Raw genomic sequence first — 44070 nt, forward strand, 5'->3', positions numbered from 1 at the left:
CCTGTGGACCCCTATATCGAGGCCTTCGCGCAGGCCGGGGCGGATGTGATTTCGGCCCATCTGGAAGCGGGGCCGCATATTCACCGGACCTTGCAGGCCATTCGCGGGGCCGGGGCCAAGGCGGGGCTGGCGATCAACCCCGGCACCGGGATCGAGGATGTGCGGTATTTGCTGGATATGGTGGATCTGGTCTGCGTGATGACGGTGAACCCGGGCTTTGGCGGGCAGAAGTTTATCCACAGCCAGATTGAGAAGGTCCGCCGCCTGCGGGAGATGATCGGGGACCGGCCCATTCACATCGAGATTGACGGCGGGGTGACGGTGGAGACGGCGCCCCTGGTGGCAGCGGCGGGCGCGGATGTGCTGGTGGCGGGCTCGGCGGTGTTCAAGGGCGGGTCGGTCAGCAACCCGGGGCCCTATGGCGACAACATCCGTGCGATCCGGGCGGCGGCCGAGGCGGCCCGGTGAGTGCTGTGCATCTGATCTTTGACCTTGATGGCACGCTGGTCGATTCCGCGCCGGATATTCATGCGGCGGTGACCCGGATGCTGGCGGATGAGGGGGTGGCGGCGCTGGATCTGGCGACGGTCACCTCCTTTGTCGGCCATGGGCTGCCAAAGCTGGTGGAGCGGGTGATCCTGCGGGTGGGGCTGGACATCGGGCAGCATCCGCGGCTGACGAAAGTGACGCTGGACCATTACAATGCCGCGTCAAGCGATCTGACCCGGGTCTACCCCGGGGTGACCCAAGTGCTGACCGGGTTTCAGCGGGCCGGGCACCGGATGGCCCTGTGCACCAACAAGCCGGTGGGGCCTGCGCGTGACATTCTGCGCGCTCTGGGGCTGGAAGGGTTTTTCAGCCTGGTGATCGGGGGCGACTCTCTGCCGGTGACCAAGCCCGATCCGGCCCCGCTGCAGGCCTGCATTGCGGGCCTTGGCGGGGGCGCGGCGCTTTATGTCGGTGACAGCGAGGTGGATGCGGCCACGGCGGTGGCGGCGCGGGTGCCCTTTGCCCTGTTCACCGAGGGCTATCGCAAGACGCCGGTTGCCGATCTGCCGCATGCGCTGGCGTTTTCGGAGTTTGCCAGCCTGCCGGCGATGGTGGCGGCGCTGCAGGCCGGAACCGGCGCAGACTGACCAGCCTGGCAGCCGGAGGGCGGTTGCGCATTGAACCCCGGCGCCATGGCCTGTATCAGGTGCACAGATTTTATACGGGTGCTGCATGATCCGCCTTTACCATTTCCCCCTCTCTCCGTTCTGCCGCAAGGTGCGTCTGACGCTGGCGGAGAAGAAGCTGGAGGTGGAACTGGTGGAGGAGCGCTATTGGGAGCCCAGCCCGGATTTCCTGCGCCGCAACCCGGCGGGCAAGGTGCCGATCCTGAAGATGGAGCAGAAGACGCTGAGTGAAAGCCAGGCGATCTGCGAATATCTGGATGAGACCTTTCCCACGCCCGCGCTGATGCCGCGCGATCCGGAGGTGCGCTATGAGGTGCGGCGGATCTGTGCGTGGTTTGACGACAAGTTCCACGCCGAGGTTACCTCGAAACTGCTCTATGAGCGGGTGAACAAGAAGGTGATGAAGCTGGGCTACCCGGATTCGAAGAATGTGAAATTCGGGGCCGGGCGGATCAAGTTTCACCTCGACTACATGGCGTGGATCCTGGACCAGCGGCGCTGGCTGGCGGGCGATATCATGACGCTGGCCGATTTCACCGCGGCCGCGCATCTGTCTTGTCTGGACTATATCAGCGATGTGGACTGGAACCGGTCGGCCACGGTGAAGGACTGGTATGCCAAGATCAAGTCGCGGCCCAGTTTCCGCACCTTGCTGGCCGATCAGGTGCCGGGGTTCCCGCCGCCGGCGCATTACGCCGATCTGGATTTCTGAGAGGGCCTTGCGCCCGGACCCTCAGGAGAGTTTCAGACTGAAGACAATCAGGCGCGTCTCGAGAGCGATGCGATGCTGAGGGTTTGCAGCACCTTTGCCTCGATCTGGGCCGCATCCATCCCGGCGGAGCGGTACATCGCTTCGGGTGAGGCGTGGTCGATGAAGGTGTCAGGCAGGACCATGGAACGGTATTTCAACCCGGTGTCGAAAACGCCTTCTTCGGCCAGAAGCTGTGCCACATGGCTGCCGAAGCCGCCGATGGCGCCTTCTTCGATGGTGATCAGCGCCTCGTGGTTGCGGGCGAGGTTCAGGATCATGTCGCGGTCGAGCGGTTTGGCGAAGCGGGCGTCGACCACGCTGGGGGTAAGGCCCTTTTGCGCGAGGCTTTCGGCGGCTTTCAGGGTTTCCTGCAGCCGGGTGCCGAAGGACAAGAGCGCCACGCGGTTCCCCGAGGTGATCAGGCGGGCCTTGCCGATTTGCAGGGGCGTGCCACGGGTGGGGAGGTCGACACCGACGCCATCGCCGCGCGGGAAGCGGAAGGCGATGGGGCCATCGTTGTGCGCGACGGCGGTGGCGACCATGTGAACCAGTTCCGCCTCGTCGGCTGCTGCCATCACCACCATGCCGGGCAGGTTGGCGAGGAAGGCCACGTCGAAGCTGCCGGCATGGGTGGCGCCGTCGGCCCCCACAAGGCCCGCGCGGTCGATGGCGAAGCGGACGGGCAGGCGCTGGATGGCGACATCATGCACCACCTGATCATAGCCGCGTTGCAGGAAGGTGGAGTAGATGGCGCAGAAGGGTTTCATTCCGCCTGCGGCGAGGCCCGCCGAAAAGGTCACGGCATGTTGTTCGGCGATGCCGACATCGAAACAGCGGCGGGGGAAGCGGTCGGCGAACAGGTTCAGCCCGGTGCCATCGGGCATGGCGGCGGTGACGGCGACGATTTTATCATCGCGTTCCCCTTCGGCAATCAGGGCCTGAGCGAACACCTTGGTATAGCTGGGCGCGTTGGAGGCGGCCTTGGCTTGCACGCCGGTGAGCACGTCGAACTTGCCGGTGGCGTGGCCACGGTCACGCGCCGCCTCGGCTGGCGCGTAGCCCTTGCCCTTTTTGGTCAGCACATGCAGCAGGATCGGGCCGGTGGCGCGGGCCTTGGCGGTGCGCAGGATGGGCAGCAGCTGGTCAAGATCGTGCCCGTCAATCGGGCCGATGTAGGAAAACCCCAGCTCCTCGAACAGGGTGCCGCCCATCGCCATGCCCTTGAGCATTTCCTTGGCCCGGCGCGCGCCTTCCTGAAACGGCGGCGGCAGCAGGCCCAAGGCGCCTTTGGCAGCGGCCTTGAGGTCTTGCAGCGGGGCTTCGGCATAGAGGCGGCTGAGGTAGCTGGACAGGGCACCCACGGGGGGGGCGATCGACATTTCATTGTCGTTGAGCACCACGAACAGCCGCTTTTTCAGGTGGCCCGCGTTGTTCATCGCCTCAAATGCCATGCCCGCGCTCATGGAGCCATCGCCGATCACCGCCACCGCATCGCCCGGATCGCCGCCCAGATCGGCGGCCATGGCAAAGCCAAGGGCGGCAGAGATCGAGGTGGAGGAATGGGCCGCGCCGAATGGGTCATAGGGGGATTCGGAGCGTTTGGTGAAGCCTGACAGCCCGCCTTCGGTGCGCAGGGTGCGGATGCGGTCGCGCCGCCCGGTCAGGATCTTGTGGGGATAGCACTGATGGCCGACATCCCAGATGATCTTGTCACGCGGGGTATCGAACACCGCATGCAGGGCCACGGTCAGTTCGACCACCCCCAGACCGGCGCCCAGATGGCCGCCGGTGACCGAGACGGCCGAAATCGTCTCGGCCCGCAGTTCATCGGCCAGTTGGCGCAGCTCGCGGTCGGACAGGCCCTTCATGTCGGAGGGCAGGGTCACGCGGTCAAGCAGCGGGGTTTTGGGTCGGTCGGTCATATCCTGCCTTTAGCTTTCGCGCGCGATCACGAACCGCGCGGCGTCTATCAGGGTTCTGGCGCGCTCGCCATAGGGGGCAAGGTGGCCTTCTGCCTCTGCGACCAGAGCGCGCGCCCTTGCCCGGGCGCCATCCAGCCCAAGGAGCGAGACGAAGGTGGCCTTGCCGGCCGCCGCGTCCTTGTGCAGGCGCTTGCCGGTCTGCGCCTCATCGCCGGTTTCATCCAGAATGTCGTCGGCGATCTGGAAGGCGAGGCCGAGGGCGGTGGCATAGGCGCGCAGGGGGGTGGGGTCTTGCCCGGCAATGATGGCGCCGGCTTCGGCAGACCAGCGGATCAGGGCGCCGGTCTTGCCCGCCTGCAGCCGGGTGATCTGGTCCAGCGTCAGCGCGGTGGGGCTGGTTTCGGCGGCAATGTCGAGCGCCTGACCCAGCACCATGCCTTGCGCACCCGACGCCTGGGCCAGACCCTGCACCAGGGCGATGCGGGTGTCGCCGCTGCCCAAGGCAGGGTCGCAGAGCAGCTCGAAGGCGAGGGTTTGCAGGGCGTCACCGGCCAGGACGGCGGTTGCATCGTCCCATTTCACATGGACGGTGGGCTGGCCGCGGCGCAGGTCATCATCATCCATGCAGGGCAGGTCGTCATGCACAAGGCTGTAGGCGTGCAGGCATTCCACCGCCGCCGCCGCACTGAGCGCGCGGGCGGGGGGCAGATCGAACAGCGCCGCCGTTTCCAGCACCAGAAAGCCGCGCAGCCGTTTGCCGCCCGCCACGGCATAGCGCATGGCTTCGATCACCGGTTCATCGGCGCGGTCGGACAGGGCTTGGTCGAGCCGGGACTGGATCAGCCCGCCTGCGTGCGCCAGAGCGTCGGGAAAGCTCACATCCCCTCCACCGGGGTGGTGCCGATGGCGCGGCCCTCGGCGGCGCGGATCAGGTCTACCTTTTCTTCGGCCTCTTTCAGCCGGGCTTCGCAATGGGCCTTGAGCTTTGCGCCGCGTTCATACAGGGCGATGGAGGCATCGAGTGCGACATCGCCGCGTTCCAGCTGGCCCACGACCTGTTCCAATGCGGCCATGGCCTCTTCAAAGCTCATGCCTTCTACGGGCTTTTCGGCGGGTTTGTCGGTCATGCGGTCTGCCTTCCCAGTTCTGTCACATGCGCGGCCACGCTTTCGGCCAATGCCGCCAGATCATAGCCGCCCTCCAGCGCCGATACCACCCGGCCCGCGCAGCATTCCTCCGCCAGATCGCAGATCGCGCGGGTCAGGCGGGCGAAATCCGGCGTGGTCCAGTTCAGGCCGGCCAGCGGATCGTCGCGGTGGGCGTCGAAGCCGGCGCTGATCAGGATGAGTTCCGGTTGCCATCGGCGCAGACCTTCCAGCGCCGGCTGCCACGCCGCCCACATCTGCGCGCCGCCTGATCCCGCAGCCAGCGGCAGGTTGGTGATCTGGCCATGCGCGCCGCGTTCATTGGGGTGGCCGGTGCCGGGATAGAGCGGCATCTGATGGCTGGAGACAAAGCGCACGCGCGGCTCATCCCACAGCAGATCCTGTGTGCCGTTGCCGTGGTGCACGTCGAAATCGAGCACGGCGACGCGGGACAGGCCATGGTGGTCCAGCGCGCGCATGGCCGCAATGGCGACGGTGCCGAACAGGCAAAAGCCCATGGCGGTTTCGCGTTCCGCATGATGGCCCGGCGGGCGGGTGGCGACAAAGGCGCGTGTGCCGTTGGCCAGCACATGATCGACCGCATGGCAGATGCCGCCCACGCCGCGCATCGCGGCGGCATAAGAGCCGGGCGACAGGAGGGTATCGCCATCCAGTTGCGCCCAGCCCGATGGGGGCAGCGCGTTGCGGATGCGGTCGATATGGCGCTGGGGGTGGCAGCGCAGCACATCCTCTGTGGCACCCATTGGGGCCACTTGCCGGTCAAGCGGCAGGCCCAGCAAGCCCCGTTCGACCGCCGCCAGCCGCGCCACCTGTTCCGGATGGCCGGGCGGGGTGACATGCGACATGCAATCGTCATGCGCGATGACCAGAACCTGTTCAGTCATTGATGTCGCGGTCCCACAGCCGGACCTGCCCCTTGCGCACCCCCAGCACGCGGCGCAGCACCAGCCATGCGATCAGCGAGGCGACGGCAAAGACCAGCAGCAGCACCGCCAGACTGCCGCCCAGGATGCCCAGCCCAAGCCCGGCCCCCACCACAACCGCGCCGATGGCAAAGCCCACGAAGATATAGCCCGGGGCCAGCACCTCGAGCACGCCAAGGGCAAAGCCTGCCACGATCCAGACCCACCAGACCGCCCACATCAGCCGCGCCCTTTCAGCATCTTGAACGCATCGGCAAAGGCATCCAGCGCCTGTGCGGGCACCAGGATGGTCTGCTTGCCCGGGCCTTGCGCCACCTTGGCCAGCGCATCCACCTGCGCCAGAGCCAGCTGATACTGCGCTGCCTCCAACCCCGATTCGCGGATCGCCACGGCGATGGCCGATGTGGCATAGGCCTCGGCATCCGCTGTCACCCGCTTGGCCTTGGCGGCTTGTTCGGCGGCATAGAGGTCGGCATCGGCGGCGAGTTCGACAGAGCGTTTCTTGCCCTCGGCCTCCATCACCTGGGCGCGGCGGGCGCGTTCGGCGTTGAGCTGTTGCAGCATGGCGGCGCGGGTCGCCTCATCAAGGTTCACGTCGAGAATTTCGGCCCGCGTCACCTCGACCCCCCAGTCATCGACCATGGCGGTGACCTGTTCGCGCACCCGTTCGATCAGCTGGGCGCGGTTGGATTGCACCTGATCCAGTTCGATCTTGCCGATTTCGGACCGGACGATCCCGGCGACCGTGGTGGCAATCGCACCATCGACATCGCGGATGCGGTAGACGGTCTTTTCCGGTTCGGTGATGCGGTAGAATACCGAAGTTTCCACCTTTACCAGTACGTTGTCGGCGGTGATGGCATCCTGGCTGGCGGTTGGCAGCTGACGCTCCAGAATGGAGATCCGGTGCGCCACCCGGTCGAGAAAGGGCACGACGAAGTTGATGCCGGGCCCCAGAACCGAGCGCAACCGGCCAAAGCGTTCGACCACATGCTTTTCCGACTGTGGAACGATCCGCACCCCCAGGAAGATGCACAGGATGAGGAAGACAGCAATCGCCAGAAGGACCGCATTGCCGCCCATAACCGGGGTGAAATCCATTGCAGAACGCCTTGTTCAAATCATTTTCGCCGCAAGGATGGCGGGTTCATCGGCCAGAGGCAAGCGCAGGGATAATCTTGCGCTGTTGCCCTGCCTGACCGTTCATTCTTCGCCCATTTATTGATCAGGCGAGCGATTTTCCCATCTTGTAGCGATTATGGAAGGATTTCTTCGAATAAATCAGAAATCCGCGGGCATCTTTGCCAGAAAATCCCCCAGTGCCGGATGCATGATCGGCCGAACACTCCTGTTGCGAAAGGTCGCCCCATGAAAATCGTCATCCTCGGCTCTGGCGTCATCGGTGTGACCTCGGCCTGGTATCTGGCGCAGGCCGGGCATGAGGTAACGGTGATCGACCGTCAGCCTGCCGCCGCGCTGGAAACCAGCTTTGCCAATGCCGGCGAGATCAGCCCCGGCTATTCCGCGCCCTGGGCAGCACCCGGCATTCCGCTGAAGGCGATCAAATGGATGTTCATGGAACATGCGCCTCTGATCGTGAACCCGAAGCCGGATGTCGCCAAGATCCGCTGGATGCTGCAGATGCTGGGCAATTGCACCTCTGCGGCCTATGCGGTGAACAAGGGGCGGATGGTGCGGCTGGCGGAATATTCGCGCGATTGCCTGACCGATCTGCGCGCCACCACCGGCATTGCCTTTGACGAGCGCCAGCAGGGCACGCTGCAACTGTTCCGCACGCAAAAGCAGGTCGATGGGGCCGGCAAGGATATCGACGTGCTGCGCGAGGGCGGGGTGCCGTTCGAAGTGCTGGATGTGGCGGGCTGTCTGGCGGTGGAGCCGGGGCTGGCCGATGCGGCAGGCAAGATCGCGGGCGGCTTGCGCCTGCCCAAGGACGAGACCGGCGATTGTTTCAAGTTCACCCAAGGGCTGGCGGCGCGGGCGGCGGCGGCGGGCGTGACCTTCCGCCAGGGCGTCAGCATCACCCGGCTGAACCGCACAGGCGACAAGATCACCAGTGTGACGACCTCCGAAGGGGAGGTGACCGCCGATGCCTTTGTGCTGGCGCTGGGGTCATATTCGCCGCAGCTGGTGGCGGATCTGGGCATTGCCTTGCCGGTCTATCCGGTGAAGGGCTATTCGATCACCGTGCCGGTGACCGATGCCAGCCGCGCGCCGGTGTCCACCGTGATGGATGAAACCCACAAGATCGCCATCACCCGGCTTGGGGATCGCATCCGCGTTGGCGGCATGGCGGAAATCGCGGGATTTGATCTGTCGCTGTCGGAAAAGCGCAAGCGGACGCTGGTGCATTCGGTGGAAGACCTGTTTGGCGGCGCGGGCGACCAGAGCCGTGCGACGTTCTGGGCGGGTCTGCGCCCGATGACGCCGGATGGCACGCCGATTGTGGGCCGCTCGCCGGTGGCCAACCTGTTCCTGAACACCGGCCATGGCACGCTGGGCTGGACGATGGCCGCCGGTTCGGGCCGGTTGCTGGCCGATATCGTCTCGGGCCATGCCACGGATATCGAAAGCCGCGATCTTGGGTTTGAGCGTTACGCCAAAGCTGCCAAAGCTGCGCGGCCGGTGCTGACCCCCGCCCCGGCGCGCTGACCGCCCAAGGCTTGCACCTTGCTGGCGCAGGCCCGCCGGAGGCATCCCCAGATGCCCCTGGCGTTCCCGCTTTGCCCCTGTGCGCGGCGGCCACAACCGGTTATGATTGCGCATCATGCCCGCCCTGTGCCGCGATTGCCTGACCGAATTTGACACGGCCCCGGTGCGGGGCCGCTGTCCGGCCTGCCGCAGCCCGCGCATCCTGTCGCATCCTGATCTGTTCCGGCTGTCCATCGCGCATATGGATTGCGATGCCTTTTATGCGTCGGTGGAAAAGCGCGATGATCCGTCTTTGGCCGACAAGCCGCTGATTGTGGGCGGCGGAACGCGGGGGGTGGTGTCTACCTGCTGTTATATTGCGCGCATCCATGGCGTGCGCTCGGCGATGCCGATGTTTCAGGCGCTGAAACTGTGCCCCGAGGCGGTGGTGGTGAAGCCGCGCATGGCCCGCTATGTCGAGGTCAGCCGCCAGATCCGCGCCATGATGGAGGATCTGACCCCCGCCATCGAGCCTTTGTCCCTGGATGAGGCGTTTCTGGACCTGACCGGCACCGCGCGCCTGCATGGCGCACCGCCTGCGGTGTTGCTGGCGCGGCTGACGAAACGGATGGAGGAGGAGCTGGGCATCACCGGCTCTGTCGGGCTGGCGCATAACAAGTTTCTGGCCAAGATCGCATCCGATCTTGATAAGCCGCGCGGCTTTTCCCTGATTGGCCCGGCCGAGACCGAGGGCTTTTTGCGGCCAAAACCGGTGCGGATTCTCTGGGGGGTGGGCACGGCGATGCAGGCCGCGCTGGAGCAGGCGGGTATTCGCACCATTTCCGACCTTCTGCGCTGGGACCGCGCCGATCTGACCGCGCGCTTTGGCCAGATGGGTGATCGGCTGTGGCATCTGGCGCGCGGGCAGGATGACCGTCGGGTGACGCGGGATGAAAAGCTGAAGTCGATTTCCAAGGAAACCACGTTTTTCGAGGATACCTCGGACGCCGATCTGCTGGACGGCCATCTGTGGCGGCTGTCGGAACAGGTGTCGGACCGCGCCAAGGCCAAGGCGCTGGCGGGCCGCACCGTGACGCTGAAGCTCAAGACCGGAGATTTCCGTATTCTGACCCGGCGCCATGGCTTGCCGGACCCGACCCAGATGGCCGACCGGATCTATCGCACGGCGCGCGGCCTGTTCGACCAGGCGGGCCGTGCCGGGCCGTTCCGGCTGATCGGGGTCGGGATCTCGGATCTGGCACCGGAAGATCAGGCCGACCGGTCCGCTGACCTGCTGGACCCGGACGCGGGCAAGCGCGCCATGGCCGAACGCGCGGCAGATGCGATTCGGGCCCGTTTCGGCAAGGATGCGATCATCAAGGGACGTGCGCTGCGCTGAGGCGGTCGCAATGTGTTGATGGTGCGGGCTCCTTTGGTGTCTTGATCTTCGATGCCCGATCGCTCAGCGAGGGGATATGGTCTGGCTTCTTTCCATTGCACGTCTTTTGCTGGTTCTGGCGGTCCTCCCTTGGGGGGCCTATTCCGGTGCCGCAGCCCTGCCTTCCGGGGATCATCAGGCTGCCGTCGTGGCGGCTGCGGGTCCAGAGCCAGCCGGTGCGGCGGTGTCTGGCGATGACCGGCGCGATGGATTGGATTTTGCGTCAAAGCCAAAGCGCTGTCGGACAGCCGTTCTGCTTGGCGCGCCATGCGGGCCGGATCTTGCGCTGCCCGGGTCTGCGCCTTCCCCGGACCTGCCGGGTGGGGAGGATGCGCTGCTGCCGGCGGATGGGGTGCAGCTTGCCGGGGTGACGCCGGCAGGGTCCCTGGACCCGCCCCGGGCCTGCTGAGTGTCGCGACCGCGCAACCTGCGGTTACCAAGACTCCTCAGCCCATAAGGAACCCACATATGTTGACCCGTCGTCTCTTTGGTGCCGGAGGCGCCTCTGCGCTGCTTTCGGCCTGCGTCATGCAGCCGCCCTCGTCGCAACCCCCCGCGCCGTCGCTGGTCGCGCCAGAAGCCGAACGCTTCCCGCCGCTGCCCGCGCATTATGGCGCGATCACGACCGAACCCTACCCCATTCCTGCGGTGCCGGAAGGCGTTGTGCCGCCCGAACTCTGGCGGCAGGAGGTTGAAAATCCATTTCCACTGGAGGTGGCTGGCACCATCATTGTCGACCCCGACGCTGGCTTTTTGCATCTGGTGGGCACGCAAGGCCGCGCCATGCGCTATGGCGCGGGGACGGGGGCCGCGGCCTTTGCCTGGCACGGCGATGCCCGGCTGCAATTCTGCCGAAGCTGGCCCCGCTGGAAGGTGCCCGACAGCATGATCGCGCGGCAGCCTGAGCTGGAACCCTATTCCGTGGCGAATGGCGGGATGGACCCGGGCCCGGGCAATCCGCTTGGGGCGCGTGCCCTGTATCTGTTTCAGGATGGCGTGGACACGCTGTACCGGATTCACGGGGCTTGCGAGCCAGAGTATCTTGGCAAACGCGTGTCATCCGGCTGCATCCGGCTGCTGGACCATGACGTGATCGATCTGCGTCAGCGTGTGCGACACGGCGTGACGGTGCGGGTGCTGCCACCGCAGCGCCTGTCTGCTGCCGCTGCGGTGTATTAGAGGTTAGGTCCGAAGGCGGGGGATCCTCCCCGCCTTTGGCTGCGGGCCGTGCCCTGTGCCGCGCCTATTCTGCCGCCAGCGGCATCTGCAGCCGGCCGATCATGGCAATCTCGGCCACGACCCCGGCGATCAGATCACGGAAGGCGTCGAATCCGGGCAGCGGTTCGATTCGCGTCTCGTCCATGTAGAGCGCCCGGTCGATCTCGACCTGCACCACATGAAAGCCGCGCGACGGGCGGCCATAGGTCTGGGCGATATAGGCCCCGGCAAAGGGCGCATTGCGCGACACCCGCAACCCGGCGCGGCGGAAGGCGGCTTCGACCTGATCCATCACATTGCGCGCGGCTGCGGCGCCGAATCGGTCCCCCAGCACCACGTCGGGGCGGGGCAGGCCGGGCCGGGAATGCGCCTCGATCGCCTCATGCGGCATGGAATGGCAATCGATCAGCACCGATTGGCCGAATTGGGCGTGGCTGTCCTCGGTCAGGCGACGCAGGGCGGCGTGATAGGGATGCCAATGGTCACGAATCCGGCCTTCTGCCTCGGCCAGAGGCATCTTGCCGCGATAAATCGCCCGCCCCCCCGACACCACCCGGGGAATCACCCCAAGGCCCGAGGCCACGCGCGGGTTGTGCGGGCTGCGCAGGACATCTTCGACAACGGCGGCATCAAGCTCATCCGCTGCCCGGTTCAGGTCGATAAAGGCCCTGGGGGCGTTGGCAGCGATCAGCGGCGCGCCATGATCGGTCGCCGAGCGGAAGAGATCATCGACAAAGGCATCCTCGGAGGACCGGATCAGCCGGGAATCCAGCACCGATCCGGCCAGAAAGGCCGGCGGATAGGCCCGCCCGCTGTGAGGGGACGAGAAGACAACCGGCGTTTCGCGCCGGGCGGGGTGATAAAGGGTAAAGGCTTCGCTGTGCACTGCTGTCTCCCGATCCCTGATGTTATAGCGGGCTTTGCCGAAATGCCAAAAGCCAAGATTGCAGGGGGGTGTGCGGTGGAAAGGCTCTTGCGGCCATGGGCGCAACTGGCTATAGACCCCCGCACACCGACGCGGTTCTCCCCGCGTCCTTTTGTTTGGGGCCTGGGGGAAATGCGGCTGTAGCGTGGGCGGTTAGCTCAGCGGTAGAGCACTACGTTGACATCGTAGTGGCCACTGGTTCGATCCCAGTACCGCCCACCATTCACCGCCCCCATGCTTGGGGGTCATTGTTTTCAACTGGCGCGTGATGCGCCGCGACCAAGGAAAGAGACGACCATGAAAGTCGCCAACTCGCTCCGTTCGCTGAAGACGCGTCACCGTGATTGCCAGGTCGTGCGCCGCAAGGGCCGCGTCTATGTGATCAACAAGACGCAAAAGCGCTATAAGGCCCGTCAGGGCTGATCTCGCGCGCAGCGACACCAGACAAAGGCCGCCACGGGAAACCGGGCGGCCTTTTTCCTTGTCTGCGGCGGGAGGCGTGATCAGGCTTGCACCCCGCAGCCCTGCGGCTAGGTGTGGGCCATGTTCCAGATGTCCAGATCACGAGGTCTTGCCACGCTTGTTGCCGCTGCCAGCCTGGGGTTGGCGATGGTGCTGGCCAATGGCATGCCGCCCCGCCCCGCAGATGTTTTGTGGGCGCTGGTGCCGATGGTGTTCGGGGCAGGTCTGGCACAGTGGCTGATGTTTCCGCTGTTTGCCCGCCGGGCGGGCGCGGTGGGGGTGGCGCTGGATCTGGCACTGTGGCTGGCGATGATCGGCCTGGCCGGGCTGGTCGCGGGCACGCTGGTGCTGCCGGGCGCGGGCACGATTCTGGGGCCGCTGGTCACGCTGTCGCTGCCGTTTCAGGCAGCGGGGGCGGCGCTGGTCTACGGGGTCGGTGCCGCGCTTGGACTGACGCTGATCCGACGGTCCAAAAGACCCGCCTAGCGCCGCCAAACCGCGCCGTGCCGCATGGGATGGATGGACAGTCATGCGCCCGCCGCCTAGACTCCGCTGATCCGACCGGAGGTCATGATGCCACTGCCACTTGCCCCGTTGTTGCCCTTTGCCCTGCGCCTTGGCGCGGTTGCGGCGCTTGGCTATGTTGCCCAACGCCTGATCCGGCGGTATGGGCAGGCCGGACGGACCGACCAGCGCGCAGAAGAGGCGCTGGATGATCTGGACGAGGGGCTTGCCTCGCACCGGCCGCGCGATGTGGCGGGTCAGCGCAACACCACCTTCCGCCTGCGCCGCACCTTTCAGATGGGCGGCAAGACCTATGAAATCGACGCGGCGGCCATGGCCCGCCTGCGCCTGCGGGAAATCGAATGAAGCTGTATCACTCCCCCACCTCGCCATATGTCCGCAAGATCCTGGTGCTGATGGCCGAAACCGGCCTGACCGGCATCGAGATGGTGACCGCCTCCGGCTCGCCCGTCGCGCCCGACGCCGGGGTGGTGGAGCAGAACCCGCTGGGCAAGATTCCGGCGCTGCAGCGCGACAATGGCCCCACCCTGTATGACAGCCGGGTGATCTGCCAGTTTCTGAACGCAGAGGCCGGCACCGCGCTTTACCCTGCCGCGCCGCTGTTGTGGGACACGCTGACGGTGGAAGCCACCGCCGATGGCATGCTGGATGCCGCCCTGCTGATGGTTTACGAGCAGCGCATCCGGCCGGAAGACAAGCGCTTTGACCCCTGGGTGGAGGGGCAGTGGAGCAAGATCAGCCGCGCGCTGGATGCGCTGGAAAGCCGCTGGATCGACCATCTCAACGGCACGCTGGACATGGGCCAGATCGCCACCGCCTGCGCGCTGGGCTATCTGGATTTCCGCCATGCTGACCGGCACTGGCGGATGAACCACCCGCTGCTTGCCGCCTGGGAGGCGGGTTTCGCCGCGCGCCCGTCGATGCAGGCCACCCGCCCGCCGGGCTGAGCGGTGCAAAGGGGCGTGGCAGATGGCCTTGGGACCGCAGCCTTGGGGTGCCGCGTCTTGTCGCAGGGTCTTGAACAGGGTCTGTGCCGCGACACCCTTAGACTGCTATAGCCGCGCCTTATCAGCCACAGGCAGAGAAATAACGGGTCAAACCGTATCACATGCGCTCTATTGTCCGCTGGACGCGGGGGCGTGCCTTGGCTAATAACCCGCTTGGCAGGGTCGTGGGCAACCACAGCCCTGAAATCTTTATGGGCCACAGACCCTGTGGTCTTGAAAGGGAGAATATCTCGTGTCCCACGCAGAAGACCACGCAGGCACCCGCAGGGATTTCCTGTATTACGCAACCGCCGGGGCCGGGGCAGTGGCCACCGGGGCCGCCGTCTGGCCGCTTGTGAACCAGATGAACCCTTCGGCTGACGTTCAGGCTCTGTCCTCGATCTTCGTCGATATTTCGGGCGTCGATGTCGGCACCCAGCTGACGGTGAAGTTTCTTGGCAAGCCGGTGTTCATCCGTCGCCGCAGCCCCGAAGAGATTGAGGCCGCCCGCGCCACCGCGCTGTCCGAACTGCCGGACCAGACCTCTGGCAACCCGAACAAGGCCGGCACGGACGCTGCGGATGAAAACCGCACGCTGGACGACGCCGGTGAATGGCTGGTGATGATCGGTGTCTGCACCCATCTGGGCTGCGTGCCGATCGGCGACGGGGCTGGCGATTTCGGCGGCTGGTTCTGCCCCTGCCACGGGTCACATTATGACCCGGCCGGGCGCATCCGCCGCGGGCCCGCGCCGCGCAACCTCGACATTCCGCTCGCGTCCTTCGTGGACGATTCAACGATCAGGCTGGGATAAGGACACAGAACCATGGCCGGAATTCCGCACGACCATTACGAGCCCAAGACAGGTGGAGAGAAGTGGCTGCACAAGCGCCTTCCCATCGCGGGGCTGATGTATGACACGCTGATGATCCCTACCCCCAAGAACCTCAACTGGATGTGGATCTGGGGCATCGTTCTGACCTTCTGCCTTGCGATGCAGATTGTGACCGGGATCGTCCTGGTGATGCATTACACCCCGCATGTCGACCACGCCTTTGCGAGCGTGGAACATATCATGCGCAACGTGAACGGCGGCCATATGCTGCGGTATCTGCATCAGAATGGCGCATCGCTGTTCTTCATTGCGGTCTATCTGCACATCTTCCGCGGCCTGTACTACGGGTCTTACAAGGCCCCGCGTGAGGTGACGTGGATCATCGGCATGCTGATCTACCTGGCCATGATGGCCACGGCTTTCATGGGCTATGTTCTGCCCTGGGGCCAGATGTCGTTCTGGGGGGCCACCGTGATCACCGGCCTGTTCGGCGCGATTCCGGGCATTGGCGAGCCGATCCAGACCTGGCTGCTTGGCGGTCCGGCGGTGGACAATGCCACGCTGAACCGGTTCTTCTCGCTGCATTACCTGCTGCCCTTCGTGATCGCGGCGCTGGTTGCGGTGCACATCTGGGCCTTCCACACCACTGGCAACAACAACCCGACCGGGGTTGAGGTGCGCCGCGGGTCCAAGGAAGAGGCAGAGCGGGACACCCTGCCGTTCTGGCCGTATTTCGTGATCAAGGATCTGTTCGCCCTTGCGGTGATCCTGGCGGTGTTCTTTGCGGTGGTCGGCTTCATGCCGAACTATCTGGGCCACCCCGACAACTATCTGGAAGCGAATGCGCTGGCGACGCCGGCCCATATCGTGCCGGAATGGTACTTCCTGCCATTCTACGCCATCCTGCGCGCCTTTACCGCCGATGTCTGGGTTGTGATTGCCGCCGAATGGATCACCTTCGGCATCGTTGACGCCAAGTTCTTCGGGGTTCTGGCCATGTTCGGGGCCATCGCGGTGATGGCACTGGCCCCTTGGCTGGACACGTCCTCGGTGCGCTCGGGCCGCTATCGCCCCATGTTCAAATGGTGGTTTGCCCTGCTCTGCGTCGACTTCATGGTGCTGATGTGGGTTGGCGCAATGCCAGCGGAAGAGCCCTATGCCACGATCTCACTGATCGCCTCGGCCTATTGGTTCGCGTATTTCCTTGTCATCCTGCCGCTGCTGGGTGTGATCGAAAAGCCGCTGCCACAGCCTGCGACCATCGAAGAAGACTTCAACGCCCATTACTCCCCGACGACCGGCGGCACCAAAACCGTCGCGGCTGAGTGAGAAAGGAACTGACTGACATGATCAGGAACATCGCACTCACTGCAACTGCTGCCCTTGCCCTTTCGGCAGGGGTTGCCTTGGCCGCCGGCGGCGCAGCGGAAATCACCGATTACGATTTCGCGCATGAAGGCCCGTTCGGCAGATTTGACCAGAACCAGCTGCAGCGTGGCCTTCAGGTCTATACCGAGGTTTGTGCCGCCTGCCACGGTCTGCAATACGTGCCGATCCGCAGCCTGTCCGATCCGGGCGGGCCAGAAATGCCGGAAGATCAGGTCCGCGCCTATGCCGCCCAGTATTCGGTGACAGATGCGGAAACCGGTGAAGACCGGGACGGCGTGCCGACTGACCATTTCCCGATGTCGGGATTTGAAGGTGCGCCCGACCTGTCGCTGATGACCAAGGCCCGCGCAGGGTTCCATGGTCCGTATGGCACTGGTATCAGCCAGTTCTTCAACGGCATCGGCGGGGCCGAGTATACCTACTCGATTCTGACCCATTACACCGAAGAAGAACCGGCCTGTGCGCCGGACGGGGTGGATGGGTTCTATTACAACTCCGCCTTCCCCAATGGCGGCGTGCCAGACAGCTGCAAGGACGAGCATGGCGTCTCGACCGTTCCCGGCAGCTGGATCTCGATGCCGAACCCGCTGAGCGATGATCTGGTGACCTATGCCGATGGCACGCCGGCCACCGTATCGAACATGGCGGCGGATGTGACGTCTTTCCTTGTCTGGGCAGCAGAGCCCAAGATGATGGCCCGCAAGGAAGCTGGCTTTAAGGCCGTGTTGTTCCTGATCGTGCTGTCAACCTTGCTTTATCTGACCAACAAGAAGATCTGGGCAAGTGTCAAAGGCAAGAAGACCGTTTGATCCGGTGATCTGACCACGCAAGAAACCCCGCTTCGGCGGGGTTTTTTCATGCGCTTATCCCAGATAGTCGCGCAAGGCCTGGGGCGGGTTGGCAAACAGCGCCGCCGTGTCCTGCGGGGGATGTGCCACGCCATTTGCCACCAGAACCGTCTGCCCGGCAAAGGCCAGCGCGTCTTGCGGGTCATGCGTGACCATCATCACCACTGCGCCGGTGTCCTTGGCCACCTCGGCCACAAGCGTCAGCATTTCGGCCTTGAGCGCCGGGCCAAGGGCGGCAAAGGGCTCGTCGAGCAGCAGCACAGGCCGGGCCCGCAACAGGGCCCGCGCCAAGGCGGCGCGCCCGATCTGCCCGCCCGAAAGCTGCGCCGGTTTGCGGGTGCCCATGCCTGCCAAGCCGACGCGGTCCAGCACCGATTCGACCTGCTGGATTTGCCCCGCCGACAGCCGCAGATCGGGACGCAGCCCCAGGCCAAGATTCTGCGACAGCGTCAGATGCGGAAACAGGTTCTGGTCCTGAAACAGAATCGTCACCGGCCGCGCGCCGGGGTCCATCGGCCCCAGGTCGGCCCCATGCCAAAGCACCTGCCCCGACTGCGGGGCAAGAAACCCGGCGACCGCCGACAGAAGGGTGGATTTCCCCGCCCCCGATGGCCCGATCACCGCCACCCGCGCCCCTGCGGGCAGCGACCAGTCCGCCGTCAGGCGGAACCCGTCAACCGCCAGCACCACCTTGTCAAATTGCAGCATGTCGGCGCCCCCATGTGTCAAACGCCCAGAACAGGCCAAAGCTGAGCCCCACAAGAATCAGCGCCGCCCCCGCCGCCGTTTCAAGGCGGTAGGCCGCCATCAAGCGTTGCACCACCAGCGGCAGGGTTGCGCTCTGATCAGAGGCAAACAAAGCGATGACCCCAAGATCACCCATCGACAAGGCTGCCGACACGCCCGCGCCAAAGCCCAGCGGCCGCGCCAGCCGGGGCAGGGCCACCAACCGCAACCATGCAAGGCCCCGCAGGTCCAGACTGGCGGACAGCCGCCCGTAATCCGCCTGCATGATCCGCGCCTCTGGCACCAGCAGCCGGTAGACAAAGGGCAGCGAGAGGGCGACATTCACCGCGACGGTGACAGGCAGGGCAAGCGTCGACGGTGCGGCGAAGGGTTGGACCAGCAGGAAAAGCCCGGTGCCCAGCACCAGACCTGAGCTCGCCAGGGGCAGCAAGGCCACCGCGTCCATGAGGCCCGCACCGCGCCCGGATTTTGTGACCGCCAAAGCCAGGATCAGGGCGGCCGGCACCGTCAGCGCGGTTGATGCCAGCGCCACTGCGACCGATCGTGACGCCCCCTGCCAGACTGCGGGCGGCAGATCAGACAGGCCGGGCAGGCCGCGCAGCCCGATCGCCGCCAGTGGCAGCAAGAGAAACAGCGCCGCGCCGCCAATGGCGAGCGTATCGGCCAGCATCAAACGCACACCGCGCACCCGCAACAGCGGCGCGCGGCCCAGCCCTGCCCCGAATCCCGGTGTGGCGACCGCATGCCAGACCACAGCCGCCACCAGCGCACAAAGCGCGACCTGCACGCCTGACAGCATCGCAGCCCGGCCAAGATCAAAATCGAATCGCACCGCCTGATAGATGGCCAGCTCTACCGTGGTGGCTTTTGGCCCGCCGCCCAGGGTCAGGGCGACGGCAAAACTGGTCAGGCAGAGCACAAAAATCACCGCGAAGGCCCCCGGCAGGACCGCCCGAAGCATCGGCCTTTCCAGATGCCGCGAAACCTGTGCCGGTGCAAAGCCCAAGGACTGTGCCAGCCGGAACCGCTCTGCCGGAATCGCCTGCCAGCCCTGCAGACACATTCGCACAGCCAGGGGCAGGTTCAGGAAGACATGGGCCAGAATCACCCCCGGCGCGCCGTACACCGAGAGCGGGGCCAGACCAAGGCCTGCCAGCCCCTGATTGATCAGCCCTGACCGGCCAAACACCGCGATCAACCCCATCACCGCCACGATGGTTGGCAACAGGAACGGCGCGCCCATCAGCGTGATCAGCGCACCACGCCCCAAGAACTGCCGCCGCGCCAGGGCGCGGGCCACCGGCACCGCCAGAAGGCAGGACAAGGCCGCTGACAAGAGCGCCTGCCACAGCGTGAACCACAGCGCCTGCCCGTCACCCTGGGCGAGCGCGGGCCAGGCACCCGCGCGCCACAGCACCGCGGCCAGCGGCAGCAGGACAAGCGTCGCGACCCAGGCCGCGACGGCTGCAGCGGTTATTGCGACAGCGCGGCGCGCCATTCTTCAACCGCCTCCACCCGAAGGGCTTCGGCCTCGGTTTCTGACAGGAACAACACCTTTTCCGGCAGCGGCAGGTCAGCCCAGCCTTCGGGCCAGTCGGCCTGCGGCAGGGCGGCGGGCAGGGACCAGTTTGCGGCTGGAATCACCTTCTGAAACTCGGGCGTCAGCACCCAGGCCATGAACCTGTCTGCCAGTTCGGGCTGATCGGTTCCGGCAATCTTGCCCACGGTTTCGGCCATGAAATAGTGGCCTTCCGGAAAGAGCGCGGCCCTCTTGGTCTGATCCTCCTCGGCCATGATGTGATAGGCGGGGGAGGTGGTGTAGCTGAGCACCATATCCGCCTCGCCAGAGGTGAACAGGCCATAGCTTTCCGACCAGTCTTTGGTGACAGTCAGGATATGCGGGGCCAGATCGGCCCAGAATGCCCCGGCCTGATCTGCATAAACCGCCTTGACCCACAGCACCAAAGCCAGACCGGAGATCGAGGTGCGGGGGTCTTGAATCACCACCGTCACCCCGTCGGGCAGGGTGCGCATCGCGTCCAGCGTGGCGGGGGGCGCGTCCATCCGTGTGGTGTCATAGATGAACGCGGTATGGCCCCAGTTGAACGGCACAAAAGTGTCATCCGGCCAGTCCACCGGCACGGTCAGCGCCGACAGATCCTGCCCGTGCGGGGCAAACAAACCGGACTCTCGCGCCCGCGCCAGTACATCGGTGGAGAGCCCGATCACCACATCGGCCTGCGTGCGCTCGCCTTCCAGCATCAGCCGGGGCAGCAAGTCGCCGGTGGAGAATTGCAGGTCACAGCCGCAGAAGGCTTCGAACCCCGATTCGATGGCCGGACCCGGCCCCCATTCCGAGGTGAAATAATCGCCCGCATAAACGGTCAGGACAGGCGTTTGTGCAGGCGCGGCAAAGGCGATGCAGCAAAGGCCAGTCGCAAGGATCGAAGTTTTCATGTCTTCCTCCAAATGCGACGGAACAGGTCGGGCTTGGAGGTCATCCTTCGCACCTTCCCTCCGCCGGTATGATCCGGTTCAGGTTCAACGGGTCCGCTTGCGCATCTCAGCCAGACGGAAAAACCGCTTGGCACCCCGAGGTGAAAACAAAGATAAGGCGTGCCCCGGCGGGCGCAAGCACAATCGCCAGGTCTTCAATCGCCGGTCAAAAGCGCCGCCAGCCCCTCACGGTAGGTGGGATAGAGCAGCCGCACCCCAAGCTCATCCTTGATGCGGTCGTTTCGCACCCGTTTGGACTCGGCATAAAAGCTGCGCGCCATTGGCGTCATCTCGGCCTGGTCAAAGGGAATGGCGGGAGGGTCGGGCAGGCCCAAGAGCGCCGCGGCATGCGACAGCACGTCTTCTGGCGGCGCGGGTTCATCGTCGCAGACGTTGTAAGCGGCACCGGGATTCGGTCGGGCGATCGACGCGGCCAGCACTTGGGCGATATCGTCCACATGGGTGCGGCTGAAAAACTGCCCGGGCTTGATGATCCGCCGGGCGGTGCCATCGCGTACCTTTTCGAACGGGCCGCGACCGGGGCCATAGATGCCCGCCAGCCGGAAGATGTGCACCGGCAATCCGGTGCCTTGCCATTGCTCCTCTGCCATGACCCGCTGCGTGCCGCGCGGGCTGTTTGGCGTCAGTGCTGTCGTCTCATCCACCCATCCGCCCTGATGGTTACCGTAAACCCCGGTGGTGGACAGATAGCCGACCCACTGGGGCCTTGCATCGGCGATGCCGGGCCAGGCTTGCAGGAAGGGATCGCCCGCTGCATCGGGTGCGGCTGAGGCAAGGATATGTGTGGCCCGCGCCAAGGCTGGCGCAAGGTCGCCCGGCCAGAGCAGCGGCGTGATCCCTCGCGCCCGAAGGCCCGCGGCTTTTTCCGGAGCCCGGGTGGTGCCGATGACGCTCCAGCCCTGCGGGATCAGCAGGCGGGCAAGGGCATCGGCGCTGTAGCCATGGCCAAGGGAAAGCAATGTGTTCATGCGCTCCACTATGGCGCGCCCTGCGCCGGCTGCAAGTCACTTGATCACATCCGGACCACCGGGCATGCTGCGGCCATGACCGATCTGAACGCCGCCTTCGCCCTGACCAGCCCCGAAGACTGCGCCCGGCTTTATGCCGATTGGGCGGCAAGCTATGACGCGGGCTTTGCCGCCGGGCTGGATTACCGCCTGCCCGCCCATGTTGCGGCGGCCTTCCTGTCGCATGGCGGCCGCGGGCCGGTGCTGGATATCGGCGCGGGCACCGGTCTGCTGGCCGGGGAACTGCGCAAGATGGGATTTGCGGGTGACATGGATGCCGTCGATCTGTCCCCTCATATGCTGGATGCGGCCCGTGCCAAGGGGCTCTACCGCCAACTGTGGCAGGCTGATATTACGCAAAGCCTGTCGCTTGACGGGCCTTATGCGGGTCTCGTGTCTTCGGGCACCTTCACCCATGGCCATGTCGGACCCGCTGCCCTGGCGCAACTGGAAACCCAGGCCGCGCCCGGAGCATTGATTGCGCTGTCCATCAATCAGGGCGTCTACCGCAGCATGGGGTTTGACGCCGCTCTGGCGCAGCGGCCCGGCGTGACGCTGCTTGAGGTGCCGATCTACGGCCCGGCAGCGGCAGAAAAAGACCCCGCGCATGCGGCACAGCGCGGGTTGATTGCCCTGTGGCGGCACGGCGGCGCCGCGGGATGACCCTGCACGCTCAATCCGGTTGCAGCATATAGCCCTCGCCGCGCACCGTTTGCAGGTAGCGTGGCTGCTTGGGGTCATCCTCGATCTTGCGGCGCAGGCGGGTGATCTGCACATCGACCGCGCGCTCCTGCGCGGCATCATCGCGGCCCAGATCGGCCACCAGCTTTTCCCGGCTGATGGCATGGCCGGGATGCGCCGAGAACAGCCGCATCAGCGCGGCTTCGGTCGCGGTCAGCCGCACCGGATCTGGCCCGCGCCACAACTCGCCCCGGTCCATGTCATAGCGCACCGGGCCAAGATGCAGCACCTTGGGGGCCGCATCGGCCCGCACCACCGGCACCCGGCGCAGGATGGCGTTGATCCGCAAGAGCAACTCTTTCGGCTCGAAGGGTTTGCCAAGGTAGTCATCGGCCCCGGCCTCGAACCCTTCGATCCGGCTGGCCGTTTCGCCCTTGGCGGTCAGCAGCAGGATCGGCGTCTGCATCCGCTGGCGCAGGTCTCGGGTGAGGGTGATGCCATCCTCGCCCGGCATCATCACATCAAGCACGATCATGTCAAATTCCAGCCCGCCCAAAAGCCGGCGGGCCTGCGCGGCATCGCGCGCGACCGAGACCAGAAAGCCATTGCGGATCAGGAACTTCTGCAACAGCCCCCGGATACGCTCGTCATCATCGACAACCAGCAGATGCGCGTCACCTTGCGTCATGCGCCGCTCTCCTTCAATCCTTGGTATTGCCGGCGCAGTTCCGGGTCCATCATCGCCTCCAGCACCTGCCGGAAGCCCGCCACCGCCTGCGGCCCTGCCGCCCGGTAGGCTGCCCGCATCCGCGCGCGTTGGGCATCCGACAGCATACGCTCCAGCTCTTGCCCCTTGGCGGTCAGGTGCAGATGCCGCTCGCGCTTGTCGCGCCGCCCGACCCGCGCCTCGACCAGACCTTCCTCGATCAGGGTGCGCAACACCCGGTTCAGCGATTGCTTGGTCACGCCCAGAATGGTCAACAGGTTGGACACTGTGGTGCCGGGGCTGCGATGGATGAAATGCACCGCGCGATGATGGGCGCGGCCATAATCCATGCCTTCCAAAATGCGGTCGGGGTCGGCTGTAAAGCCGCGATAGGCAAAGAACATGGCTTCGATGCCCTTGCGCAGCTGCTCGTCGGTCAGAAACAGCAGGTTTTCACCGCTGGGCGTCTGATCTGCCATGACTCGCCTCCCTCGCGCTGACGGTTTGGTGATGCCAGCATCCTGACGCTGAAGTTACGTCAGCCTTGTTGACTTTCCAAGTCCTGACTGATAGCCCGCCTACGGCTTTGCGCAAGATTGTGTCCGAAACGGACCAGTGTTGTGCAACATTGTGAAGAAAGAGGGCATCATGGCAGGCTATGACGATCGTGACGGGTTCATCTGGATGGATGGCAAGCTGGTGGACTGGCGCGATGCCAATGTCCATATCCTGACCCATGCCATGCATTACGCCTCTGCCGTGTTCGAGGGTGAGCGATGCTATAACGGCAAGATCTTCAAGTCGCGCGAGCATTCGGAACGGCTGCGCACATCGGGCGCGTTGCTGGATATGGAGCTGCCTTGGTCGGTGGATGAGATTGTGGCCGCCAAGGATGCCGTGCTGAAGGCCAACAACCTGACCGACGCCTATGTGCGCGCCCTGGCCTGGCGCGGGGCCGGGGAAGATATGGGCGTCGCCGCCAAGCGCAACCCGATCCGCATGGCGGTGGCGGTCTGGTCCTGGGGCAACTACTATGGTGACGCCAAGTTCAGAGGGGCGAAACTCGACATCGCCAAGTGGAAACGCCCGTCACCCGACACCATCCCGCATGCGGCCAAGGCGGCGGGGCTCTACATGATCTGCACCATGTCGAAACACGCGGCCGAGGCGAAGGGCTGTTCGGACGCCATGATGTTTGATTATCGCGGCTATGTGGCAGAGGCGACGGGGGCCAATATCTTCTTCGTCAAGGACGGCGAAGTTCATACCCCGATTCCGGATGCGATCCTGAACGGCATTACGCGCCAGACCGTGATCGGCATGCTGCAAGACATGGGCATCCCGGTGATCGAACGCCGGATCGAGGCAGCGGAGCTTGAGTCGTTCCAGCAATGCTTCCTGACCGGCACCGCAGCGGAGGTGACTCCGGTGGGCCAGATCGGCGACTATAATTTCGAGGTTGGTGCGCTGTGCAAGCAGGTGTCGCTGGATTACGAGGCGCTGGTGCGGGCCTGATGTGTGAACGGGCACCCTTGGGTGCCCGTTCGTCCTTATGCCGTCCGCCCCCGGGCGATGCGCAGGAAGTGCGTCAGGCGTGACGCGCTGGCAGGGGCGCGGCTGCTGTGGAACACCTCGCGTTTGCTGCGTGCCAGTCGCAGGAACTGCGCGGTCTTGCTGCCAGTGCTTGGCGCGCGGGTGTCGGCCAGATGGCGGCCCTTCGGGTCACGTTGCATGCTGTCCTCCGTGGATGTTTCGGCTGTTCACCCTACCCCAGAATCACCGCAAGACCAAACGCCCGCGCCAGGACGCGGGCGTGGGACAGGCGCAAACCGGCTCAGGCCAGTTCGGTTTCCACGTCGATATTGCCCTTGGTCGCATTAGAATAAGGGCAGATGAAATGGCCGCGTTCGACCATTTTCTCGGCCACCGATTTCTCGACCCCCGGCAGCTTAACCACCAGTTTCACCTTCAGGCCAAAGCCGCCATCACTGCGCGGGCCGATGCCGACATGGGCGTTGACCGTCGCATCTTCCGGCACCGTTCCCAGCTTTTCAGAGCTCGCCGCAAAGCGCATCGCGCCCAGATAGCAGGCGGCATAGCCGATGGCGAACAACTCTTCAGGGTTGTGGCCCGCACCGTTGCCGCCCAGTTCCTTGGGGCTGGTCATGGTGACGGTCAGCTTGCCATCGGCCAGTTTGGCCAAGCCATTGCGGCCGCCGCCGGTGGCCTGAGCTTCGGTCCAGTATTTCGGATCAACGGACATCTGATTTCCCTTCGTTTGCGATTAAATCGTATGCGATACATATAGCCGAGTCGCCCCCTGACGTCAACCCGCTTGCGATTTAATCGCACACGACTATATTGCCCGGATGACACTCGCCCTGCCTGACATGATCTGCTTTGCCCTGTATTCGGCCACCCATGCGATGCAGCATGTCTACAAGCCGCTGCTGGATGATCTGGGGCTGACCTATCCGCAGTATCTGGTGCTGACGGCGCTGTGGGAGCAGGACAAGCAGACCGTCGGCGCACTTGGCCGTCAGGTACAGCTGGACTCGAACACGCTGACCCCGCTGCTGAAACGGCTGGAAGAGCGGGGCGTGGTGACCCGCACCCGCGACGACCGGGATGAGCGTCAGGTCAACATCACGCTCACCGACGCGGGCCGCGCGCTGCAGGGCCGCGCCGCGCATATTCCGGCCTGCGTGCTGGAGAAATCGGGGCTGTCACTGGAGGATCTGACCCGGCTGCGTGACCAGATCACCACGCTGCGCGACCATCTGCGCGGGGCCTAAAGCCGCGCCACAGCCCACTGCGCGGCATCCGCCACCGTGGCATCGGCGTCATCGCACAGAGCCTGCGCCACAGCCCGCAAGGACGCATCGCCGGAATTGCCGATGGCATAGAGCACATTGCGCACAAAGCGCCCGCGCCCGATGCGTTTGATCGGGCTGCCGGCAAAGCGGGCCCGGAACGCCGCGTCGTCCAGTAGCGCCAGCTCTGCCAGGGGCGGCGCGCCATGACGCGGGGCATAGCCGATGTCGCGTGCCGCCTTGGCAAATTTGTTCCACGGGCAGACCGCCAGACAATCGTCGCAACCATAGATCCGGTTGCCCATCAGGGGGCGCAGATCCGCGTCCACCGGGCCGGAATGTTCGATCGTGAGGTAAGAAATGCAGCGTCGGGCATCCAGCTGATAGGGAGCGGGAAAGGCCCCGGTGGGGCAAATGTCCAGGCAAGCGGTGCAAGACCCGCAATGGCTGACCTCGGATGCGTCCGGGGCCAGATCCAGCGTGGTGAAGATTGCGCCCAGGAAAAACCAGTTTCCCAGATCGCGGCTGAGCACATTGGTGTGTTTGCCCTGCCATCCCAGACCGGCCGCCTGCGCCAGCGGCTTTTCCATCACCGGGGCGGTATCGACAAATACCTTGATCTCGCAGCCAGCCTGATCAACCAGCCAGCGTCCCAGCCGCTTCAGCCGCCGCTTGACGAGATCATGGTAATCCTTGCCCTGGGCATAAACCGAGATCACGCCCCGGTCGTGCAGGTTAAGCAACGGCAGAGGAGTCTCCTCGGGCGCATAGCTTTCGGCCAGCATGATCACTGACCGCGCCTGCGGCCAAAGAGCCGTAGGATCGCCGCGCCACCCCATCCGCTCGGCCATCCAGCCCATCTGCCCGTGTCGCCCCTGCGCCACAAAGGCCGCCAGCCGCTCTGCGGCCTGCGGAATGGCGTTTGGGGTTGTCACCCGCATGGCCGAAAACCCCTCCTCAAGGGCGCGGGCATGCAGGCGGGATTTCAGGTCATCGGTCATCGCGGGCAGCATAGCGGGGTGCTGCGCCAAGGGCCACGCCCACCTGCTGCGGGGCACATGCAACCCACCCCTTCATTCCCGCCCCGATTTCCCCTAAACCAGCCGCAAAGGGGAGACCGCCATGAGCCTGAACACCTTCGGCCACCTGTTCCGCGTGACCACCTGGGGCGAAAGCCATGGCCCGGCCATCGGCTGCACGGTTGATGGCTGCCCGCCGGGGATTGCCCTCACCGAAGCCGATATCCAGCCCTGGCTGGACAAGCGCAAGCCGGGCCAGAACAAGTTCACCACCCAGCGCAAAGAGCCTGATGAGGTGCGGATTCTGTCGGGCGTCTTTGAGGGCCGCACCACCGGCACGGCGATTCAGCTGATGATCGAGAACACCGACCAGCGGTCCAAGGATTACGGCGACATTGCGCAGGCCTTCCGTCCCGGCCATGCCGACATCACCTATCACCAGAAATACGGCCACCGCGATTATCGCGGCGGCGGGCGGTCTTCGGCGCGTGAAACGGCTGCCCGGGTGGCTGCAGGCGGGGTGGCCCGGGCCGCCCTTGCGGCGCTGCTGCCGGGAATGCGGATCACCGGTTACATGGTGCAGATGGGGCCGCACGCGATTGACCGCAGCCGGGTCGACCTGAACATCGTCGGCGACAATCCGTTCTGGTGCCCAGACCCTGTGGCTGCAACGGACTGGGCGGCCTTTCTGGACGCGTTGCGCCTGTCGCACAATTCCGTCGGCGCGGTCATCGAGGTGATTGCCGAAGGGGTGCCGCCCGGCCTTGGCGCGCCGCTTTATGGCAAGCTGGACAGTGATCTGGCCAGTGCGATGATGAGCATCAATGCCGTGAAGGCGGTGGAAATCGGGGACGGCATGGCCGCTGCAACGCTGACCGGTGTGGACAATGCGGATGAGATTCGCATGGGGCCGAACGGGCCGGAGTTCCTGTCAAACCACGCGGGCGGCATTCTGGGCGGTATTTCCACCGGCCAACCGGTGATCTGCCGCTTTGCGGTAAAGCCCACGTCCAGCATCCTGACGCCGCGCCAGACCATCAATCAGCGCGGCGAGGAGATCGACCTGATCACCAAGGGCCGCCACGATCCTTGTGTCGGCATCCGCGCCGTGCCGGTGGGCGAGGCGATGATGGCCTGCGTGCTGCTGGACCACCTGCTGCTGGACCGTGGCCAGACCGGCGGCCTGCGCGGCATTCTGGGCTAGGTCAGGACGCCAGCCCCGCCGTGGTCGGCTTGAGCGGTGCGGGCAGGGTCACTTTGGCGACCAGACGTTTCAGATCAGACAGGCGCATTGCCATTCTCCCTTTGTCGATACGTCTGATCATGCTGTGTCTGCTGATCACGCGCCAGAAAAGGCTGCGTGAGATTTGTTTCAGACGTGTCTGACCCGCGAATGACAAAAGGGCGCCCTTCTGGGCGCCCTTGCAAAAGCGTAGGTGTCAGCCGTCCTGAAAAATCAGGCGTTGACACTGTCTTTCAAAGCCTTGGCGATGGCGAACTTGACCTGCTTGTCGGCTGGCTTGGTCATGGTTTCACCGGTTGCCGGGTTGCGCACCTGACGCTCTGGCCGGGCCTTGCAGGCAACCTTGCCCAGACCGGGCAGCGTGACCGCGCCACCGGCGGCCACTTCACGGGTTACCACATCGATGATGGCATCCAGTGCCGAACCCGCGGTTTTCTTGTCGGAGCCCATCGTCTCTGCGATCGCGGCAACGAGCTGGGTTTTGGTCATCGGTTTCGTCGTCATGTTCTTCTTCCTTATTGCAGGCCGCCATCGGACGGGCCGGATATGGGGTTGGCCGTTACCGGCGACGGGTTCCGCTACACAGGGTTTTGCTGCGCAAATCAAGCCCAAACCGTGTGGCAGGGTTTAAAATGAGCGGTTATAGGAAGGCGGTCTCTTCAAAGCTGCGCAACTTCCGGCTGTGGATACGCTCGATCGGCATCAGGCGAAGACGCTCCATCGCGCGGATACCAATCTGCAGATGGCGGCTCACCTGCGTCTTGTAAAAGTCGCTGGCCATCCCGGGCAGCTTCAGTTCGCCATGCAAAGGTTTGTCCGAGACGCAGAGCAAGGTGCCGTATGGCACGCGAAAGCGAAAGCCGTTGGCCGCGATGGTGGCGCTTTCCATATCCAGCGCGATGGCGCGTGATTGGCTCAACCGTTTGACCGGGCCGGACTGGTCGCGCAGCTCCCAGTTGCGGTTGTCGATGGTGGCGACGGTGCCGGTGCGCATGATGCGTTTGAGTTCATAGCCTTCCAGCTGCGTGACCTCGGCCACCGCTTCCTGCAACGCGATCTGAATCTCGGCCAGCGCCGGGATCGGCACCCAGACCGGCAGGTCATCGTCCAGCACATGGTCTTCGCGCAAGTACGCGTGGGCCAACACAAAATCGCCCAATGACTGGCTGTTGCGCAGGCCTGCGCAGTGGCCGACCATCAGCCAGGCATGTGGGCGCAGCACGGCGATGTGGTCGGTGGCGGTCTTGGCGTTTGACGGGCCGACCCCGATATTGACCAGCGTGATGCCCTGCCCATCGGCGCGTTTCAGGTGGTAGGTCGGCATCTGCGGCAGCTTGGTCACCACCTGCAATTCGCCATCCGGCGTGGTGATGATCTGGTTGCCGGTGGCGACGAAGGCGGTGTAGCCCTGTGACGGATCGGCCAGCATTTTCCGGGCGTGGCTTTCGAATTCATCCACATAAAACTGATAGTTCGTGAACAAGACGTGGTTCTGGAAATGCTGCGGATCGGTCGCGGTGTAATGCGCCAGACGCGCCAGCGAGTAATCCACGCGCTGGGCGGTAAAGGGGGCCAGCGGCATGGAGCCATCGGCATTTTCCGTGCGCTGGCCATTGACGATGTCATCATTGGTGGTGGCCAGATCCGGCACGTCGAACACGTCGCGCAGGCTGAAATCCAGCACGCCTTCTTGCGGCACAGAGACGGCAGGATTGCCCGCAACGGCGAAATGTACCGGGATGGGGGTTTCGGACGGGCCGATCTGCACGGCGATGCCGTGGTTTTCCATCAAGAGGGAAAGCTGTTGAATCAAGTAGTTGCGGAACAGATCCGGGCGGGTGACGGTGGTGGAATAGACCCCGGGGGTGGCAACATAGCCAAAGGCAAGCCGCGAGTCGGTCTTGGTGTGGCTGGTGACCCGGATGCGGATTTCGGGGTAGAAGGCGCGGATGCGGGTCTGGGGTTTGCCGCGTGTCACCGTGGCGCTGAAGGTATCGGCCAGATAGGCGGTGGCGGCAAAATACAGCTCTTCCAGCCGGTCAACGGCGGCGGCGGGATCGGTGAAGTCCTGCGCGGCGGGCAGGTCTGGCGTCTGGGGTGTGAAACCGTCTTGCATAACATCTCTCGTCAAATGATCCGGCATATAAGCCGACAGACGGGGGGTCGTGCAAGTGACGCGTTCATGACGCGCCGGAGGGGCGCGTTGAGGGTATGATCTGCGTCTGGTTTCGGTATGGCGCGCGTATGGCTTGCGTCATGACGTTGGTGCGCTGCCGCAAGGGCCGCGCCCGTCAGCGCGGGGGCAGTTCGGCCAGCACGCGGCGGGCGGCTTCGGCCGGGTCTTGCGCCTGCCAGACCGGGCGGCCGACGACGATGTGATCGGCCCCGTCGGCAATGGCCTGCGCCGGGGTGGCGATGCGCTTCTGGTCGCCGCTGGCGCTGCCGGTGGGGCGGATGCCGGGGGTGACGATCAGCTTGCCTGCCGCCTCGGGCAGGGCGCGGATGGCGGCGGCCTCTTGCGGGCTGGCGATGACGCCATCGGCCCCTGCGGCCAGCGCGCGGGCGGCGCGGTCGAGCGTGATGGCATGGATGTCGCCCGGCTTGATGCAGTTGTCATCCAGATCGTTGCGGTCGAGCGAGGTGAGGATGGTCACGGCGAGGATCTTGAGGCCGGTGCCGCCCTTGCCCTCTTGGGCCGCGCGCACCACCTGCGGGTCGCCGTGCACGGTGAGGAAGTCGAGATCATATTGCGCGATGCCGCGCACTGCCGCCTCGATGGTGGCACCGATATCGAACAGCTTCATGTCGAGAAAGATGCGTTTGCCGTGTTCCTGCTTCAGCTCATTGGCCAGCGCAAAGCCGCCCCCCGTGAGCATGCCAAGGCCGATCTTGTAGAAGCTGGCGGCGTCGCCGATGCGCGCGGCAAGGTCGAGCCCCTGCACGACATTGGGGACATCAAGCGCCACGATCAGGCGATCATCGGACATGGCAGGCTCCTTTTGATGGGTTCCAAGCGTCTTGCGGTGGTGGGCAACTGCTGTCAAGCCATGGCCGAGAGCAAGAGGGGGCGCGCGATGATCCTGTGCTTTGACATCGGCGGGTCGCGGATCAAGGCGGCCGTGGCCGAGGCGGGTCGCCTTGACCCTCTGGGCGATTGCCCGACGCCGGGGCAGGACTTTGACGCGTTTCTGGCCGCGCTGGCGGGGTTTGCCGCGGGCCATGCGCTGCGCGGCGTGGCGATTTCCATCGCCGGGGTGGTGGCACCCGAGACCGGGCGGATCACGGTGGCCAACATTCCCTGTGCCGATGGCCGGGCGCTGGCGGAGGAGATTTCCGCCGCATTGCGCTTGCCGGTGCTGGTGCTGAATGACGCCGATTGCTTTGCGCTGGCCGAGGCGCGGCAGGGCGCGGGGCGCGGGCATCGCAGCGTGTTTGGCGTGATTCTGGGCACGGGGGTGGGCGGCGGTCTGGTGATCGACGGGCGGCTGGTGCAGGGCGCGGGCGGTTATGCCGGGGAATGGGGGCATGGCCCTGTTGTGGCCGCGCCGTGGGATTTGCCCTGCGGCTGCGGGTTGCGCGGCTGTGTCGATGCCGTGGGTGGGGCGCGGGGGCTGGAAAAGCTGCATGCCGGATTGCATGGCGGGGCGCAGCCGGCGACCGCCATCCTTGCGGATTGGGGCAGGGGCGCGGCACCGGCCGGGCAGACCGTCGCGCTGTGGCTGAACCTGATTGCGCCGCCGCTGGCGCTGGTGGTCAATGTGCTGGGGGCCTCGGTGCTGCCGGTCGGCGGCGGGTTGTCGAATGTGCCTGCGCTGCTGTCGGCGCTGGACCGGCGGGTGCGGGCTGCCATTTTGCGCCCAACTGATATACCGCTGATTGTGCCCGCCCTGTGCCGCCCCGAACCGGGGCTGATCGGGGCGGCCGAAGCCGGGTTGGAGGCCTTTGGGTGATGAGCATTCTGGTCGAGGTCTGTGTTGACACCACCGAAGGGCTGGCGGAAGCCGTGCGTGGCGGGGCCGGGCGGATCGAGCTGTGTTCGGCGCTGGATCTGGGCGGGCTGACGCCATCGGTGGGCATGATGCGCCGGGCAGCGGGGGTTGGCGTGCCGATCCATGCGATGATCCGGCCCCGGCCCGGCGATTTTGTCTGGTCGCCGGATGAGATTGCGCTGATGGAGACGGATATCGAGGCGGCCCGCAGCGCGGGGTTGCAGGGTGTGGTGCTGGGTGCCAGCCGGCCCGACGGGCGGCTGGACACCGATGTGCTGGGCCTGCTGATCGCGCGGGCCGGGAAGATGCGGCTGACGCTGAACCGCTGCTTCGATCTGGTGCCGGATTTTGCCGAGGCCTTGGAGCAGGCCGTTGATCTGGGCTTTCACCGGGTGCTGACCAGCGGCGGAGAACGCCGCGCGGCCGAGGGCGCGGACCGTCTGGCCAGTCTGATCGCGCAGGCGCAGCGACGGGTCATCATCATGCCGGGCGGCGGCATTTCCGCTGAAACACTGGCCCCGTTCAAGGGGTTGCCGCTGCGCGAGGTGCATGCCTCCTGTTCGGCCCCGGTGCTGGCCTCGGGGCCGGTGGTGGATTTCGGCTTTGCGCCACGGATCGGGCGGCGGACCGATGGCGCCCGCCTGCGCGATCTGTGCGCGGCACTGGCAGATCTGGCGCTGCGCTAGCGCGTGGCTTGACGCAAGGCCCCGAAACGCGGAGCCTTGGGGGCAGGGACAAAGAACAGGGCAGGTATGGAGATCAGCATTACATTCGACCGGCCGGAGGAGGGGCCGCATGCGGGCCCGCTGACGGTGGGCTGGTTTCTGACCTCGGACAAAGGGGCGGTGCTTTATGATGCGCCCGAGCGCATCCTGTTCCGCCAGACCAACAAGGCCCATGCCAAGAGTGCCAGCCGCTGCCCGGCGGTGAGTCAGATGGAGAGCCGGTATTTCATGGTGAAATGCCCGTTCGACCTGCATCTGGGATTTCGGCGCGATGACAAGGGCAAGGCGGTTCTGGTCAACCGCCTTGGCACCGCCAGCCCGGTGCGGGGCAACAAGCTGGCCGATCTGCTGACGCTGGTGAACGAGGCCGAATGGCGCTACCCGGACCGGCCCACGGTGCAGCTGATGCTGCCCTATTGTTTCATCGCCGATGAGATGTGCTATGTCACCCAGCTTGGCCCCTTTGCGCATTACCGCAAGGACCCGCTGCCCGGCACGATCTTTGGCGGGCGGTTTGCGCTGAACGTCTGGCCGCGCCCGTTGATGTGGGCGTTTGAGTGGCATGAGCCGGAGAAGGACATTGTGCTGAAACGCGGCGAGCCGCTGTTTTACTGCCAGTTCGAGGGCGCAGATCCCAGCCGCCCGGTGCAGATGGTGGAGGCGGAGCGGACGCCGGAGCTGGCGGCTTACCTCGAAAAGATCAGTGGCGTGGTGAATTACGTCAACCAGACCTTTGGCCTGCTGAAGGCGGCCGAGGCGATGCGCCCGCCGCGGTTGCTGACGCCCAAGGTGCGGGAATGAGATCGTCGCTGGAGATCTGGGATGTCGCACGGGGAGAGCCGCGCGTGGTGTTGCAGACCGAGCGGCATATCGAGGCGCCGAACTGGTCGCCCTGTGGCGGCTATCTGCTGGTGAACGGGGAAGGTGGGCTGTTCCGGGTGCCGCTGGAGGCGCCCGCCTTGCAGGCGATTGATCTGGATGGCGTGGGGCGGCTGAACAACGACCATGGCATTTCGCCCGATGGCAAGACATGGGTGTTTTCCAGCCACCATCGCGGCATCGGGTCGGAAATCTATCTGGTGGCGGCGGGGGGCGGTGTGCCGCGCCGGGTGTCGCCCCAGGCCCCGAGCTGGTGGCATGGCTGGTCGCCGGACGGGGAGGCGCTGACCTATGTGGCGGCGCGGGATGGCTCGGTGATTGATGTCTACACCCTGCCGGTGCAGGGCGGGGTGGAGCTGCGGCTGACCAAGGGCGAGGGGCATTGTGACGGGCCGGATTACAGCCCGGATGGTTCCTCGATCTATTATAACTGCGACCGCGACGGCCATGCGCAGATCTGGGTGATGGCGGCGGACGGGTCTGGGCAGCGCAAGCTGTTTGCCGATGGGTTCGTGAACTGGTTCCCGCACCCGTCGCCTTGCGGGCGCCATGTGATCTATCTGGCCTATCCGCCCGGCACCACGGGCCACCCGGCAGACCTGCCGGTGGCGATCTGCCGGATGGACCCGGATGGCGGCAACCGCGTGCGGCTGTTTGAGATCAATGGCGGGCAGGGCACGATGAATGTGCCGAACTGGGCCCCGGATGGCAGTGCCTTTGCCTATATGCGCTATGCGCTGCCGGGTTAGGGCTGATGATCGGCTTCGGGGGCCAGATTTTCAGATTTTAGCGGCTTTGGCGTCGTTACCGTGCCGTCATTTGCCCAGACCGCGATATGGCGCGGGTCGCCCCAGACCGAGACATGCACCTCTGGCCCCATGCCAGGTGCGGTCAGGTGTTCGGGCGTCAGGCCAACGATCCGCACCCGCAACAGCTCGCCGCGTTCGACCGCCGGGGCGATCAGGCTGCTGGCCTGCGGGCCGAGCACGCCGATCAGGACGGTGACGGTCCGCGGAATGACCCCCAGAAAGCGCCGGCTCAGCCGGGCAAAGACGCCCACGCGCCCATCGGGCAGAAGGTGCAGTTCGGCTTCGCTGCCGATCGACAGGCCGGTGCGGGCGACATGCACGGCGATGTCGCGTACGGCGGCCTTGTGGATCAGCGGTTGCAACAGATCATTCATGACGGGGCCTTTCACGGCAGGGGCGGTGCGGCTGCTCTCGCCCGCCTGTTCTTTGCCCTGTTGTCCGCAGCCATGCCGCTGGCCGCAACCCGTTGCGGCGCGGCCCGGCCTGGGGTGACCTGTTCCCGCCGATATGGCCGCCTGCCGTCGGCGGAAAGGCACTGCCGCGCAGGCTGGGGCCGTGCCCTGCCATTGACGCCTGTGACGGCGGGCCGATTCGCGGGTGGATGATGAATTTGCACCGCAGCCTTGTGGCAATCTTGCATCAAGCCCTGTGGCATCCCATGTCTTGTCTGAGGCCGAAGTTCCGCGTGCCACTGTTGGGCGCGGACGAGCGGTGCCAACATAGGAGAATGACCGATGAACCTGGAAAAGTTCACGGAGCGGTCGCGTGGGTTTTTGCAAGCCGCGCAGACGATTGCCATGCGCGAAAGCCATCAGCGCCTGACGGCGGAACACCTGCTGAAAGCCATCATGGATGATGATCAGGGCATGGCTGCCAATCTGATCCGCCGTGCGGGCGGTGAGCCGTCTCGGGTGATCGAGGCGGTGGACGCTGCGCTGAAAAAGCTGCCGCGCGTGTCGGGTGATGCCCAGCCCTTTACCGATGCGTCGCTGGTGAAGGTGCTGGATGAGGCGGAAAAGCTGGCGAAAAAGGCTGGTGACACTTTCGTGCCGGTGGAACGCATCCTGATGGGTTTTGCCATGGTGCCGGGGGCGGCCAAGACCTGCCTTGAGGCCGGGGCAGTGACGCCGCAAAAGCTGAACGCCGCGATCAATGACATCCGCAAGGGGCGCACCGCCGATACGGCGAGCGCCGAGCAGGGCTATGACGCGCTGAAGAAATATGCGCGGGATCTGACCGAGGCGGCAAGCGAGGGCAAGATCGACCCGATCATCGGGCGGGATGAAGAGATCCGCCGCACCATGCAGGTGCTATCGCGCCGCACCAAGAACAACCCGGTGCTGATCGGCGAGCCGGGCGTGGGGAAAACCGCGATTGCCGAAGGTCTGGCCCTGCGTATCATCGATGGTGACGTGCCGGAGTCCTTGCGCAACAAGAAGCTGATGGCGCTGGACATGGGCGCGCTGATTGCCGGGGCCAAGTATCGCGGTGAGTTCGAGGAACGGCTGAAAGCCGTACTGAGTGAGGTCACGGCGGCTGAGGGCGAGATCATCCTGTTCATCGACGAGATGCACACGCTGGTCGGCGCAGGCAAATCCGATGGCGCGATGGATGCGGCCAACCTGATCAAGCCTGCCCTTGCGCGGGGGGAATTGCATTGCGTGGGGGCCACCACGCTGGATGAATACCGCAAATATGTGGAAAAGGACGCAGCCCTTGCCCGCCGGTTCCAGCCGGTGATGGTGAATGAGCCGACGGTGGAGGATACGATTTCTATCCTGCGCGGGATCAAGGAAAAGTACGAGCTGCACCACGGCGTGCGGATTTCCGACTCGGCCTTGGTGGCGGCGGCGACGCTGTCGCACCGCTATATCACTGACCGCTTCCTGCCCGACAAGGCGATCGACCTGGTGGATGAGGCCGCCAGCCGGTTGCGGATGGAAGTGGATTCAAAGCCCGAAGAGCTGGACCAGCTGGACCGGCAGATCCTGCAATTGCAGATCGAATCCGAAGCGCTGAAGAAGGAAGACGATGCCGCCAGCCGGGACCGGTTGGAAAAACTGGAAAAGGAACTGGCTGATCTGAAAGAGCAGTCTGACTCGATGACCGCGAAATGGCAGGCCGAGCGGGATTCGCTGGAGGCGGCGCGCGATCTGAAAGAGCATCTGGACCGGGCGCGGGCCGAATTGGAGCAGGCCAAGCGCGAGGGCGATTTCGCCAAGGCCGGTGAGCTGCAATACGGCACGATTCCGGGGCTGGAGAAATCGCTGGCCGAGGCCGAGGCGCGGGAAGGCGATGCGCTGGTGTCGGAAGCCGTGCGGCCCGAGCAGATTGCCGAGGTTGTGGAACGCTGGACCGGGATTCCCACCACCAAGATGCTGGAAGGCGAGCGCGAAAAGCTGCTGCGGATGGAGGAAGAGCTGGGCAAGCGGGTGATCGGCCAGCAAACGGCGCTGACCGCCGTGGCCAATGCCGTGCGCCGGGCGCGGGCGGGGCTGAACGATGAGAACCGGCCGCTGGGGTCTTTCCTGTTCCTTGGGCCGACGGGCGTGGGGAAAACCGAGCTGACCAAGGCGGTGGCGGAGTATCTGTTTGATGATGACTCGGCCATGGTCCGCATTGATATGTCGGAGTTCATGGAGAAACACGCGGTCAGCCGGTTGATCGGCGCGCCGCCCGGCTATGTCGGCTATGATGAGGGCGGTGTGCTGACCGAAGCGGTGCGGCGCCGCCCCTATCAGGTGGTGCTGTTCGACGAGGTGGAAAAGGCGCACCCGGATGTGTTCAACGTGCTGTTGCAGGTGCTGGATGATGGGGTGCTGACCGACGGGCAGGGCCGGACGGTGGATTTCAAGCAGACGCTGATCGTGCTGACCAGCAACCTCGGCGCGCGGGCGCTGTCGGAACTGCCGGACGGGGCGGATCAGGCGGGCGCTCGCGCCGAGGTGATGGAGGCGGTGCGCCAGCACTTCCGGCCGGAGTTCCTCAACCGGCTGGACGAGCAGGTGATCTTTGACCGGCTGAACCGCGCCGATATGGCGGGGATCGTGCTGATCCAGATGAAGCGGCTGGAGCGGCGGCTGGCGGGGCGCAAGATCACGCTGGAACTGGACGATGCCGCGCGGGCCTGGCTGGCCGAGGAAGGCTATGACCCGGTGTTCGGGGCGCGGCCGCTGAAGCGGGTGATCCAGCGGCACCTGCAGGACCCGCTGGCCGAGATGATCCTGTCGGGCGACGTGCTGGACGGGTCCACCGTGGTGGTGGGGGCCGGGCCGGACGGGCTGATCATCGGCGACCGGGTCAGCGCCAGCCGCCGGGTGCGGCCGGTGGAGGCTGTGGTTCACTGACCCTGCCCGGGGTCGCACAGACTTCCCGCACCTTCCCCCTGTGTTACAGGGGGGAGGTGTGTTTGTTTTCAATGGGTTGGGTTTTGGATTTAGGGATTTGTTAAGCTTTGGGGGGAGGGGTGGCGGGGTGAACCCCGCCCTACCGGGGCTTGAACGTGGCGAGAATATATGATACGTATCGCGTATGATTGTTAGCTTTGCCGACAAGCGCAGTGAAAAGCTGTTCCGGCTGGAGCGGGTTGCGGCGTTTCAGGCGGTGGAGCGGGCGGCCTTGCGGAAACTGGCGATGCTGAACGCGGCGGTCACGCTGGACGATCTGCGCGTGCCGCCCGGCAACCGGCTGGAGGCGCTGTCGGGCAACCGGGCCGGGCAATGGTCGATCCGGATCAATGACCAGTGGCGGCTGTGTTTCAGATGGGAAGGAAATGACGCCTATGACGTTGAAATCTGCGACTACCACTGACGCGGAAACGCTGGACCCGGTGCATCCGGGGGAGGTGCTTGGCGAGGAATTTCTGGCCCCGCTGGGCCTGAGCGCCGCCGAACTGGCGCGGCGGGTGGGCGTGCCCGCCAACCGGATCAGCGAAATCGTGGCCGGACGGCGGAGTGTGACGGGGGACACCGCCCTGCGGCTGGCCGCCGCGCTGGGCACCAGTGCCGAGTTCTGGATGAATTTGCAGAAGGGCTGGGAACTGGCGGTGGCGCGGCGGGCTTGGGGTGGCGGTGTGGAGCGGGTTTGAGGGGGATGGTGAATTAAGCGCCTTAAGTTTGCCTGAAGCTTGCCACGGAGGGTATTTTGGAACAGATTGCACTTCAAATTAACTTGCGAGAGTAGTTCGAACTTAGATGGCAGTTTTTACTGATGAAACAGCGCTCAAAACTGCGATGACTGAGAACTCAGGATCAGCCTTTGTTGATAGCTATATTCTTGGTGCAGACACAACTCACTTTGATTTAAACAAAAGGCGATTTGTTTCTGATCTAATAAACGAAGAATATGGGATTCAGGTTGAAGCCCAAGAACTTGTTGTTGTTGGTTCTTCAAAACTTGGGTTTGGCATAAACGAAAAAAGGCTATTTGATGGCCGGATCGCTCCTGCATACCGTCCATTTTCTGAATTTTCTGATATTGATCTTTCAATTTGCAGTCCGGCTCTTTTCAATCTGCTGTGGCATGAGATAAGTGCCAACTTTCATCAGCTGAGTTATTTTCCATATAAGTGCCGTAAGCTAGGAGACTACTTTACATATGGGTGGCTTAGGCTTGATCAGATTCCTTATGATGTAGCGCCTAGGCTTGTAAAGTGTGAAAGCCTGAAGGTTTTAAGGGGAAAGGCTCGAAAAGATCGAGTGAATGGACATCCAAAGCTAAACTTCGGAATTTTTCACGATGTTCATCATTTGAAGCTTTACCAATTGCGTAGCGTTGACGCTTGCCGAAAGAAACTGGAGTCGCCTTTATGATTGTCACAACTGCCACAAATAAAAAAGTTCGTGAACTGCTCAAGTCGGTTCGTGATGGCTCTCTTATACCACGGCCAGAATTTCAGCGCCGACTGGTTTGGACAATAAAAGATAAGGATAAGTTTATTGAGTCTGTCTTGAAGGGGTACCCGTTTCCAGAAATCTACATCTGTAACGGAGAAATCGACACCGATACAGGTGAAGGTACTCAACTACTAGTCGATGGCCTGCAACGCGTTAGCACTTTGGCAGAGTATTTTAACGGCTCTAGCTCCTTCGTGCATACGCTTACGAATCCATATCAGGACTTGATGATACCAGAAAAGGAGGCGTTTCTCGACTACAATGTTGTCGTTCGCGATTTGGGGACGCTAACAAAAGATCAAGTAATAGAGGTTTTTAGAAGGCTTAACTCTACACAGTATACATTGCGCGATATGGAGGTAAACAACGCAATCTATGATGGGGCAATGAAAAAGTTCTGTGAGCGGCTTTCAGAGCATGAGTTTTTTGAAGTTCATCGGGTGTTCCTTGCCAGTGACAGAAAGAGAATGGGTGATGTTTCATTTTGTCTATCTCTTGTAGCAACAATGATGTATGGATATTTTAATCGGGATAGTGAGCATGAGAGCATTCTGAGCAAGTACAACGAATCATTTCCGGACGAATCGGAGTACTTGAGAAGAATTGAGTTCGTCTTTGAGTTTATTGACGAGTGTGGATTTGATGCCAAGTCGCGTATTTGGAAGAAGGCAGACTTCTTCACGGCGTTTCTGGAATTGGACGGTGCATTGAACATCGCTCACCTAAAAGTTGATCCGTCGAGTGCCGTCAGCAATCTCACGACGTTTTATGATCAAGTTGACAGCGTCGTGGAGCAAACAGAGGTTGCTGCAATATATTATAAATCGGCGTTGCAGGCGTCAAACGACAGAAATAATAGACTACGTAGAGCCTTTGCAATTTCTGGCGTGATTCGCGGAGAGACTGAGGATAAAGTTCTCGCGGTAATGCGTGATTTTGGACTAGTATGATCGCCCTCCCTCACCCCTCCCCAAACCACCGCTCCACATAATCCATCACGTCATCCATCAGCCCGCCCCGCCGGGCCTCGGGGCCTGAGAAGCGCAGGGCGTAGCCGTGTTGGGTGTGTTCGCGGCGGATGGTGAGGCCTTTTTTGAGGTGCAGCAGGCGGCGGGGGCGGGGGGAGTCTCCGGCCGTCTTACTGGTCGTGCTTTCGGTGATCAGGGGCAGCAGCGCCTGCCATTGGGTGTCGAGGCTGGGGGATTTCAGCTCTGCCAGCGCGGTAAGCAGCAGGTTTTCCCAGCCGTTGCGCACGGGGATGGCGAGGCGGTCCATCTGGCGGCTGGTGAGGCGTTCGGGGGTCTGGAGGAGTTTGTCGAACACCTGCACCACATCGACATGGCCGCGCATCCGGTAGTGCGACTGGCGCGAGAGCATGGGGTAGAGCGCCTCGATGGCGGCGTCAGGGGTGGGGTAGTAGAGGCCCTGCACGGCTGTCAGCACCAGACGGGCCTTTTCCCACGGGCTGATCTGGACGCGGATTTCATTCTCGCCCACCATTTCGGCGAAGGCCTGATCATAGGTTTCGGGGCTGCGCACGAAGGCCTGCACCTTATCATGCCCGAGGCGTTGCACCGCAGTAAGACGGCGGAAGCCCGAGATGAGGCCATAGGTGAAGGGCGGTTTCGAGGTGGAGAGGGTATAAACCTCTATCGGCTGGCGCAGGCCGCTGTCGCGGATCGAGTCTGCCAGGGTGGTGATGTCTTCCTCGGCGATCACGCGACGGTCGCGCGGGAGGGCATGCGCGTCGATCTGGTCAAGCGGGATCAGGCGGAGGTCGGTGTTGGCGAGAGATGTCATGCGGCGGCTCCTGTCAGGCAGGGCTGCGAGCATGGGGCGGCAGGGTTAGCGCCGGGTTCGGGGGGCGCGCGGTGCACGCCCCCCGGGATGTTTGCAGAGGGCCGATTACATCGGTGGCATGATGACGGTGTCGATCACATGGATCACCCCGTTCGAGGCCGCGATGTCGGCGGTGGTGATATTGGCGCCGTTGACCTTGGCGCCGCCGTCGAGCGTGATGGTGACATCGGCCCCGTTGACGGTGGCGGCGGTCATGCCTTCGGTCAGATCGGTCGACATCACGGCACCCGGAACGACGTGATAGGTCAGGATCGCGGTCAGCTGATCCTTGTTTTCCGGCAGGAGCAGGGTGTCGACGGTGCCAGCCGGCAGGGCGGCGAAGGCTTCATCGGTGGGCGCGAAGACGGTGAACGGGCCTTCGCCCTTCAGCGTTTCGACCAGACCGGCGGCGGTCAGCGCGGCGGCGAGGGTGTTGAAGGTGCCTGCCTCGACCGCGGTGTCCACGATGTCTTTGGAATGGCCGTCTGCGAAGGCAGGGGCCGAGAAGGCAAGGGCGGTTGTCATGGCAAGAAAGGTTCTGCGGATCATAGGTCACTCCCGTTTGATCATCGCCTTGATTGGCCTGCCGTATATGGGGCAGTCCTGCGATCAGATCAGGGCGACATTTCGGTGAGTGGCCCTTGTCAGCGGCGCGGGCAGCGCTAAGCCGGGGGGTCGGATATTTTCCAGTCAACAACCTGTGACGGCAGGTGATGTAACGTGAGCCGCAGCGGGGGCGATCTGGCCCCAGACTGGGACGCGCGGCGTTTGATTTTCTGCGCCAGCCTGCCATGTTCTATGGCGACAGGATGGGAGATGGAAATGACGCTTGGGTTGAAATGGTCGGATGTGACGCCAAAGCCGCAGTGGATGAACCGCCGGCAGCTGATGGCGGGGGCGGGGGCGCTGATGGCGGCGCCTGTGGGGGCGCAGAGCGGAATGGCGCAGACTGGGCTAGCGAAAAGCCCCTATTCCACCGATGCGGCACCGAACACGCTGTCCGAGATCACCACCTATAACAATTTCTACGAGTTCGGGCTGGACAAGGGCGACCCCGCCCGCAACGCCCGGCTGCTGACGACCGACCCCTGGGCGGTGGAGATCAGCGGCCTGGTGGACCGGCCCGGCAGCTATGATCTGGCCGATATCCTGCAAGGGGCCCCGCTGGAGGAGCGGATCTACCGTTTCCGCTGTGTCGAGGCCTGGTCGATGGTGATCCCCTGGGTCGGGTTCGAGCTGGCGCATCTGCTCAACAAGGCGGGCGTGCAGCCAGGGGCGAAATATGTGGCATTTGAAACGCTGGTCCGCCCCGAGGAGATGCCGGGGCAGCAGACCCGCAGCCTGGACTGGCCCTACCGGGAAGGCTTGCGGCTGGATGAGGCGATGCATCCGCTCACCATTCTGGCGACGGGGCTCTATGGGGAGCCGATGCCGAACCAGAACGGCGCGCCGATCCGGCTGGTGGTGCCGTGGAAATACGGCTTCAAGTCGATCAAGTCGATTGTCAGCATCCGGCTGACCGACACCCAGCCGCAAACCACCTGGAACATGCAGAACGCCCGCGAATACGGCTTCTATAGTAATGTGAACCCCGAGGTGAGCCATCCGCGCTGGTCGCAGGCCAGTGAGCGCCGGGTGGGCGCAGGCATTTTCGCCGGGCGCGAGGATACGCTGATGTTCAACGGCTATGGCGACCAGGTGGCCAGTCTTTATGCCGGGATGGACCTGAGCAAAGACTTCTGAGGCGGTGCAGATGCTGGCCTCCGCGATCGACCGGGTCAACGGCCTTGCCCGGCGCCTGCCCACCGGGGTGGTCTGGGCTGCGGCCTTCATTCCCTTTGTCTGGCTGGTCTGGGCCGCGGCGACCAACCGGCTGGGGGCGGACCCGGTGAAGGCGATCGAGCTGCAGCTGGGCCTGTGGGGGCTGCAACTCCTGATCGCCTCGCTGTGCATTACCCCCTTGCGCAAGACCGGGCTGAACCTGCTGCGGTTCCGCCGCGCGCTGGGGGTGATGGCCTTCTTCTATATAGCGATGCATTTCCTCGCCTGGGTGGTGCTGGACATGGGCCTGCGCTGGGAGGAGATCCTGCGCAACCTTTATAAGCGGCCCTATATCATTCTGGGGATGGTCGGGCTGCTGGCGATGATTCCCCTGGCGGTGACCTCGACCAATGCGGCGATCCGGCGGTTGGGGGCGGCCAGATGGCGGAGTCTGCATCGCCTTGCCTATGTGGCGGCGGTGGCCGGGGCGCTTCATTTTGTGATTTTGGTGAAGGGCTGGCCGCTGGAACCCTTGCTTTATGCGGGTGCCGTAGCGGCAGTTCTGCTGCTGCGGCTGCGTCTGCCACAGAGGCTTCGCGCCTGAGTCTGTGGATAACCCGCGCAGGCGGGGAAATGTTCCGGCCGGGCCGCAAGAAAATTGCCGCAACCCGCCGCTTCTTGTGGCGATAGTTTCGCCAACCCCCGGATTTTGCGCGATTTTCGGGTTTTGTGAAAAAAATGCGACTGCCTGCGTTTTTTCCTCTTGCGGGTTCCGGCACCCCGCCGTAAATACTGCCTCACCGAAGCGAAACAGCGACGGTGACGGACGGAAGCGAAGACGAAGCGACGCGGAAACGCAGAACGGAAGCAGAGCGGAAGGTCGGAAAATCTGAAGATACGGCGGTTCGGGAAACGCTAAGAGATTAGCGCCTCGATTTTGTTTTGTCTTCTTGCTCTTTGAAAATTGAAAGTGATGAAGGGATATGTGGGCGGTTTGGGCGCATCGGCGTCTGACACGTAGCATATCTGCCCAGCAGGGGAGTGACCGAGAGGTTACCGACCGATGACCTGGGGAAAGCTTCACGGTTTGTGGGTTCTTGTTTCTTTGGAAACACGAGCACATGAATTGTTAGGACCTGTGTCCTTAAGGGATGCAGGCAGATGTGCGAAGGTTCGACGTCAAGGATAAGTTCTTCGGAACTTTTCAACTTGAGAGTTTGATCCTGGC

51 protein-coding genes, 1 tRNA gene and 1 riboswitch (1 of these 53 running past the window's edge) are annotated in these 44070 nt (G+C 64.1%); of the genes, 30 read left to right on the plus strand and 22 right to left on the minus strand.

Going from position 1 to position 44070, the window contains the following annotated elements:
* From rpe to fzlA, 3 genes are all read left to right on the plus strand, one after another.
* Positions 1-468: the 3' portion of a ribulose-phosphate 3-epimerase gene (rpe, locus tag CXR43_RS15015; RefSeq protein WP_103335406.1), read on the plus strand. The gene continues 222 nt to the left of window position 1, outside the view; the window shows 468 of its 690 coding nt (coding positions 223-690); the start codon falls outside the window, past its left edge; its stop codon occupies positions 466-468.
* Positions 465-1136: a phosphoglycolate phosphatase gene (gph, locus tag CXR43_RS15020; RefSeq protein ID WP_103335239.1), complete on the plus strand. Its 672-nt coding sequence runs from the start codon at positions 465-467 to the stop codon at positions 1134-1136. The genes rpe and gph overlap by 4 nt, the downstream gene beginning before the upstream one ends.
* A gap of 85 nt (positions 1137-1221) precedes the next feature.
* Positions 1222-1887: an FtsZ-binding protein FzlA gene (gene fzlA, locus CXR43_RS15025; RefSeq protein ID WP_103335242.1), complete on the plus strand. Its 666-nt coding sequence runs from the start codon at positions 1222-1224 to the stop codon at positions 1885-1887.
* Positions 1888-1934: 47 nt separating this feature from the next.
* Here fzlA and dxs read toward each other — a convergent pair whose 3' ends face one another.
* Genes dxs through CXR43_RS15055 form a run of 6 tightly spaced genes read right to left on the minus strand, consistent with a single transcriptional unit; the run spans position 1935 to position 7038 of the window.
* On the minus strand, positions 1935-3848 hold the full coding sequence (gene dxs / locus CXR43_RS15030; RefSeq protein WP_103335245.1) for a 1-deoxy-D-xylulose-5-phosphate synthase: 1914 nt from the start codon (positions 3846-3848) through the stop codon (positions 1935-1937).
* Positions 3849-3857: 9 nt separating this feature from the next.
* Positions 3858-4727 (minus strand): polyprenyl synthetase family protein, encoded by an 870-nt coding sequence (locus tag CXR43_RS15035; RefSeq protein WP_435530811.1) that lies wholly within the window; start codon positions 4725-4727, stop codon positions 3858-3860.
* On the minus strand, positions 4724-4975 hold the full coding sequence (locus tag CXR43_RS15040) for an exodeoxyribonuclease VII small subunit (RefSeq protein ID WP_103335248.1): 252 nt from the start codon (positions 4973-4975) through the stop codon (positions 4724-4726). The genes CXR43_RS15035 and CXR43_RS15040 overlap by 4 nt, the downstream gene beginning before the upstream one ends.
* The gene (locus tag CXR43_RS15045; RefSeq protein ID WP_103335249.1) at positions 4972-5898 is read right to left on the minus strand and encodes a histone deacetylase family protein; all 927 of its coding nucleotides are present in this window, start codon (positions 5896-5898) and stop codon (positions 4972-4974) included. The genes CXR43_RS15040 and CXR43_RS15045 overlap by 4 nt, the downstream gene beginning before the upstream one ends.
* Positions 5891-6160, minus strand: a complete 270-nt coding sequence (locus CXR43_RS15050) for an NfeD family protein (RefSeq protein ID WP_168219847.1) — start codon at positions 6158-6160, stop codon at positions 5891-5893. The genes CXR43_RS15045 and CXR43_RS15050 overlap by 8 nt, the downstream gene beginning before the upstream one ends.
* Positions 6157-7038 (minus strand): SPFH domain-containing protein, encoded by an 882-nt coding sequence (locus CXR43_RS15055; protein WP_103335253.1) that lies wholly within the window; start codon positions 7036-7038, stop codon positions 6157-6159. The genes CXR43_RS15050 and CXR43_RS15055 overlap by 4 nt, the downstream gene beginning before the upstream one ends.
* Positions 7039-7263: 225 nt before the next feature.
* Between CXR43_RS15055 and CXR43_RS15060 the strand changes: the two genes are divergently transcribed.
* The 4 genes from CXR43_RS15060 (at position 7264) to CXR43_RS15075 (ending at position 11203) form a co-directional block, all read left to right on the plus strand.
* Positions 7264-8607, plus strand: coding sequence for a D-amino acid dehydrogenase (locus CXR43_RS15060; RefSeq protein WP_146036532.1), 1344 nt, complete (start codon positions 7264-7266; stop codon positions 8605-8607).
* A 115-nt stretch (positions 8608-8722) separates the two neighbouring features.
* The gene (locus CXR43_RS15065) at positions 8723-9985 is read left to right on the plus strand and encodes a DNA polymerase IV (RefSeq protein ID WP_103335411.1); all 1263 of its coding nucleotides are present in this window, start codon (positions 8723-8725) and stop codon (positions 9983-9985) included.
* 76 nt (positions 9986-10061) lie between these two features.
* Positions 10062-10433, plus strand: coding sequence for a hypothetical protein (locus tag CXR43_RS15070; RefSeq protein ID WP_103335258.1), 372 nt, complete (start codon positions 10062-10064; stop codon positions 10431-10433).
* A 59-nt stretch (positions 10434-10492) separates the two neighbouring features.
* Positions 10493-11203 carry a L,D-transpeptidase gene (locus CXR43_RS15075; protein ID WP_103335260.1) on the plus strand — a complete coding sequence of 237 codons (711 nt, stop codon included), beginning with the start codon at positions 10493-10495 and terminating at the stop codon, positions 11201-11203.
* A gap of 64 nt (positions 11204-11267) precedes the next feature.
* On the opposite strand, the gene CXR43_RS15080 is transcribed toward CXR43_RS15075, so the two are convergent.
* Complete coding sequence (locus CXR43_RS15080) at positions 11268-12128, minus strand: N-formylglutamate amidohydrolase (RefSeq protein WP_103335263.1); 861 nt, start codon at positions 12126-12128, stop codon at positions 11268-11270.
* 186 nt (positions 12129-12314) lie between these two features.
* Here CXR43_RS15080 and CXR43_RS15085 point away from each other — a divergent pair.
* From CXR43_RS15085 to CXR43_RS15120, 8 genes are all read left to right on the plus strand, one after another.
* Positions 12315-12389: transfer RNA gene (locus tag CXR43_RS15085), tRNA-Val, on the plus strand.
* Between the two features lie 75 nt (positions 12390-12464).
* Positions 12465-12590: a type B 50S ribosomal protein L36 gene (ykgO, locus tag CXR43_RS15090; RefSeq protein ID WP_023666132.1), complete on the plus strand. Its 126-nt coding sequence runs from the start codon at positions 12465-12467 to the stop codon at positions 12588-12590.
* 120 nt (positions 12591-12710) lie between these two features.
* Positions 12711-13115 (plus strand): hypothetical protein, encoded by a 405-nt coding sequence (locus CXR43_RS15095; protein ID WP_103335266.1) that lies wholly within the window; start codon positions 12711-12713, stop codon positions 13113-13115.
* An 87-nt stretch (positions 13116-13202) separates the two neighbouring features.
* Positions 13203-13499 (plus strand): hypothetical protein, encoded by a 297-nt coding sequence (locus CXR43_RS15100; RefSeq protein ID WP_103335414.1) that lies wholly within the window; start codon positions 13203-13205, stop codon positions 13497-13499.
* Positions 13496-14101, plus strand: a complete 606-nt coding sequence (locus CXR43_RS15105; protein WP_103335268.1) for a glutathione S-transferase — start codon at positions 13496-13498, stop codon at positions 14099-14101. Before CXR43_RS15100 ends, CXR43_RS15105 begins: the two co-directional genes overlap by 4 nt.
* 292 nt (positions 14102-14393) lie before the next feature.
* Positions 14394-14954 carry a ubiquinol-cytochrome c reductase iron-sulfur subunit gene (petA, locus tag CXR43_RS15110; protein ID WP_103335270.1) on the plus strand — a complete coding sequence of 187 codons (561 nt, stop codon included), beginning with the start codon at positions 14394-14396 and terminating at the stop codon, positions 14952-14954.
* Positions 14955-14966: 12 nt separating this feature from the next.
* Positions 14967-16304, plus strand: coding sequence for a cytochrome b (gene petB, locus CXR43_RS15115; protein WP_103335273.1), 1338 nt, complete (start codon positions 14967-14969; stop codon positions 16302-16304).
* 17 nt (positions 16305-16321) lie between these two features.
* Positions 16322-17173: a cytochrome c1 gene (locus CXR43_RS15120; RefSeq protein ID WP_103335275.1), complete on the plus strand. Its 852-nt coding sequence runs from the start codon at positions 16322-16324 to the stop codon at positions 17171-17173.
* A gap of 54 nt (positions 17174-17227) precedes the next feature.
* Here CXR43_RS15120 and CXR43_RS15125 read toward each other — a convergent pair whose 3' ends face one another.
* The 4 genes from CXR43_RS15125 to CXR43_RS15140 form a co-directional block, all read right to left on the minus strand.
* Positions 17228-17920: a thiamine ABC transporter ATP-binding protein gene (locus tag CXR43_RS15125; RefSeq protein ID WP_103335278.1), complete on the minus strand. Its 693-nt coding sequence runs from the start codon at positions 17918-17920 to the stop codon at positions 17228-17230.
* On the minus strand, positions 17907-19457 hold the full coding sequence (locus CXR43_RS15130) for an ABC transporter permease family protein (protein WP_103335280.1): 1551 nt from the start codon (positions 19455-19457) through the stop codon (positions 17907-17909). The genes CXR43_RS15125 and CXR43_RS15130 overlap by 14 nt, the downstream gene beginning before the upstream one ends.
* Complete coding sequence (locus CXR43_RS15135; RefSeq protein WP_103335283.1) at positions 19433-20416, minus strand: thiamine ABC transporter substrate-binding protein; 984 nt, start codon at positions 20414-20416, stop codon at positions 19433-19435. The genes CXR43_RS15130 and CXR43_RS15135 overlap by 25 nt, the downstream gene beginning before the upstream one ends.
* 38 nt (positions 20417-20454) lie before the next feature.
* Positions 20455-20564, minus strand: a riboswitch (TPP riboswitch).
* A gap of 46 nt (positions 20565-20610) precedes the next feature.
* Entirely contained in the window at positions 20611-21444 is an 834-nt protein-coding gene (locus CXR43_RS15140; RefSeq protein ID WP_103335285.1) for an SDR family oxidoreductase, read from the minus strand.
* Between the two features lie 75 nt (positions 21445-21519).
* Here CXR43_RS15140 and CXR43_RS15145 point away from each other — a divergent pair, with 75 nt between their 5' ends.
* The gene (locus tag CXR43_RS15145) at positions 21520-22146 is read left to right on the plus strand and encodes a class I SAM-dependent DNA methyltransferase (RefSeq protein ID WP_103335417.1); all 627 of its coding nucleotides are present in this window, start codon (positions 21520-21522) and stop codon (positions 22144-22146) included.
* A gap of 10 nt (positions 22147-22156) precedes the next feature.
* Here CXR43_RS15145 and CXR43_RS15150 read toward each other — a convergent pair whose 3' ends face one another.
* A complete protein-coding gene (locus CXR43_RS15150; protein ID WP_103335288.1) occupies positions 22157-22852 on the minus strand; it encodes a response regulator in 696 nt (231 codons plus the stop codon).
* Entirely contained in the window at positions 22849-23349 is a 501-nt protein-coding gene (locus tag CXR43_RS15155) for a MarR family winged helix-turn-helix transcriptional regulator (protein ID WP_103335291.1), read from the minus strand. The genes CXR43_RS15150 and CXR43_RS15155 overlap by 4 nt, the downstream gene beginning before the upstream one ends.
* 169 nt (positions 23350-23518) lie before the next feature.
* On the opposite strand from CXR43_RS15155, the gene CXR43_RS15160 reads away from it, so the two are divergent.
* Positions 23519-24385 (plus strand): branched-chain amino acid aminotransferase, encoded by an 867-nt coding sequence (locus CXR43_RS15160; protein WP_103335419.1) that lies wholly within the window; start codon positions 23519-23521, stop codon positions 24383-24385.
* Positions 24386-24420: 35 nt separating this feature from the next.
* Here the strand turns inward: CXR43_RS15160 and CXR43_RS15165 are convergent, their stop codons facing one another.
* On the minus strand, positions 24421-24603 hold the full coding sequence (locus tag CXR43_RS15165) for a hypothetical protein (RefSeq protein ID WP_103335294.1): 183 nt from the start codon (positions 24601-24603) through the stop codon (positions 24421-24423).
* A 101-nt stretch (positions 24604-24704) separates the two neighbouring features.
* On the minus strand, positions 24705-25133 hold the full coding sequence (locus CXR43_RS15170; RefSeq protein WP_103335296.1) for an organic hydroperoxide resistance protein: 429 nt from the start codon (positions 25131-25133) through the stop codon (positions 24705-24707).
* 106 nt (positions 25134-25239) lie between these two features.
* Between CXR43_RS15170 and CXR43_RS15175 the strand changes: the two genes are divergently transcribed.
* Positions 25240-25665: a MarR family winged helix-turn-helix transcriptional regulator gene (locus tag CXR43_RS15175; protein ID WP_103335299.1), complete on the plus strand. Its 426-nt coding sequence runs from the start codon at positions 25240-25242 to the stop codon at positions 25663-25665.
* On the opposite strand, the gene queG is transcribed toward CXR43_RS15175, so the two are convergent.
* Positions 25662-26696, minus strand: coding sequence for a tRNA epoxyqueuosine(34) reductase QueG (queG, locus tag CXR43_RS15180; protein WP_246831409.1), 1035 nt, complete (start codon positions 26694-26696; stop codon positions 25662-25664). The two genes, CXR43_RS15175 and queG, sit on opposite strands and share 4 nt — an antisense overlap.
* A gap of 109 nt (positions 26697-26805) precedes the next feature.
* Here queG and aroC point away from each other — a divergent pair, with 109 nt between their 5' ends.
* Positions 26806-27906, plus strand: coding sequence for a chorismate synthase (gene aroC, locus CXR43_RS15185; RefSeq protein WP_103335302.1), 1101 nt, complete (start codon positions 26806-26808; stop codon positions 27904-27906).
* A gap of 252 nt (positions 27907-28158) precedes the next feature.
* Here the strand turns inward: aroC and CXR43_RS15190 are convergent, their stop codons facing one another.
* From CXR43_RS15190 to pyrF, 3 genes are all read right to left on the minus strand, one after another.
* Positions 28159-28449, minus strand: a complete 291-nt coding sequence (locus CXR43_RS15190) for an HU family DNA-binding protein (protein WP_103335305.1) — start codon at positions 28447-28449, stop codon at positions 28159-28161.
* A gap of 136 nt (positions 28450-28585) precedes the next feature.
* On the minus strand, positions 28586-30061 hold the full coding sequence (locus CXR43_RS15195; RefSeq protein ID WP_103335307.1) for an AMP nucleosidase: 1476 nt from the start codon (positions 30059-30061) through the stop codon (positions 28586-28588).
* Between the two features lie 175 nt (positions 30062-30236).
* On the minus strand, positions 30237-30932 hold the full coding sequence (pyrF, locus tag CXR43_RS15200; protein ID WP_103335310.1) for an orotidine-5'-phosphate decarboxylase: 696 nt from the start codon (positions 30930-30932) through the stop codon (positions 30237-30239).
* Positions 30933-30947: 15 nt separating this feature from the next.
* On the opposite strand from pyrF, the gene CXR43_RS15205 reads away from it, so the two are divergent.
* The 4 genes from CXR43_RS15205 (at position 30948) to CXR43_RS15220 (ending at position 34287) form a co-directional block, all read left to right on the plus strand.
* Positions 30948-31895 (plus strand): ROK family protein, encoded by a 948-nt coding sequence (locus tag CXR43_RS15205; RefSeq protein WP_246831410.1) that lies wholly within the window; start codon positions 30948-30950, stop codon positions 31893-31895.
* Positions 31895-32620, plus strand: a complete 726-nt coding sequence (locus tag CXR43_RS15210) for a copper homeostasis protein CutC (RefSeq protein WP_210402103.1) — start codon at positions 31895-31897, stop codon at positions 32618-32620. Before CXR43_RS15205 ends, CXR43_RS15210 begins: the two co-directional genes overlap by 1 nt.
* A gap of 66 nt (positions 32621-32686) precedes the next feature.
* A complete protein-coding gene (locus tag CXR43_RS15215) occupies positions 32687-33460 on the plus strand; it encodes a hypothetical protein (RefSeq protein WP_103335314.1) in 774 nt (257 codons plus the stop codon).
* Positions 33457-34287, plus strand: coding sequence for a TolB family protein (locus tag CXR43_RS15220; protein ID WP_103335316.1), 831 nt, complete (start codon positions 33457-33459; stop codon positions 34285-34287). Before CXR43_RS15215 ends, CXR43_RS15220 begins: the two co-directional genes overlap by 4 nt.
* On the opposite strand, the gene CXR43_RS15225 is transcribed toward CXR43_RS15220, so the two are convergent.
* Entirely contained in the window at positions 34284-34721 is a 438-nt protein-coding gene (locus CXR43_RS15225) for a hypothetical protein (protein WP_103335319.1), read from the minus strand. The two genes, CXR43_RS15220 and CXR43_RS15225, sit on opposite strands and share 4 nt — an antisense overlap.
* Positions 34722-35081: 360 nt before the next feature.
* Here CXR43_RS15225 and clpB point away from each other — a divergent pair, with 360 nt between their 5' ends.
* The 5 genes from clpB (at position 35082) to CXR43_RS15245 (ending at position 40192) form a co-directional block, all read left to right on the plus strand.
* Positions 35082-37694 (plus strand): ATP-dependent chaperone ClpB, encoded by a 2613-nt coding sequence (clpB, locus tag CXR43_RS15230; RefSeq protein ID WP_103335321.1) that lies wholly within the window; start codon positions 35082-35084, stop codon positions 37692-37694.
* A gap of 184 nt (positions 37695-37878) precedes the next feature.
* Positions 37879-38157 (plus strand): type II toxin-antitoxin system RelE/ParE family toxin, encoded by a 279-nt coding sequence (locus CXR43_RS15235; protein ID WP_103335323.1) that lies wholly within the window; start codon positions 37879-37881, stop codon positions 38155-38157.
* A complete protein-coding gene (locus CXR43_RS15240) occupies positions 38129-38434 on the plus strand; it encodes a HigA family addiction module antitoxin (protein ID WP_103335325.1) in 306 nt (101 codons plus the stop codon). Before CXR43_RS15235 ends, CXR43_RS15240 begins: the two co-directional genes overlap by 29 nt.
* Positions 38435-38540: 106 nt before the next feature.
* Complete coding sequence (locus CXR43_RS17765; protein ID WP_146036533.1) at positions 38541-39158, plus strand: hypothetical protein; 618 nt, start codon at positions 38541-38543, stop codon at positions 39156-39158.
* Positions 39155-40192, plus strand: coding sequence for a DUF262 domain-containing protein (locus CXR43_RS15245; RefSeq protein WP_103335327.1), 1038 nt, complete (start codon positions 39155-39157; stop codon positions 40190-40192). Before CXR43_RS17765 ends, CXR43_RS15245 begins: the two co-directional genes overlap by 4 nt.
* A gap of 10 nt (positions 40193-40202) precedes the next feature.
* On the opposite strand, the gene CXR43_RS15250 is transcribed toward CXR43_RS15245, so the two are convergent.
* Positions 40203-41042, minus strand: coding sequence for a ParB/RepB/Spo0J family partition protein (locus CXR43_RS15250; RefSeq protein ID WP_168219845.1), 840 nt, complete (start codon positions 41040-41042; stop codon positions 40203-40205).
* Between the two features lie 105 nt (positions 41043-41147).
* Positions 41148-41630 (minus strand): fasciclin domain-containing protein, encoded by a 483-nt coding sequence (locus CXR43_RS15255; RefSeq protein ID WP_103335331.1) that lies wholly within the window; start codon positions 41628-41630, stop codon positions 41148-41150.
* A 267-nt stretch (positions 41631-41897) separates the two neighbouring features.
* On the opposite strand from CXR43_RS15255, the gene msrP reads away from it, so the two are divergent.
* Together msrP and msrQ are read left to right on the plus strand one after the other, a co-directional pair.
* The gene (gene msrP, locus CXR43_RS15260) at positions 41898-42824 is read left to right on the plus strand and encodes a protein-methionine-sulfoxide reductase catalytic subunit MsrP (protein ID WP_435530812.1); all 927 of its coding nucleotides are present in this window, start codon (positions 41898-41900) and stop codon (positions 42822-42824) included.
* Positions 42825-42834: 10 nt separating this feature from the next.
* Positions 42835-43446 carry a protein-methionine-sulfoxide reductase heme-binding subunit MsrQ gene (msrQ, locus tag CXR43_RS15265; protein WP_103335425.1) on the plus strand — a complete coding sequence of 204 codons (612 nt, stop codon included), beginning with the start codon at positions 42835-42837 and terminating at the stop codon, positions 43444-43446.
* Positions 43447-44070: the final 624 nt, after the last annotated feature.

The organism is Pseudotabrizicola formosa, from assembly GCF_002900965.1.
Lineage (GTDB): Bacteria > Pseudomonadota > Alphaproteobacteria > Rhodobacterales > Rhodobacteraceae > Pseudotabrizicola > Pseudotabrizicola formosa.

Bases quoted from the DNA above. Each gene is read 5' to 3' on its own strand.
- fzlA (WP_103335242.1), top strand. From the start codon at position 1,222: ATGATCCGCCTTTACCATTTCCCCCTCTCTCCGTTCTGCCGCAAGGTG.
- dxs (WP_103335245.1), bottom strand. From the start codon at position 3,848: ATGACCGACCGACCCAAAACCCCGCTGCTTGACCGCGTGACCCTGCCC.
- CXR43_RS15040 (WP_103335248.1), bottom strand. From the start codon at position 4,975: ATGACCGACAAACCCGCCGAAAAGCCCGTAGAAGGCATGAGCTTTGAA.
- CXR43_RS15045 (WP_103335249.1), bottom strand. From the start codon at position 5,898: ATGACTGAACAGGTTCTGGTCATCGCGCATGACGATTGCATGTCGCAT.
- CXR43_RS15055 (WP_103335253.1), bottom strand. From the start codon at position 7,038: ATGGATTTCACCCCGGTTATGGGCGGCAATGCGGTCCTTCTGGCGATT.
- CXR43_RS15060 (WP_146036532.1), top strand. From the start codon at position 7,264: ATGCATGATCGGCCGAACACTCCTGTTGCGAAAGGTCGCCCCATGAAA.
- CXR43_RS15065 (WP_103335411.1), top strand. From the start codon at position 8,723: ATGCCCGCCCTGTGCCGCGATTGCCTGACCGAATTTGACACGGCCCCG.
- CXR43_RS15070 (WP_103335258.1), top strand. From the start codon at position 10,062: ATGGTCTGGCTTCTTTCCATTGCACGTCTTTTGCTGGTTCTGGCGGTC.
- CXR43_RS15075 (WP_103335260.1), top strand. From the start codon at position 10,493: ATGTTGACCCGTCGTCTCTTTGGTGCCGGAGGCGCCTCTGCGCTGCTT.
- ykgO (WP_023666132.1), top strand. From the start codon at position 12,465: ATGAAAGTCGCCAACTCGCTCCGTTCGCTGAAGACGCGTCACCGTGAT.
- CXR43_RS15095 (WP_103335266.1), top strand. From the start codon at position 12,711: ATGTTCCAGATGTCCAGATCACGAGGTCTTGCCACGCTTGTTGCCGCT.
- CXR43_RS15100 (WP_103335414.1), top strand. From the start codon at position 13,203: ATGCCACTGCCACTTGCCCCGTTGTTGCCCTTTGCCCTGCGCCTTGGC.
- CXR43_RS15105 (WP_103335268.1), top strand. From the start codon at position 13,496: ATGAAGCTGTATCACTCCCCCACCTCGCCATATGTCCGCAAGATCCTG.
- petB (WP_103335273.1), top strand. From the start codon at position 14,967: ATGGCCGGAATTCCGCACGACCATTACGAGCCCAAGACAGGTGGAGAG.
- CXR43_RS15120 (WP_103335275.1), top strand. From the start codon at position 16,322: ATGATCAGGAACATCGCACTCACTGCAACTGCTGCCCTTGCCCTTTCG.
- CXR43_RS15125 (WP_103335278.1), bottom strand. From the start codon at position 17,920: ATGCTGCAATTTGACAAGGTGGTGCTGGCGGTTGACGGGTTCCGCCTG.
- CXR43_RS15130 (WP_103335280.1), bottom strand. From the start codon at position 19,457: ATGGCGCGCCGCGCTGTCGCAATAACCGCTGCAGCCGTCGCGGCCTGG.
- CXR43_RS15135 (WP_103335283.1), bottom strand. From the start codon at position 20,416: ATGAAAACTTCGATCCTTGCGACTGGCCTTTGCTGCATCGCCTTTGCC.
- CXR43_RS15140 (WP_103335285.1), bottom strand. From the start codon at position 21,444: ATGAACACATTGCTTTCCCTTGGCCATGGCTACAGCGCCGATGCCCTT.
- CXR43_RS15145 (WP_103335417.1), top strand. From the start codon at position 21,520: ATGACCGATCTGAACGCCGCCTTCGCCCTGACCAGCCCCGAAGACTGC.
- CXR43_RS15150 (WP_103335288.1), bottom strand. From the start codon at position 22,852: ATGACGCAAGGTGACGCGCATCTGCTGGTTGTCGATGATGACGAGCGT.
- CXR43_RS15155 (WP_103335291.1), bottom strand. From the start codon at position 23,349: ATGGCAGATCAGACGCCCAGCGGTGAAAACCTGCTGTTTCTGACCGAC.
- CXR43_RS15160 (WP_103335419.1), top strand. From the start codon at position 23,519: ATGGCAGGCTATGACGATCGTGACGGGTTCATCTGGATGGATGGCAAG.
- CXR43_RS15165 (WP_103335294.1), bottom strand. From the start codon at position 24,603: ATGCAACGTGACCCGAAGGGCCGCCATCTGGCCGACACCCGCGCGCCA.
- CXR43_RS15170 (WP_103335296.1), bottom strand. From the start codon at position 25,133: ATGTCCGTTGATCCGAAATACTGGACCGAAGCTCAGGCCACCGGCGGC.
- CXR43_RS15175 (WP_103335299.1), top strand. From the start codon at position 25,240: ATGACACTCGCCCTGCCTGACATGATCTGCTTTGCCCTGTATTCGGCC.
- queG (WP_246831409.1), bottom strand. From the start codon at position 26,696: ATGCTGCCCGCGATGACCGATGACCTGAAATCCCGCCTGCATGCCCGC.
- aroC (WP_103335302.1), top strand. From the start codon at position 26,806: ATGAGCCTGAACACCTTCGGCCACCTGTTCCGCGTGACCACCTGGGGC.
- CXR43_RS15190 (WP_103335305.1), bottom strand. From the start codon at position 28,449: ATGACGACGAAACCGATGACCAAAACCCAGCTCGTTGCCGCGATCGCA.
- CXR43_RS15195 (WP_103335307.1), bottom strand. From the start codon at position 30,061: ATGCAAGACGGTTTCACACCCCAGACGCCAGACCTGCCCGCCGCGCAG.
- pyrF (WP_103335310.1), bottom strand. From the start codon at position 30,932: ATGTCCGATGATCGCCTGATCGTGGCGCTTGATGTCCCCAATGTCGTG.
- CXR43_RS15205 (WP_246831410.1), top strand. From the start codon at position 30,948: ATGGGTTCCAAGCGTCTTGCGGTGGTGGGCAACTGCTGTCAAGCCATG.
- CXR43_RS15210 (WP_210402103.1), top strand. From the start codon at position 31,895: ATGAGCATTCTGGTCGAGGTCTGTGTTGACACCACCGAAGGGCTGGCG.
- CXR43_RS15215 (WP_103335314.1), top strand. From the start codon at position 32,687: ATGGAGATCAGCATTACATTCGACCGGCCGGAGGAGGGGCCGCATGCG.
- CXR43_RS15220 (WP_103335316.1), top strand. From the start codon at position 33,457: ATGAGATCGTCGCTGGAGATCTGGGATGTCGCACGGGGAGAGCCGCGC.
- CXR43_RS15225 (WP_103335319.1), bottom strand. From the start codon at position 34,721: ATGAATGATCTGTTGCAACCGCTGATCCACAAGGCCGCCGTACGCGAC.
- clpB (WP_103335321.1), top strand. From the start codon at position 35,082: ATGAACCTGGAAAAGTTCACGGAGCGGTCGCGTGGGTTTTTGCAAGCC.
- CXR43_RS15235 (WP_103335323.1), top strand. From the start codon at position 37,879: ATGATTGTTAGCTTTGCCGACAAGCGCAGTGAAAAGCTGTTCCGGCTG.
- CXR43_RS15240 (WP_103335325.1), top strand. From the start codon at position 38,129: ATGACGTTGAAATCTGCGACTACCACTGACGCGGAAACGCTGGACCCG.
- CXR43_RS17765 (WP_146036533.1), top strand. From the start codon at position 38,541: ATGGCAGTTTTTACTGATGAAACAGCGCTCAAAACTGCGATGACTGAG.
- CXR43_RS15245 (WP_103335327.1), top strand. From the start codon at position 39,155: ATGATTGTCACAACTGCCACAAATAAAAAAGTTCGTGAACTGCTCAAG.
- CXR43_RS15250 (WP_168219845.1), bottom strand. From the start codon at position 41,042: ATGACATCTCTCGCCAACACCGACCTCCGCCTGATCCCGCTTGACCAG.
- CXR43_RS15255 (WP_103335331.1), bottom strand. From the start codon at position 41,630: ATGATCCGCAGAACCTTTCTTGCCATGACAACCGCCCTTGCCTTCTCG.
- msrP (WP_435530812.1), top strand. From the start codon at position 41,898: ATGGAAATGACGCTTGGGTTGAAATGGTCGGATGTGACGCCAAAGCCG.
- msrQ (WP_103335425.1), top strand. From the start codon at position 42,835: ATGCTGGCCTCCGCGATCGACCGGGTCAACGGCCTTGCCCGGCGCCTG.